At 69.5% G+C, this 57,671-nt stretch carries 40 protein-coding genes and 1 pseudogene (2 of these 41 cut by a window edge); 25 read left to right on the top strand and 16 right to left on the bottom strand.

Annotation, left to right across the window (positions count from 1 at the left end; all coding sequences use genetic code 11):
- A protein-coding gene (locus SLW56_RS02315) for an MATE family efflux transporter (RefSeq protein WP_295908418.1) crosses the window boundary here: on the bottom strand, positions 1-226 show its start. Its footprint begins 1,235 nt before the window's first position; the window shows 226 of its 1,461 coding nt (coding positions 1-226); it begins with the start codon at positions 224-226; its stop codon lies beyond the left edge, outside the window.
- Between the two features lie 506 nt (positions 227-732).
- Between SLW56_RS02315 and SLW56_RS02310 the strand changes: the two genes are divergently transcribed.
- A complete protein-coding gene (locus SLW56_RS02310; protein WP_295908422.1) occupies positions 733-1,140 on the top strand; it encodes an RNA-binding S4 domain-containing protein in 408 nt (135 codons plus the stop codon).
- Between the two features lie 416 nt (positions 1,141-1,556).
- Here SLW56_RS02310 and katG read toward each other — a convergent pair whose 3' ends face one another.
- Both katG and SLW56_RS02300 read right to left on the bottom strand, forming a co-directional pair.
- The gene (katG, locus tag SLW56_RS02305; protein WP_320694291.1) at positions 1,557-3,806 is read right to left on the bottom strand and encodes a catalase/peroxidase HPI; all 2,250 of its coding nucleotides are present in this window, start codon (positions 3,804-3,806) and stop codon (positions 1,557-1,559) included.
- Between the two features lie 242 nt (positions 3,807-4,048).
- Positions 4,049-7,357: an AAA family ATPase gene (locus tag SLW56_RS02300; RefSeq protein ID WP_320694290.1), complete on the bottom strand. Its 3,309-nt coding sequence runs from the start codon at positions 7,355-7,357 to the stop codon at positions 4,049-4,051.
- Between the two features lie 352 nt (positions 7,358-7,709).
- On the opposite strand from SLW56_RS02300, the gene SLW56_RS02295 reads away from it, so the two are divergent.
- Positions 7,710-8,405 carry a YafY family protein gene (locus SLW56_RS02295; RefSeq protein ID WP_017907930.1) on the top strand — a complete coding sequence of 232 codons (696 nt, stop codon included), beginning with the start codon at positions 7,710-7,712 and terminating at the stop codon, positions 8,403-8,405.
- 57 nt (positions 8,406-8,462) lie between these two features.
- Entirely contained in the window at positions 8,463-9,122 is a 660-nt protein-coding gene (locus tag SLW56_RS02290; RefSeq protein WP_152238404.1) for a glutathione S-transferase family protein, read from the top strand.
- A gap of 518 nt (positions 9,123-9,640) precedes the next feature.
- On the opposite strand, the gene mutS is transcribed toward SLW56_RS02290, so the two are convergent.
- A complete protein-coding gene (mutS, locus tag SLW56_RS02285; protein WP_320694289.1) occupies positions 9,641-12,253 on the bottom strand; it encodes a DNA mismatch repair protein MutS in 2,613 nt (870 codons plus the stop codon).
- Positions 12,254-12,698: 445 nt separating this feature from the next.
- Here mutS and SLW56_RS02280 point away from each other — a divergent pair, with 445 nt between their 5' ends.
- Positions 12,699-14,627, top strand: a complete 1,929-nt coding sequence (locus tag SLW56_RS02280; RefSeq protein ID WP_152237271.1) for an alpha-L-fucosidase — start codon at positions 12,699-12,701, stop codon at positions 14,625-14,627.
- Positions 14,628-14,889: 262 nt separating this feature from the next.
- Here the strand turns inward: SLW56_RS02280 and galA are convergent, their stop codons facing one another.
- The 4 genes from galA to SLW56_RS02260 form a co-directional block, all read right to left on the bottom strand.
- Complete coding sequence (gene galA, locus SLW56_RS02275; RefSeq protein ID WP_320694288.1) at positions 14,890-17,451, bottom strand: beta-galactosidase GalA; 2,562 nt, start codon at positions 17,449-17,451, stop codon at positions 14,890-14,892.
- Positions 17,448-18,623 (bottom strand): arabinogalactan endo-1,4-beta-galactosidase, encoded by a 1,176-nt coding sequence (locus SLW56_RS02270; protein ID WP_295945036.1) that lies wholly within the window; start codon positions 18,621-18,623, stop codon positions 17,448-17,450. The genes galA and SLW56_RS02270 overlap by 4 nt, the downstream gene beginning before the upstream one ends.
- Before the next feature lie 16 nt (positions 18,624-18,639).
- Entirely contained in the window at positions 18,640-21,342 is a 2,703-nt protein-coding gene (locus tag SLW56_RS02265) for a TonB-dependent receptor (protein ID WP_295908440.1), read from the bottom strand.
- Positions 21,343-21,667: 325 nt separating this feature from the next.
- The gene (locus SLW56_RS02260; RefSeq protein WP_320694287.1) at positions 21,668-22,561 is read right to left on the bottom strand and encodes a LysR substrate-binding domain-containing protein; all 894 of its coding nucleotides are present in this window, start codon (positions 22,559-22,561) and stop codon (positions 21,668-21,670) included.
- Positions 22,562-22,663: 102 nt separating this feature from the next.
- On the opposite strand from SLW56_RS02260, the gene SLW56_RS02255 reads away from it, so the two are divergent.
- The 3 genes from SLW56_RS02255 (at position 22,664) to SLW56_RS02245 (ending at position 25,718) form a co-directional block, all read left to right on the top strand.
- A complete protein-coding gene (locus tag SLW56_RS02255; protein WP_295908444.1) occupies positions 22,664-23,677 on the top strand; it encodes a putative sulfate exporter family transporter in 1,014 nt (337 codons plus the stop codon).
- A gap of 150 nt (positions 23,678-23,827) precedes the next feature.
- Entirely contained in the window at positions 23,828-24,439 is a 612-nt protein-coding gene (locus SLW56_RS02250; RefSeq protein WP_320694393.1) for a DUF4142 domain-containing protein, read from the top strand.
- 265 nt (positions 24,440-24,704) lie between these two features.
- On the top strand, positions 24,705-25,718 hold the full coding sequence (locus SLW56_RS02245) for a cation diffusion facilitator family transporter (RefSeq protein WP_267119613.1): 1,014 nt from the start codon (positions 24,705-24,707) through the stop codon (positions 25,716-25,718).
- Positions 25,719-26,116: 398 nt separating this feature from the next.
- Here the strand turns inward: SLW56_RS02245 and SLW56_RS02240 are convergent, their stop codons facing one another.
- The gene (locus SLW56_RS02240) at positions 26,117-28,180 is read right to left on the bottom strand and encodes a 3-hydroxyacyl-CoA dehydrogenase NAD-binding domain-containing protein (protein ID WP_295908448.1); all 2,064 of its coding nucleotides are present in this window, start codon (positions 28,178-28,180) and stop codon (positions 26,117-26,119) included.
- Positions 28,181-28,419: 239 nt separating this feature from the next.
- On the opposite strand from SLW56_RS02240, the gene rpoE reads away from it, so the two are divergent.
- From rpoE to recO, 9 genes and pseudogenes are all read left to right on the top strand, one after another.
- Positions 28,420-29,040: an RNA polymerase sigma factor RpoE gene (rpoE, locus tag SLW56_RS02235; RefSeq protein WP_010340494.1), complete on the top strand. Its 621-nt coding sequence runs from the start codon at positions 28,420-28,422 to the stop codon at positions 29,038-29,040.
- Positions 29,037-30,002, top strand: coding sequence for a sigma-E factor negative regulatory protein (locus tag SLW56_RS02230; RefSeq protein WP_267113358.1), 966 nt, complete (start codon positions 29,037-29,039; stop codon positions 30,000-30,002). The genes rpoE and SLW56_RS02230 overlap by 4 nt, the downstream gene beginning before the upstream one ends.
- Positions 30,003-30,101: 99 nt before the next feature.
- Positions 30,102-31,661, top strand: a complete 1,560-nt coding sequence (locus SLW56_RS02225) for a DegQ family serine endoprotease (RefSeq protein ID WP_193313860.1) — start codon at positions 30,102-30,104, stop codon at positions 31,659-31,661.
- Positions 31,662-32,366: 705 nt separating this feature from the next.
- On the top strand, positions 32,367-34,157 hold the full coding sequence (lepA, locus tag SLW56_RS02220) for a translation elongation factor 4 (RefSeq protein WP_193314649.1): 1,791 nt from the start codon (positions 32,367-32,369) through the stop codon (positions 34,155-34,157).
- A gap of 101 nt (positions 34,158-34,258) precedes the next feature.
- Complete coding sequence (gene lepB / locus SLW56_RS02215) at positions 34,259-35,059, top strand: signal peptidase I (RefSeq protein WP_010340595.1); 801 nt, start codon at positions 34,259-34,261, stop codon at positions 35,057-35,059.
- Positions 35,060-35,079: 20 nt separating this feature from the next.
- Entirely contained in the window at positions 35,080-35,457 is a 378-nt protein-coding gene (locus tag SLW56_RS02210) for a DUF4845 domain-containing protein (protein WP_010340596.1), read from the top strand.
- On the top strand, positions 35,447-36,127 hold the full coding sequence (gene rnc / locus SLW56_RS02205; protein ID WP_026143959.1) for a ribonuclease III: 681 nt from the start codon (positions 35,447-35,449) through the stop codon (positions 36,125-36,127). Before SLW56_RS02210 ends, rnc begins: the two co-directional genes overlap by 11 nt.
- On the top strand, positions 36,124-37,029 hold the full coding sequence (gene era / locus SLW56_RS02200; protein WP_010340598.1) for a GTPase Era: 906 nt from the start codon (positions 36,124-36,126) through the stop codon (positions 37,027-37,029). The genes rnc and era overlap by 4 nt, the downstream gene beginning before the upstream one ends.
- 230 nt (positions 37,030-37,259) lie before the next feature.
- Positions 37,260-37,976 (top strand): annotated as a pseudogene (recO, locus tag SLW56_RS02195) (DNA repair protein RecO); the annotation flags it as partial.
- A 485-nt stretch (positions 37,977-38,461) separates the two neighbouring features.
- Here the strand turns inward: recO and SLW56_RS02190 are convergent.
- The gene (locus SLW56_RS02190) at positions 38,462-40,639 is read right to left on the bottom strand and encodes a TonB-dependent siderophore receptor (RefSeq protein ID WP_295908453.1); all 2,178 of its coding nucleotides are present in this window, start codon (positions 40,637-40,639) and stop codon (positions 38,462-38,464) included.
- 307 nt (positions 40,640-40,946) lie between these two features.
- Positions 40,947-41,663, bottom strand: a complete 717-nt coding sequence (locus tag SLW56_RS02185) for a response regulator (RefSeq protein ID WP_208602435.1) — start codon at positions 41,661-41,663, stop codon at positions 40,947-40,949.
- Positions 41,664-41,807: 144 nt separating this feature from the next.
- Here SLW56_RS02185 and rlmD point away from each other — a divergent pair, with 144 nt between their 5' ends.
- From rlmD to SLW56_RS02145, 8 genes are all read left to right on the top strand, one after another.
- The gene (rlmD, locus tag SLW56_RS02180) at positions 41,808-43,154 is read left to right on the top strand and encodes a 23S rRNA (uracil(1939)-C(5))-methyltransferase RlmD (RefSeq protein ID WP_152181254.1); all 1,347 of its coding nucleotides are present in this window, start codon (positions 41,808-41,810) and stop codon (positions 43,152-43,154) included.
- 62 nt (positions 43,155-43,216) lie between these two features.
- Positions 43,217-43,741, top strand: a complete 525-nt coding sequence (locus SLW56_RS02175; protein ID WP_284467600.1) for a CYTH domain-containing protein — start codon at positions 43,217-43,219, stop codon at positions 43,739-43,741.
- A 131-nt stretch (positions 43,742-43,872) separates the two neighbouring features.
- Entirely contained in the window at positions 43,873-44,547 is a 675-nt protein-coding gene (locus SLW56_RS02170; RefSeq protein WP_152181256.1) for a DsbA family oxidoreductase, read from the top strand.
- 393 nt (positions 44,548-44,940) lie between these two features.
- A complete protein-coding gene (nagZ, locus tag SLW56_RS02165; protein WP_267099088.1) occupies positions 44,941-45,948 on the top strand; it encodes a beta-N-acetylhexosaminidase in 1,008 nt (335 codons plus the stop codon).
- Complete coding sequence (locus SLW56_RS02160) at positions 45,948-46,502, top strand: hypoxanthine-guanine phosphoribosyltransferase (RefSeq protein WP_017917414.1); 555 nt, start codon at positions 45,948-45,950, stop codon at positions 46,500-46,502. Before nagZ ends, SLW56_RS02160 begins: the two co-directional genes overlap by 1 nt.
- Positions 46,503-46,591: 89 nt before the next feature.
- Positions 46,592-47,344: an S-methyl-5'-thioinosine phosphorylase gene (locus SLW56_RS02155; protein ID WP_087943469.1), complete on the top strand. Its 753-nt coding sequence runs from the start codon at positions 46,592-46,594 to the stop codon at positions 47,342-47,344.
- Positions 47,345-47,432: 88 nt separating this feature from the next.
- Positions 47,433-47,639 carry a cold-shock protein gene (locus tag SLW56_RS02150; RefSeq protein WP_003488188.1) on the top strand — a complete coding sequence of 69 codons (207 nt, stop codon included), beginning with the start codon at positions 47,433-47,435 and terminating at the stop codon, positions 47,637-47,639.
- Between the two features lie 95 nt (positions 47,640-47,734).
- Entirely contained in the window at positions 47,735-48,985 is a 1,251-nt protein-coding gene (locus SLW56_RS02145) for an NAD(P)/FAD-dependent oxidoreductase (RefSeq protein ID WP_043090379.1), read from the top strand.
- A gap of 447 nt (positions 48,986-49,432) precedes the next feature.
- Here the strand turns inward: SLW56_RS02145 and pdeM are convergent, their stop codons facing one another.
- From pdeM to SLW56_RS02125, 4 genes are read right to left on the bottom strand one after another with little or no spacing between them, the layout of a single operon-like run.
- Positions 49,433-50,083, bottom strand: coding sequence for a ligase-associated DNA damage response endonuclease PdeM (gene pdeM, locus SLW56_RS02140; RefSeq protein WP_152181258.1), 651 nt, complete (start codon positions 50,081-50,083; stop codon positions 49,433-49,435).
- The gene (locus SLW56_RS02135) at positions 50,073-52,619 is read right to left on the bottom strand and encodes a ligase-associated DNA damage response DEXH box helicase (protein WP_152181259.1); all 2,547 of its coding nucleotides are present in this window, start codon (positions 52,617-52,619) and stop codon (positions 50,073-50,075) included. The genes pdeM and SLW56_RS02135 overlap by 11 nt, the downstream gene beginning before the upstream one ends.
- Positions 52,616-54,208 (bottom strand): ATP-dependent DNA ligase, encoded by a 1,593-nt coding sequence (locus tag SLW56_RS02130; protein WP_320694286.1) that lies wholly within the window; start codon positions 54,206-54,208, stop codon positions 52,616-52,618. Before SLW56_RS02130 ends, SLW56_RS02135 begins: the two co-directional genes overlap by 4 nt.
- The gene (locus SLW56_RS02125; RefSeq protein WP_010342292.1) at positions 54,205-55,209 is read right to left on the bottom strand and encodes a ligase-associated DNA damage response exonuclease; all 1,005 of its coding nucleotides are present in this window, start codon (positions 55,207-55,209) and stop codon (positions 54,205-54,207) included. Before SLW56_RS02125 ends, SLW56_RS02130 begins: the two co-directional genes overlap by 4 nt.
- A 111-nt stretch (positions 55,210-55,320) precedes the next feature.
- Here SLW56_RS02125 and SLW56_RS02120 point away from each other — a divergent pair, with 111 nt between their 5' ends.
- Complete coding sequence (locus tag SLW56_RS02120) at positions 55,321-56,961, top strand: acyl-CoA dehydrogenase family protein (protein WP_267085126.1); 1,641 nt, start codon at positions 55,321-55,323, stop codon at positions 56,959-56,961.
- 694 nt (positions 56,962-57,655) lie between these two features.
- Here the strand turns inward: SLW56_RS02120 and SLW56_RS02115 are convergent.
- Positions 57,656-57,671, bottom strand: partial view of a hypothetical protein gene (locus SLW56_RS02115; protein ID WP_017916930.1) — the final stretch only. It continues 347 nt past the right edge of the window; the window shows 16 of its 363 coding nt (coding positions 348-363); its start codon lies beyond the right edge, outside the window; its stop codon occupies positions 57,656-57,658.

The following is a 57,671-nucleotide window of genomic DNA, read 5'->3' as shown; positions in this document are numbered from 1 at the left end:
TGGTGGCGGCCATGCCGATGCCGAACACCGAACCGATCAGGAAGAACATGATGCTGTTGGCGTTGGCCGCGGCGGTGAGCGCCGCTTCGCCGAGATAGCGGCCGATCCACACGGCATTGACCGAGCCGTTGAGCGACTGCGCGATGTTGCCGGCCAGGATCGGCAGCGAGAACAGCAGCAACTGGCGGCCGATCGGGCCTTCGGTGAGCGCAGCGGGTTTGGTCATCGCGGGTCGGGAGCGAGCGTGAGCCGGCCACACTAGCACCGACGGATGTCGGCGGGGCGATGGGCGGATCTGGGTCTGCAGCGTTTGCCGCAGGCGGGAAGGGGGCGGGCCTGCGCCGCCCCACGGCGGGTGGCGTGGGCCCTTACTGGGGGCGGCCGGTCCTGCCCAAGCCGCGGTGGTGCGCTGCGGCGAGGATGGAACTGCGTTCGGCACGGCTCGGGTCATTGCTTGGTGCCGGGTAGGGGGCGACGCCAGCACCGGCATGGGACATGAAACCTGGGCGAGCCGCCCCCGGGTGCGCCTGCCTCGAGGTCGCTCGCTCTCAACCCATTCATCCCCGAGGGTTGGGCCGCACGGGGCGATACTTGCATTGGTGCGATCGCATCGCCATCTGTGCGGAGAAACGTATGCGCCGCGCATGCTCTCGGGCGGCGCGATGGTCTCCGATCCGGCGCCGCCTTTTGACTGCCTGCAATCCCCAACGCGAGTGGATGTCGAGCAACGCAATGAATGAATCTGTCGTGCAAGCTGCCGCGGTGCGCCTGGATGTCTGGCTGTGGGCCGCGCGCTTCTTCAAGACTCGCAGCCTGGCCAAGCAGGCAGTGGAGACCGGCAAGGTGGACGTGGCTGGGCAGCGGCCGAAATCTTCGCGCGCGGTGCGCGTGGGCGAGCAGGTGCGCGTGCAGCGCGGCGACGAGGTGTTCGAGATTCAGGTGCTGGGGCTCAGCGACATCCGCGGCCCGGCCAGCGTGGCGCAGACCCTGTACCTGGAGAGCGAGGCCTCGCGCGAGCGGCGTGCGCAGTTGCGCGCACAGCGCAGCGCCGAGCGCAACGGCTACCAGGCGCCGGAGGGCAAACCGGACAAGCGCGCGCGGCGGCTGATCCGCGCGCTGGGGGATCTGGACGCGTTGTAGCCGAGTCCGCTGCGCCTGGCCGAGGATCGGTGCGGTTGACCGAGTTGCAGCGACGACAGAATGGTGTCGTGACGTTGCCGAAGGTGGGTGGTGCGCTGGTCGCGTGTTTCGCTCGATGTCCAGTCGCTGCAAGCAACATCAGGCTTCCTTGGCGGCATGCAGTCGGGAATGAAGTCACTCCCACAACCGGCTTGCGTCCTGGCGAGCGTCGGCGTGCTCATGGCGGTTGACACACCGTGGGAGCGGCTTCAGCCGCGACGCAGGGCGGTCAATCCTCGTCATCCCCATTCGTGCGTTGCCCTCTGCGACAGAGCGTGTGGAGCCGTTGCACTCGCGACAACGCCCCGGCGAGCGGGGCGTTGTCGTCATGCAACCAGGACAAGCGAGGCGCCGCTGCGGCGCCCCGTCTGCCGTCGTCAGGCGGCCAGGTCGAAGCGATCCAGCTGCATCACCTTGGTCCAGGCGGCGACGAAGTCGCGTACGAACTTCGCCTGCGCGTCGGCGCTGGCGTAGACCTCGGCCACCGCGCGCAGCACCGAGTTGGAGCCGAACACCAGGTCGGCACGGGTGCCGGTCCACTTCACGGCGCCGCTCTTGCGGTCGCGGCCTTCGTAGACGTCCTTCATCTCCGAGGTCGCCTTCCACTCGGTGCCCATGTCCAGCAGGTTGGCGAAGAAGTCGTTGCTGAGCACGCCCGGGCGATCGGTGAACACACCGTGCGCGGACTGGCTGCTGTTGGCGCCGAGCACGCGCAGGCCGCCGACCAGCACGGTCATCTCCGGTGCGGTCAGGGTCAGCAACTGCGCCTTGTCGATCAGCAGCGCTTCGGCCGACAGTGCGTAACGGCGCCTGGCGTAGTTGCGGAAACCATCGGCGATGGGTTCCAGCACCGCGAATGATTCCACGTCGGTCTGTTCCTGCGAGGCGTCCATGCGGCCCGGCACGAACGGCACCTCGACGATCTGTCCGGCCAGCTTGGCCGCCTGTTCCACCGCGGCGGCGCCGCCGAGCACGATCAGGTCGGCCAGCGAGATCTTCTTGCCGCCGCTCTGCGCGCCGTTGAACTGCGCCTGGATGTCCTCCAGCGTGGCCAGCACCTGTGCCAGCTGCGCCGGCTGGTTGACTTCCCAATCCTTCTGCGGGGCCAGGCGAATGCGCGCACCGTTGGCGCCGCCGCGCATGTCCGAGCCACGGAAGGTGGAGGCCGCGGCCCAGGCGGTGGACACCAGTTGCGCCACGCTCAGCCCGGAGTCGAGCAGGGTCTTCTTCAGTGCGGCGATATCCTGCGCGTCGACCAGCGGGTGGTTCACGGCCGGGATCGGGTCCTGCCACAGCAGTTCTTCGGCCGGCACGTCCGGGCCGAGGTAGCGCGCACGCGGGCCCATGTCGCGGTGGGTCAGCTTGAACCAGGCGCGGGCGAAGGCATCGGCGAACTGTTGCGGGTTCTCCAGGAAGCGGCGCGAGATCTTCTCGTAGGCCGGGTCGAAGCGCAGCGCCAGGTCGGTGGTGAGCATGGTCGGCAGGTGCTTCTTCGACGGGTCGTGCGCGTCCGGAATCACCGCCTCGGCGTTCTTGGCCACCCACTGGTGGGCGCCGGCCGGGCTCTTGCTCAGTTCCCAGTCGAACTTGAACAGGTGCTCGAAGAACTCGTTGGTCCACTGCGCCGGCCTGGTGGTCCAGGTGACTTCCAGGCCGCTGGTGATGGTGTCGCCGCCCTTGCCGCTGCCGAAGCTGTTGGACCAGCCCAGGCCCTGGCTTTCCAGGTCGGACGCTTCCGGCTCGGCGCCGACGTGGTCGGCCGGGCCGGCGCCGTGGGTCTTGCCGAAGGTGTGGCCGCCGGCGATCAGCGCCACGGTCTCTTCGTCGTTCATGGCCATGCGGCCGAAGGTGTCGCGGATGTCCTTGGCCGCCAGCAGCGGGTCGGGATTGCCGTCCGGGCCTTCCGGATTGACGTAGATCAGGCCCATCTGCACCGCGGCCAGCGGGTTCTCCAGGTCGCGGGTATGGCGCACTTCGCTGTCGTCGTCCTTCACCAGCACGCCGTGCGCCTCGTCCACGCCCGGCGAGCCGTGCGCGTAGCGCTCGTCGCCGCCCAGCCACTTGGTCTCGCGGCCCCAGTACACGTCCTGGTCCGGCTCCCAGGTGTCGGCGCGGCCGCCGGCGAAGCCGAAGGTCTTGAAGCCCATCGATTCCAGCGCGACGTTGCCGGTGAGGATCAGCAGGTCGGCCCAGGAGATGGCCTGGCCGTACTTCTGCTTGATCGGCCACAGCAGGCGCCGCGCCTTGTCCAGGCTGACGTTGTCCGGCCAGCTGTTGAGCGGAGCGAAACGCTGCTGGCCGCGGCCACCGCCGCCACGGCCGTCGCCGGTGCGGTAGGTGCCGGCGCTATGCCAGGCCATGCGCACGAACAGCGGGCCGTAGTGGCCGAAGTCGGCCGGCCACCAGTCCTGCGAATCGGTCATCAGTGCGTGCAGGTCGCGCTTGAGCGCTTCCAGATCGAGCTGCTTGAACGCCGTGGCGTAATCGAACTGCGGGTCCAGCGGGTTGGAACGGGCCGAATGCTGGTTGAGCAGGTCCACGCGCAACTGCTTGGGCCACCAGTCGCGATTGCTGGTGCCGCTGCCGCTGGCAGCCTGGTGGAACGGGCATTTCGATTCGCTGGTCATGGGAGGCTGCCTTGGCTCTTGGTGGACGAGATGGGGTGGCTCGGCGCCGCGATCATACGGCGGCGACACGGTGAAACTGGAGACACGATAGGCGGAAGCCGCGATTTAGAGAATTCGAATTCTTCTAATCAATCGATAGCGTGCAGCTATCGCATCGATGGCGGTGTGCGGTGTGGCCGCGCATCGCTCGCCTGCCCAGCGCTCCTGCAGTGGCCGCATGCCGCGTTCGTCGGTGACAGGATTCAGTCGACCGGCATCACGTCGAAATCGCCGCCCAGCACGCGTTCCAGGCGTCCGCTGCGCCAGCCGCGGACGCTGTCGCGCACCAACGGCGAAGGCGCGATCCGATAGCGTCGGCACACCCGCAGTTCGTCCTCGCCGATGGGCGCGCGCCGTGCCTGCCCGGGCAGGTCCGGGGCGACCCGCACCTGCACCGCGAGCCGGCGCAGGGTCGGTTCGTCGACCTCCTGCTCCTGCACATGCAGGCCGGCTTCCGCGTCCAGCAACGCCAGTGCCCCGAAACCGGCGATGGCCAGCCAGGCGCGGCCTTGCTGCGGATCCTGTGCCAGCACGTCCACCCGCATGTTGCGCTGCTCGGCCCAGGCCAGATACATCTGCAGCAGACGTTGCCACCACTGCCGTGCTTCGGCCGGATGCCGGTGCAGCTCGCTGGCGCCGATGCGCAGGTCCAGCAGCGCATCCTGCGGGCGTTGCTCCTGCAGCGCGGTGCTGGCCAGGTGCAGCAGCCACAGCAACTGGGTCAGGCGCGCCACGAACTCGCCGTCGCGCTGAGCGCCGCCGTCCAGCCGCGCGCGCAGGCGCACGGCGGTGGCCAGCGCGCTTTCGATGCGGTCGCGGCGCTCGATCCGGTCCAGCACCTGGAAGCGGCCGGATTGCGACCAGAAATCGCGCTCGCCCATGGCGGCGAAATCGGCCTCGCGCGCCTGCCGCCAGGCCGGCGCGGCGTGCGATTCCTGCAGGCGATGCAAGGCCGCATCCAGGCGCGGCAGGACCGCGCTGTCTGCATTGGGCGCGTACACCAGGTCGCGCAGATCCGTGGGCGTGGCGGGGTCGACCGCCGCGGGCAGGGGTTCCGGCGTCGGCGGCGCGTCCGCTGCGATGAAGCGCACGTCGAGGCGGTCGCCGGCGCCGCGCACGAACAGGAACTGGTCGCCTTCGGGGGCGCGTTGCTCGACGATGCTGCGTGCCAGGGGCGCCAGCAGATGCTGTTCGATCGCGCGGCGCAGCGGCCGCGCGCCCAGGTCCGGAGTGAAGCCGCGGTCGAGCAGGAACTCGATCGCCGACGGCTCCCATTCCACCGCCCAGGCGCGATTGCGCAGGCCGCGCCGGGTCAGCGTGCGATCCAGTTCCTTGTGCAGGATCTCGCGCATCAGCGCCCGATCCAGCGGGTTGAACAGCACCACTTTGTCGAGCCGGTTGACGAACTCGCGGCGGAAGGTCTCGTACACCGCCTTTTCCACCGCGTTGCGCGAGTAGCCGCCGGCGACGGTGGCGAAGCCGGGGCCGGCGCCGCGGGCCAGCGTGGCGCCGACGTTGCTGGTGAGAATGATGATGCTGTGGCGGAAGTCGGCGGTATTGCCGTTGCGGTCGCTCAGGCGGGCGTCGTCGAACACCTGCAGGAACAGGTCCCAGACCTTGGGGTGGGCCTTCTCGAACTCGTCCAGCAGCACCACCGAGAACGGCTGCTCGCGGATGCGCGCGATCAGCGTGCGCTGCCCGGCGCTGTCGTCGCCGGTGAGCCGGTACAGCGCGTCCTCGCCCTGGAACTCACTCATGTCCAGGCGCAGCAGGCGCTCGGGAGTGCCGAACAGCAGTTCGCCCAGTGCCTTGGCCAATTCGGTCTTGCCGGTGCCGGTCGGGCCGGCGAACAGGAACACGCCGATCGGGCGGCGGCTGTCGATCAGCCCGGCCTTGAGCATGGCGATGCGGTCGAGCAGGGTCTCCACCGCCTCGTCCTGGCCCAGCACGCGCTTGCGGAAGAAACGGCGCAGCGTCTCCAGTTCCAGCCGTTGGCGATCGTCGATCACCTCCAGCGGCAGCCCGCTGCGCCTGGCCACCGCCTGCAGCAGGGCATCGTCGTCCAGCGGCAGGCGTGCGTCGTCGCCGTCCTTCGCGGCCTGCAGGGTCTCGTCGAGCAGTTGCAGCAGGCGGCCGGGTTCGTGCTGATCGGGAAAGTACTGCGCGGCCAGGCGTTCGGCTTCGGCCAGGACGCGCGCGTCGATCACCTCGGTCTGCAGCGCCTGCGCCTGGGCCTGCGCCCACTGTGCGCCGATCTGCGCCAGCGCGGTGGACGTGGCCGGTGCCAGCGTCACCACTTCGAAGCGCGAACGCGTGGTCGGCCGCGCCACCTGCAGCTGCGCCAGTTGCCGCGGCGTGATCTCGCCGATCAGGCGCAGCTCACCGCGCTCCAGCGCCGGCAGCACCAGATCGAGGATGCCGCGCGGATCGCGCGAATGCGCGCCCTTGTGCAGCAGGTCGTAGAAGTCCGGCGCGCGCCACAGGGCGCGCTCGCGGTGCAGGACCGCCAGCATCTCGCGGATGCGTCCCTCCAGTTCGCCGATGTAGCTCTGTCCCGCCAGGATCTCCGCGGCGGAGGCCTCGAACACACGCCAGCCTTCGCCGAGCAGGCGTTCGCTGAGCAGGTCGATCAGCACGCTCTTGCCCACGCCGTGCTCGCCGACCAGCAGGACCGGTTGCGGGGGCGTGGTCACCACGTGCTCGTAGGCGCGCTGCAAGACCGCGTCCAGCCCCGGGTGGTGCAGGCGCAGGCGCGCCGGCACCGCGGCGACGACACGGCCGAAGCCGCCGAGCACGCGCTGCTCGCGACGCTGCTTGCGTGCGTCGTGCAGGCGCTGCAGGAACGGCTCCAGCACGGGTTCCTTGAACTGCGCCAGGGTGTCGCCGAGTGCGGTCAGCGCTGCATCGTCGAGTTCGTCGAAATCCACCGGGCGGTCCGCCGGGGCCTTGCTTGCGGCCCACTGCAGATAGGCGCGCAGGCGTTGCCGGAACGGGACGACGTTCCACCACCAGTCGCGTGCGTGGCGCAGCAGCGCGTGCAGATGGTCGGCATCCGGCAGGCGCTGCAGGTAGTCGAACAGGAAGCTCAGCGGATACGAGCCCAGGTGCGGGAGCACGTCCAGGACCGCGTCCGTATCCGGGGAGCGGCGTTGCGCCAAGGCCTGCGCTGCCATGCACGGCAGCACATAGCCTGGGCTGCCCAGCGCCTCGACCAGTTCCTGATGGGAGAACTCCGCGCCCGCCAGCAGCGCCACGCCGTGCTGGAACTGCGGAATCTGTGCCAGATCGGCAGGGCTGTGGATCTGCTCGTCCTGTGCTTCCACCTGCTGGCGCAGCCGCTGCAGGTGCTGCGCCGGGGTCTCCTGCGTTGCCTCGGGCGCGGCGTGGTGGTTGTCGCCGGCGTCGGTCGCCGGTGCAGGCCGCTGCGCGGAGGCGCTGCGCCCGAGAGGGCGCGCCAGATGCAACAGCACCGCACCGACGACCACGCCGATGGCGAAAAGGGCAAATTCCATCATCGTCGCCTCAGTCCCGGATGCCGCGACGGCCGCTGCGCGGATGTGGCGCCCGCATGGCACCTGCGATGGTGCAGCGGACCGGGGGGCGTGACGACGTTCGCGAGCGTGGCTGCATGCGTTCCCTCGTTGGATGTAGCCGTCGCGGACGCGTGCGGCCTGTGCTGGTGTGCGCGGCCCCGTTTGCGACGGAGCGGGGCGGCGCGTTCGCCGTCGAGTATAGAAGTCCGTGTTTCCTCCAGGCGACAGCGTCGCTGCGCAGTGCGACACCGATCGGACTGCAGCGACAAGCGGGCGATGCCTGACGCAACAGTGCCTCCCGTTGGCGGCGCCTGCCTACTATCCTGTCGCGATGACCCAACGCGCCACCCGTCTGCTGCGCCTGCTCGACGCCCTGCGCGGGCGACGCCGGCCCGTGGCCGGGGCGCAGCTCGCTGCCGATCTGGGAGTGAGCCTGCGCACGCTGTACCGCGACATCGCCAGCCTGCGCGGGCAGGGCGCCGACATCCTCGGCGACCCGGGCGTGGGCTACGTGCTGCGCCCGGGCTTCCTGCTGCCGGAGTTGAACTTCAGCGAGGACGAGCTGGAAGCGCTGACCCTGGGCGCGCGCTGGGTGGCGAGCCAGGCCGATCCGGAACTGGCGCAGGCCGCGCAGCGCGCCATCACCCGGATCGGGGCGTCGCTGCCGGCACCGTTGCGGCTGGCGCTGGAGACCAGCGGGTTGCTGGTGCCCGCGGCGACGCCCGCGCAGCCGGCGGCACCGTGGCTGCCGGTGCTGCGTCGTGGCATCCGCCTGGAACACGTGCTGCACATGGACTACGCCGATGCCGGCGGCGTCGCCTCGCAACGGCGCATCTGGCCGTTCGCGATGGCCTTCCTGGGCGGTTTCGGCATGATCGCGGCGTGGTGCGAACTGCGCGGCGATTTCCGCCATTTCCGTGCCGACCGGGTGTTGGCGCTGCGCGACGACAGCGAACGCTACCCGACGCGGCGGCATCTGCTGATCCGGCGCTGGCGCGCCGCCACCGGACACGGCGTCGGCTCCTGACAGCAGGTGTCAGCAGGGCACGCGCAGACTGCGTGGCGTCCACCACGGAGTCCGACCATGTCCCACGATCTTGTGCTCTACACCCACCCCATGTCGCGCGGCCGCATCGCGCGCTGGATGCTCGAAGAAACCGGCCTGCCGTACCGCGCGCAGATCCTCGACTACGGCACCGGCATGAAGACGCCGGCGTATCTGGCGATCAACCCGATGGGCAAGGTGCCGGCGCTGGTCCACGGCACCACCACCGTCACCGAGAACGCGGCGATCTGCGCCTACCTGGCCGACCTGGTGCCGGAGCGGCAACTGGCGCCGCCGCTTGGATCGCCGGCGCGTGGCGATTACTACCGCTGGCTGTTCCTGCTGGCCGGTCCGGCCGAGGCGTTCCTGACCGCCAGGCAGCACGGCACGCTGGCGCCGGCGCACAGCGCGGGCTACGGCCATGGCGAGGATCTGCTGGACATGCTGGAGCAGGGCGTCGCCGGTCGCGAGCACCTGGCCGGCGACCGCTTCAGCGCAGCCGACCTGTATGCCGCGGCGTTCCTCGGCTTCTACACGCGGATCGGTGTGCTGCAGGCGCGGCCGGCGTTTGTCGCCTTCGTGCAGCGGCACATGGCGCGCCCGGCGGCGCAGCGTGCCGCGGCCATCGACGATGCGTTGCTGGCGGCGCATCCGAACCCGTTCATGCCGCGCCCGAACGCCGTGCCGGCGAGCGCCTAGCGGGATGTGGGATGACTGGAGGTTGGATATGCCGTGCGGGCGGACCCTCACCCCAACCCCTCTCCCGACGGGAGAGGGGCTTGCAGCCTTTCCTTCTCCCACTGGGAGAAGGTGCCCCGAAGGGGCGGATGAGGGTGCGGGCGCAGCCTCGTGCGTCCTGACACTGCGAGACGCTTCGCGCCGGACCCTCACCCCAACCCCTCTCCCGGGGGGAGAGGGGCTCTAGCGCTTTCCTTCTCCCCTTGGGAGAAGGTGCCCCGCAGGGGCGGATGAGGGTGCGTGCGCAGCCTCGTGTGTCCTGGCGCTGCGAGACGCTTCGCGCCGAACCCTCACCCCAACCCCTCTCCCGGTGGGAGAGGGGCTTTGGCGCTTCCCTTCTCCCAGTGGGAGAAGGTGCCCCGAAGGGGCGGATGAGGGTGCGGGCGCAGCCTCGTGTGTCCTGGCGCTGTGAGACGCTTCGCGCCGAACCCTCACCCCAACCCCTCTCCCGATGGGAGAGGGGCTAAATCGCAGGCCGCCTACAGCAGCGACTTGAGCCGGTACAGCGCTTCCAGCGCCTGCTTGGGCGTGAGTTCGTCCGGATCCAGTGCGGCCAGCGCCTCCTGCGCAGCCGACGGCGTGGCCGCGAACAGGCCGAACTGCTGCGGGGCGTCCAAGGCCTGCGGCGCCATCTGCGAGGCGTGGCTCTCGCCGCCGCGTTGTTCCAGTTCCGCCAGGCGTCGCCGCGCCTGCGCCACGGTGGCCTTGGGCAGGCCGGCCAGCGCCGCCACCTGCAGGCCGAAGCTGCGGTTGGCCGGGCCGTCCTTGACCGCATGCATGAACACCAGGCGGTCGCCGTGTTCGACCGCGTCCAGGTGCACGTTGGCGATGCCGCTGGCGCCGCCTTCGACCGATTCGTCGGCCAGCGCGGTCAGCTCGAAATAGTGCGTGGCGAACAGCGTGTAGCAGCGGTTGTGGTGGGCGAGATGGCGCGCCACCGCGTCGGCCAGCGCCAGGCCGTCGTAGGTGGAGGTGCCGCGGCCGATCTCGTCCATCAGCACCAGCGACTGCGCGGTGGCGTGGTGCAGGATGTAGCTGGTCTCGGCCATTTCGACCATGAAGGTGGACTGGCCGCGGGCCAGGTCGTCGCCGGCGCCGATGCGGGTGAGGATGCGGTCGATCGGGCCGATCACCGCACGCCGCGCCGGCACGTAGCTGCCGATGTGCGCGAGCAGCACGATCAGCGCGTTCTGGCGCATGTAGGTCGATTTACCGCCCATGTTCGGGCCGGTGATCACCAGCATGCGGCGGTCGGGGTGCAGGTCCAGGTCGTTCGGTTCGAACGGCTGCTCGCGCACCGCTTCCACCACCGGGTGGCGGCCGCGTTCGATGCGCAGGCACGCACCGGTCTCCAGTTCCGGCTGGGTCCAGTCCAGCGCCTGCGCGCGTTCGGCGAAGCCGGCCAGCACGTCCAGTTCGCTGAGCGCGGCGGCGGCGCGCTTGAGCGGCTCCAGGCGCTCGCCCAGCGTGTCCAGCAGGCCTTCGTAGAGCAGCTTCTCGCGCGACAACGCGCGCTCGCGCGCCGACAGCACCTTGTCCTCGAAGTTCTTCAGTTCCTCGGTGATGTAGCGTTCGGCGTTGGTCAGGGTCTGGCGCCGGCTGTAGTGCACCGGCGCCTTGTCGGCCTGGCCCTTGCTGATCTCGATGTAGTAACCGTGCACGCGGTTGTAGCCGACCTTCAGCGTGGCGATGCCGCTGTTGGCGCGTTCGCGCGCTTCCAGGTCGATCAGGAACTGGTCGGCATTGGTGCTGAGCCGGCGCAGTTCGTCCAGCTCGGCATCGTAGTCGGCAGCGATGACGCCGCCGTCGCTGAGCTTGAGCGGCGGCTGCTCGGCGATCGCCGACGCCAGCAGGTGCGCGATCTCGTCGTGCTGGCCCAGCTCCGCCGCCAGCGCGGCCAGCCGCGGCGAATCCAGCGGTGCCAGGACCGCGCGCACCTTCGGCAGCAGGCCCAGGCCGTCGCGCAGGGTGGAGAAGTCGCGTGGGCGTGCTGAGCGCAGGGCGACGCGGGTGAGGATGCGTTCGACGTCGCCGAGCGCGCGGAACGCCTCGCGCAGGTCGGCGTCGGCGCCGCGGTCGATCAGCGTGCCGACCGCGTGGTGGCGCTGCACCAGCACCTCGCGCAGGCGCAGCGGACGGTGCAGCCAGCGCCGCAGCAGGCGCCCGCCCATCGGCGTGACCGTGCTGTCGAGCACGCCGAGCAGAGTGTTGCGGGTGTCGCCGTCCACGCGCGTGTCCAGCTCCAGGTGGCGTCGCGTGGCCGCGTTCATCGCGATCGCCTCGCCGGCGGTCTCCATCGCGATCGCGGTCAGGTGCGGCAGGCGCTGTTTCTGGGTTTCCTCGACGTAGCCGAGCAGGGCGCCGGCGGCCGCGGTGGCGCGCGGCTTGTCGTCGATGCCGAAGCCGCTCAGATCGTGCAACTGGAAGAACGCCAGCAACTGGCGGCGGCCGCTGTCGGCGTCGAACAGCCACGGCGGCCGGCGGCGCACGCCGCGGCTCTCGCGCAGGAACTCCGGCCACTGGTCCTCGTCGGGCACCAGCAGTTCGGCCGGCTCCAGCCGCGCCAGTTCCGCCTCCAGCGCGTCCTCGCTGTCGACCTCGTTGACCAGGAAGCGGCCGCCGGCCAGGTCGGCCCAGGCCAGGCCGTAGCCGTGCTTGTTGCGTGCGATCGCCATCAGCAAGGTGTCGCGGCGCTCGTCCAGCAAGGCCTCGTCGGTGACCGTGCCGGGGGTGACGATGCGCACCACCTTGCGCTCGACCAGGCCTTTGGCAAGCGCCGGATCGCCGATCTGCTCGCAGATCGCCACCGATTCGCCCAGCGCCACCAGCCGCGCCAGATAGCCCTCGTAGGCATGCACCGGCACCCCGGCCATCGGGATCGGCGCACCGCCGGAACTGCCGCGCTGGGTCAGGGTGATGTCCAGCAGCCGCGCGGCCTTGCGCGCGTCGTCGTAGAACAGTTCGTAGAAATCGCCCATGCGGAAGAACAGCAGCAGGTCCGGGTACTCGGACTTTGCGGCGAAGAACTGCTTCATCAGCGGGGTGTGCTCCGCTGCGCTTCCAGGAGCTTGGGTTTTTTCTCGATTCTGCATCTGATTCAGTGACTTAAGGAGTTTCGGGGTGACGGTCCGTGGACAAGTATGGACGGGTGCCGGCAGCAAATGACAGCGTGGCGCGGCGCCAGCCCGGTGCATGGTTCGATGCGCCACCTGCCGATCCACGGTGCAACGTCGGGGCTGCGCCGTTTCCACGGACAACGGCAGGAAGGTCAATTGCGAGACAGCGAATGTCCGATGCGCACGCAGCACGTGCAATGCCGAGTCCGCAGCCACTGCGTGCGAGTCGTCTCGGTGCCAGCTGCCATTGTCCGTAAAAAAGTGGATCGGCGACAGCACGCGGTGCGATTCACGAGCATGCGGCGGCGGATCGGCCACACGGTGACGTTGTGCCCTTTGAATGCCCGGGTGTCGCTCCGCGTAGGACTGTTTCGCTGTTGGAAAAGCTAAGATCCGGGCTTGTGTAGAGCCGGAGGCGTCCATGATCGATCGTCGTACCTTTCTTGCCACGGGTGTCGTGGCCGTCGCCGCGGGCTTCAGCGCATCCGCCGCCCAGATCGTGGCCGCACCGCGTCCGAAAGGGCCGGCACCGTGGGGCGCCGTGCCAAGCGCGCGGCAACTGCGCTGGCACCGTTGGGAGCAATACGCCTTCGTGCATTTTGCGATGAACACCTTCACCGACAAGGAATGGGGTTACGGCGACGAAGATCCGCGCAGATTCGATCCCAGCGATTTCTCCGCCGATCAGATCGTCGCCGCGGCCAAGGCCGGCAACCTCAAAGGGATCATCTTCACCGCCAAGCACCACGATGGCTTCTGCCTGTGGCCGACGCGCCTGACCGAGCATTGCATCCGCAATTCGCCCTACAAGAACGGCAAGGGCGACATCGTCGGCGAAATGGCCGCGGCGTGCCGGCGTGCCGGCCTGGCCTTCGGCATCTATCTCTCTCCCTGGGATCGCAACCACGCCGAGTATGGCCGTCCCGGCTATCTCGACTATTTCCGCAAGCAGATCGTCGAGCTGTGCACGGGTTATGGCGACCTGTTCGAGTTCTGGTTCGACGGCGCCAATGGTGGCGACGGTTACTACGGCGGAGCGCGCGAAACCCGCAAGATCGATGCCCCCGCCTACTACAACTGGCCGCGGATGATCGAGCTGGTCCACCAACACCAGCCGATGGCCTGCACCTTCGACCCGCTGGGGGCAGATATCCGTTGGGTCGGCAACGAGGAGGGCGTGGCCGGCGATCCGTGCTGGCCGACCATGCCCAATGCGCCTTACACGCAGGAAAACGGCAATGCCGGCGTGCGAGGCGGGGCGCTGTGGTGGCCTGCGGAGACCAACACCTCGATCCGCCCGGGCTGGTTCTACCATGCCGACGAAGACGGCAAGGTGCGCAGCCCGGAGAATCTGGTGCGCTACTTCGATACCTCGGTCGCGCGCGGCACCAACATGAACCTCAATCTTCCGCCGGACCGGCGCGGCCGCATCGCCGACCACGACGTTGCGGTGTTGAAGAGCTTCGGCGACGCGATCCGCGCCAGCTTCGCCATCGATCTGGCCAAGGGCGCCAAGGCCAGCGCCAGCGCGGCGCGCGGTCCGGGGTTCGAGCCGGAGCGTGTGCTCGACCGCCAGCCGGACAGCTACTGGTCCACGCCGGACGACGTCACCACGCCGACGCTGACGTTGGAACTGTCGGCGGCGCAGAGCTTCGACCTGATCCGGCTGCGCGAATACCTGCCGCTGGGCGTGCGCGTCACCCGCTTCGCGATCGACGCCGAGGTGGACGGGCAATGGCAGCGCTTGGCCGAAGCGCAATGCATCGGCGCGCAGCGGATCCTGCGGCTCGATCGTCCGATTGCCGCGCGCCGTGTGCGCTTGCGTGTGCTCGAGGCGCCGGTCTGTCCGGCGATCAGCGAATTCGCGCTGTTTCGCGCGGTGGCGCCCGTTGCGGTTGCGCGGCCCACGACGAACGCGCCGGACGTGCTGTCCACCGCGGGTTGGCGCATCGTCGCCGCCAGCGCGCCGGGAGCGGAGAAGTTGCTCGACGACGATGCAAGCACGATCTGGGTCGTGCCCGCTCCCACGCCGGGCCATCCCGCGCAGGTGACCATCGACCTCGGTGCGCTGCGCCAGGTCGCCGGCTTCAGCCTCACCCCCTCGCGCACGGTGATGAACGGTGCGGCACCGCCGAAGGGCTATCGCGCCGAAAGCAGCGAGGATGGCCAGCATTGGCAGCCGGCCGGGGGCGGCGAGTTGTCCAATATCGCCTACGCGCTCTCGACCCAGCGGCTGAATTTCCCCGAGGTGCGGCAGATCCGTTACCTGCGGCTGTCGTTCGCCGAAACGGCGCTGCCCGCCGAGCGGCTGGCGATCGCCGGGATCGGTGCCTTCTCGCGCTTGCGGTGAGGGCTGGCGCTCCCTCGCCGCGATGCGCGGTGGGGGAGCGTGCATCGCCGGGACGATGCAGCGTCGTGGGTGCGGCGACGCTGGCGAGGCGTCGTAGATCGGCTTCGGAATGACGCGTCAGCGGCTTCACTTCATTCTGCGTCGCGCGTGTGCCGACCACGGCTTGGGCGGACGTACCTGGCGCGCCAGCGCCGCGTAGGAGCACCGAGTCGGGAGCGCATGACGATGGCGCCGCGCAGCGCCTCGAAAGCGCGCGGCCGCCTCAGGCGACGAACGGCCGCGGCTTGGTGCGCACACTCTTCAGCGCCAGCCGCGCAGGCGCCAATCCGGGCGCGGTCGCTTCCAGTGTCAGCGTGCCGGCATCGCGCGTGGTCTGCAGCAAGGCCATGCACAGGCCGTTGAAGGCGCGGCGCTGGTCGGCCTTGTCGGGTTCGTGGCTGGACGGGTCGCCGTTGCCCACGCCGATCAGGCGGCCGGGGCCGCGGACGGCGAAGCGCACGGCGTCGCTGGCGGTGGGCACGACGCGGCCCTTGGCGTCGACGATCTCCACTGCGACCACGGCCACGTCCTCGGCGTCGGCCAGCAGATTCGCCCGTTCGCAGCGCAGGCGCACCGCGGCCGGGGCGCCCACGGTCTCGCGGAGCTGCGTCAGCACCTGTTTGCCGCCGCGGTAGCCGCGCGCTTCGATGCGGCCGGGTGCGTAGCGCACGCGCCACTCGACATGGCCGTAGGCCGGCACCTGCTGCAGGCCCTGGCTGACGCCGTTGACCAGCAGTTCCACCGCGTCCAGGTTGCTGTGGCACCACACGTCGACCATGCCGTTGTCGCGCTCGTCCAGCAGGCCGTCCCAGTTCCAGTGCGGGAACAGGTGCAGCACCGGCGCGGTGGTCCATTGCGCGCGGTAGTACCAGTAGTTGTCCTTGGGAAAGCCGCAACTGTCGAGGATGCCGAACTGCGAGGCGACGTTCGGCCAGCGGTTGTACGGGGTCGGCTCGCCGCGGTAGTCGAAGCCGGTCCAGACGAAGCCGCCGGCGATGTACGGGCGCTGCGCGACGTAGCTCCACCAGGCTTCGGCGCTGCTGGCCCACCAGGGGTAGTCCAGGTCGTAGGCGCGGGCATGGCCGCGCACGTCGTCGGTGCGGTAGTTGCCGCGCACGCCGACGGTGCTGCCGGTCTCGCTGCCGTAGACCGGGATCTGCGGATGGCGCGCATGGAAGGCATCCATCTGCGTGGTGCGGTAGTTGAAGCCGATCACGTCCACGACCTGGCCGACACCGTCGTCGAAGCCCTTGTCCATGGCGAAGGTGGTGGGGCGGCTCGGGTCCAGGCGCCGCACCAGACGCTGCATGCGCGCGACGATGCGCGCGCCGCGCGCGGTGACCATCTGCGGCTCTTCGTTGCCCAGCGACCACAGCATCACGCAGGGATGGTTGCGGCCGCGCCGCACCATCGACGTGAGTTCGGCCATGGCCTCGTCGTCGGAGGACATGCGCCGGGTCTCGTCGATCAGCAGCAGGCCCAGCCGGTCGCACAGCTCCAGCACCGCCGGCGAGGCCGGGTTGTGCGCGCTGCGATAGGCGTTGCAGCCCATCGACTTGAGCTGGCGCAGGCGCCATTCGTGCAGGCGGTCGGGAATGGCGGTGCCGACGCCGGCATGGTCCTGGTGGTTGTTGGTGCCGTGCAGCTTGTAGGCCGCGCCATTGAGCAGCAGGCCGCGCTGCGGATCGAACTGCAGGCGGCGCACGCCGAAGTGGGTGGTGGTCGCGTCGCAGGTATGGCCGTCGCCGAGCAGGCGCGTGGACAGCGTGTAGCGTTGCGGGTTCTCCGGCGACCACGGCGCGGGCGTGCCCAGGTCCAGGGTCTGCTGCACGCGCTGCACCACGCCGGGCTCGACCGTGATCGGCGCGGAACTGGCCTGGGCGACGATGCGCCCGTCCGGCGCGCGGATCACCGAGACCACGCTGCACTGCCGCGGCGTCGCGCCGTGGTTGCCGAGTTCGGTCTCCACCAGCGCCTGCGCGGCGCCGCCGTCCCAGACGCTGCGCACGTACACGCCGTCCATCGGCACGTGCAGTGCGTCGGTGGTGCGCAGCCAGACGTGGCGGTAGATACCGGCGCCCTCGTAGAACCAGCCTTCGCCGAGCGTGGCATCCACGCGCACGGCGATGATGTTCCTGGCGCCGTAGTCGAGCACGTCGCTGAGGTCGACTTCGAAGCCGCAGTAACCGCTGCCGTTGCGGCCGACGATGTGGCCGTTGCAGAACACGATGCAGTCGCGGAACACGCCGTCGAATTCCAGGCTGATCCGCTTGCCCAGGTCTTCCGCCGGAATCTCCAGCACGCGCCGGTACCAGCCGATGCTGGTCTGCGGATCGGTGCGGCCCAGCGGCGTGTAGCCGTGCGCGGCGGCCGGGTCTTCGCCGTTGACCAGGGTGGAGGTCGGATCCTGGCGCGGCGGCAGCGCCACCGCCCAGTCGTGCGGCAGGTCGATGCGCTCCCAGGCGCTGTCGTCGAAGCCGAGCAGGGCCGCATCGGCGGTGTCCTTGCCGGCCTTGGCGTAGGTGCGCTGGAAGGTGCCGAAATTGAAGTCGCGCGCCGGGTCGTCGGCGTGGCCGAGATGGAAGCGCCAGCCACCGTCGCACAGCAGGCGCTGGCGCGGAGCATCGTCGTCCAGATCCAGCGAGATCGGCGCACTGGCATCGCTGCCGGCGGGCGTGGCGGCCAGCGCGGCCGGCGCCAGCGCCGCGGCGGCACCGGGCACCGCCACCTGCACGCCGCCGGCGACCAGCGAGCGCAGCAGGTCGCGGCGGCTCAGTTCGATCATGGCTGCGCGTCCTGCGCCGGCGCGGCCCCCTTGCCGGTCGTCGTGGCCGGCGCCGGTCGGTAGGCGTGCTGCATGAAGCCGATGCCGGGCAGCAGTTCGTTGCCGTGGCGGAAATCGAAGAAGCTGGCGTTCTCCCACGAGGAGCCGACGCCCCAGCGGGTCTTGCAGGTGTTGCTGGTCCAGGCCGGCTCCCAGTACACGACGCCGCTGCCGCCGTTGTCGACCACCAGTTGGGTGAGGTCGACCAGGTAGTTCAGCTGGCCCTGCGGGGTGGCCGGGTAGCCCTTGATCAGCGAGTCGGCGCCGAGCAGGTTGGGCGAGGGGTCGCCGCTTTCCAGCGTCCACGGATAGGCGGTCTCCACCACCATCACCTCGGCCGGATAGCGCTGGCGCAGGCGCTTGATGGTGGCGCCGAGCTGGTCCATGGTCTCGCGCGACCACTTGCGGTAGTAGCTGATGCCGATGAAGTCGAAGTCGCGCACGCCGGCCTTGGCGGCGTCGGCGAACCACGGCTCCACGTTCTCCGGTTGGGCGATGTGCAGCATCACCTTGGGCTTGATCGTCGAGCGCGCGCCGGCGTCGCGCACTGCCTGGATGCCGGCGTTGAACAGCTTGGCGTTGCGGGTCCAGTCGATCGGCCGGCGCTTGTCCCAGGGCTGGCTGTCCATCAGGTCGGAATTGCTCTCGTTGCCGACCTGCACCAGTTCCGGCATCAGCCCGGCGCGGTCCAGCGCGCTGAGCGTGTTGTAGGTGAAGCCGTACAGCGTGCGCGCCAGTTCGTCCTGGTCGGTGATGTTGGCCCAGGCCTTGGGGATCAGTTGCTTCTCGCCGTCGGCCCAGTCGTCGGAGTAGTGGAAGTCCAGCAGCACCTGCATGCCCTGCGCGCGCGCCCGGCGGATGGTCTTCTTGACGTCGCTCAGGTCGCTGTAGCGGGTCCAGCGCGCATCGTTCCACAGGCGCACGCGCACCAGGTTGGCGCCGTGCGCGTGGAACAGCTCGAACGGGTCGCGCAGCGCGCCGTGGTCGCGGTACTGCACGCCGCAATCCTCCATCTCGTTGACGTAGGACAGGTCGGCGCCGAGGTACAGCGTGCCGGCGCCGGCCATGGGCGCGGCGAGGGCGGTGGCGAGAGCCAGCGCGAGCGCCGGCAGCCAGGTGCGTCTGGATCGCATGCGGGTCTCCACCGGCTCAGAACGTGTAGGTCGCTTCCAGGGCGAAGCGGCGGCCGAACAGCTGGTAGCCGCCATCGTCCTGGTTGGCGAGCCGGTTGCGCTTGTTGTCGCTGTAGGCGCGCAGCGGTTCGTTGGTCAGGTTGCCGACCTGGAACTTGAAGCCCAGGTGCTCGCTGTAGCGCCACGCCAGGCTCAGGTCCACCGTGCCTTCGCTCTCCAGTCGCGCCAGCCGCGCCGCGTTCCAGCCGTACACCACGGTGTAGGGGCTGTGGTACTTGTAGCCGATCCGCGCTTCGAACTTGTTGTTGTTGTACCAGAGGTCCAGCGTGCCGGTGTTGCGCGCCAGGCCGCTGAGCGGCAGCGGATTGTCCGCCGGCGAGAACTCGTGCAGGTTGGATTCCACGTACGAGTAGTTCGAGTAGATGCCGAAGTTCTCCATGTGCGGGATGAAGAAGAACGGGGTCTGGAACGTCAGTTCGGCACCGTTGATGTAGCCGCCGCCGCCGTTGAACGGTCCGCTGATCAGGTAGTCGCGGCCGTCGATGGTCTCGTGCTGGGTCTTGTAGCCGATGCTCGAATCCACCCACTTGCGGTACAGCGCCAGCGCCGCCAGCGCTTCCTTGTGGAAGTACCACTCGTAGGACAGGTCGAGCTGGGTGGCGCGGAACGGATTGAGCTGCGGGTTGCCGCCGCTGCCGGTGAGCTGGCCGACGGTGGTGTTGGGATCGTCGAGCGCGCGCCCGGTGCGCAGTTCGTCCAGCGGCGGCCGCGCCATCACCTTGGCCACCGACAGACGCAGGATGCGCTCGGGATCGATCAGGAAGTTGACCGTGGCGCTCGGTAGCACGTCGGTGTAGGTCTTGCCGGCGCTGCTCGGCTGCACCACGCCGCCGACGGTGTCGTAGCCATGGCTGTCGGTGTCGGTGTGGACCACGCGCACGCCGGCGTTGCCGGTGACGTCGACGCCGAACCACTGCGAACTGAACACCGCCTTGGCGAAGGCCTCGCGCACGTTCTCCTCGACATTCCAGTGATCCAGGCGCTGCTCGGTGGCCAGGCTCGGATCGAAACCGCCGAAGCCGAGCTTGGCGATCGCGTCCAGGTCGCCGCCGGTCAGGGTCGGCACGTTCAGGTCCGGCATCGTCACCGGGTAGATCAGGTCCTGGTAGGCCGAGATCGGCTGGCTGTAGCCGGACTGGAAGCTGGTGAAGTGGCGGTTCTGCTTCTCGCGGCGTGAGGCGCGCGCGCCGAATTCCAGCGCGGTGACCGGCGAATCCTCGATCGCGCGGCTGGCGCTCAGCGCCAGAGCAGCGATGCGGTCGCGCAGCGCCTGCGGTTCGGTCTGGCCACTGATGCCCCATTCCGGCGCGTCGGAACTGGTGCTGATGGTGGGGGTGACGCCATGGCGGAAGTCGAACGATACCGTGTCCGGGTTGCTGCCGAAGCGCACCGCGCGCCAGTCGTTGTCGCGCTTGGCCTGCGAGAACGACAGGTCGCTGCCCAGCGTCCACACGTCGCCGCGCCACTTGGCGTTGAGGCCGCCGGCCGCCAGCGTCTTGACCTCGTCGTAGCGGGCCACGACGTGGTCCACCTGCAGCTTGGAATTGGCCAGGGTACCGGCGACCACGTCGCCGTCGACGATGGTGTAGGACGAGCCAGGCGTGGTGTACGGATTGCTGGCCGAGTAGATGCTGTAGCCGAGGTTGTTGAACCAGTTCTGGCGCTGGTCCTCGTCGATGCGGATGCGCGAGTACAGGCCGTCGAGCTTGAGTTCCAGGTTGCCCGAGCGCCACTGCACGGTGCCCATGGCGCCGGTGCGGGTCTGCTCGGTGAGCTTGAGCTGGTCGGCCGCGCCCCAGGGGGTGTAGTCGACCTTGCCGTCGCCATCCACATCGCGTGCGTTGCTGGCGTCGGTGTAGCCCCAGCTGCCGATCGAGACGCCGGCGTTCTTCTGCTTCTGGTAGGTGGCGCCGAGCGCGACCGCCAGGTTGTCGTTGATGCGGTGGATCCAGCTCGCGCCCAGGCGCTGGCCCCACGGCGAGTAGTCGCGCGCGTCCTTGGCCTCGTCGTAGTAGACCGGGCCGCCGGTGGCGACGAAGGTCGGGCCGGTGTGGTCGAGCGGGTTGATGGTGGAGATGTCCACGGTGGCGGCGATGCCGCCGGCGATCAGGTCCGCCGACGGGGTCTTGTAGACCTTGACGGTGGAGACGATCTCGGTGGGGAAGACTTCCCAGCGCACCGCGCGGTTGGGTTCGGAGGAGGCGATCTCGCGGCCGTTGACCGTGCCCATGGTCATGCGCGGGCCGAGGCCGCGCACGGTGGCCAGGCTTTCGTTGCCGCGGTCGCGGGTGCCGTTGACGCCGGGCAGGCGCACCAGCGCCTCGGCCACGGTGACGTTGGGCATCTGCCCCATGTTGTCGGCGGAGATGACTTCCACCACGTGGTCGTCGAGCTGCTTGGCCTGCACGGCCTGTTCCAGGCTGGCGCGCTGGCCGACCACCATCACGTTGTCCAGGGTGACCGGCTGCTGGCCGGTCTTGGCGTCGGTCGTGGCATCGGGCTTGGCGGGTGGCGTGGCTGCCGGATCGGCGCTGGTGCTCTGCGCCTGCGCGGCGAAGCTGCCGGACAGGGCCAGGACGATGGCCGCGCCCAGCAGGGTGCGGGCGGCAGGGCGGTGCGCGCGCCGGCCGACCGGGCGACGGGACTGTTCCAAAGGCATTTTTGTTCCCTCCCAGGACAAAAAGTGACCGATCAAATTGGCGTGGACCGGAAAACCCGGTCCTGGAGGCATCGGCAGGGCGTCATGCAGGGCTGCAGGCTGTCCCGGTCGCTGTCCTCGATGGCGTGTCTGTCGACGTGGCGGGGCGTGCGTGGCATGTCTGCTGGCGGCGCCGCGGACATTCCCCTTCCGCTGCCTTGGCGCGCGAGAGACCGGAAGCGAGGATAGAAGCGACAGGCATTCCATTCCAATGAAGCATTTGCCGAGGGCTATCTCGTTTTGGAATGGATATCGCGCGCCGCGTCTACCGTCGCCCACGCGAGGCTCAGGCCGCGGTGGATGGGGCCTGCAAGCCGAGCAGGGCGGCTGCCGCGGCACCCAGGCTGCGTTCGCGGTGGCGCAGGGCATGGAAGGTGCGTTCGCCCAGGGCCACGGCGAGGGGCTGCAGGCGGCCGCTCTCCAGCCACGGCGCCGCGGCCAGTTGCGAGATCGCCGCCAGGCTGCGCCCGGCCTGCACCGCCGACAGCACCGCTTCGTTGGAGGGCAGGGACAGCGCCACACGCAGGCGCTCCGGGCCGATGCCGGCATCGCGCAGCGCCGCCTCGAACGCCGAGCGCGTGCCCGAGCCGGGTTCGCGCATGATCCAGGTGCTGTCGGCGACCAGTCGTGCCAGCCCGGGGTGGCGACGCCCCGCCAACGGATGGTCCGGCGCGGCGACCACGCGCAGCCGGTCGTGGCCCAGCGCCGAACTCAGCAGTTCGGGGGCCTGCACGCGGCCCTCGACGAAGCCCAGTTCGGCGCGTCCCTCGCGCACCGCGCGCGCCACGCTGTCGGTGTTGCCCACGCTCAGGCGGATCTCGATCTGCGGATAGCGCGCATGGAACGCCATCAGCCGGGTCGGCAGCCAGTAGCTGGCCACGGTCTGGCTGGCGTGCAGATCAAGGGTGCCGCGCAGCACGCCGCGCCACTCGCTCAGCGCCAGTTCGGCCGCACGGCTGCGCGCCAGGATCGCCTTGGCGTCCTCACAGAACGCCGCACCGGCCGCGGTCAGCACCAAGCCGCGACCGACCCGGTCGAACAGGGCCACCCCGTACTGCTGCTCCAACGCCTTGATCGCGGCACTGGCGGCCGACGGCGTGCGGTGCGCGGCCTGCGCACCCAGGGTCAGGTGTTGGCGTTCGGCCACCGCCACGAACAGGGCGAGTTGTTCCAGGGTCATGGGGCAACTGTTCGGAGTGAGCGAATGAAGTGTGCACAATTATGCGATGGATCGGAACGGTCTGCGGGCGCAATCTGCCGCCACTCGATCCGGATCGCTGCCATGCGCACCCAACCGCACAGACCTTCCATCTTGCTGCCCGGCCTGGCCCTGGCCATCGCGGTGGCGGCGCTGGCCTGGCTGGCCGAGCGCGCGCAACTGCAGTGGCTGGGCCGGCGCTGGATCGACGCGCTGGTGTTCGCGATCGTGCTCGGCACCTTGCTGCGCACGGCGTGGCGCCTGCCGCCGTCCACGCACGCCGGCATCGCCTTCGCCGCCAAGCTGCCGCTGGAACTGGCCATCGTGCTGCTCGGCGCCTCGGTCGGCATCGGCGCCATCGGCGCGGCCGGCGGTCTGTTGCTGGGCGCCATCGCCGCGGTGGTGCTGCTGGCGATCGCCATCGGCTACGGCATCGGTCGCGCGCTGGGCCTGCCGTCGCGGCTGGCCACGCTGGTCGCGTGCGGCAATGCGATCTGCGGCAATTCGGCGATCGTGGCGGCAGCGCCGGTGATCGACGCCGACTCCGGCGACGTCGCTGCAGCGATCGCCTTCACCGCGGCGCTGGGCGTGCTGGTGGTGTTGCTGTTGCCGCTGGCGGTGCCCGTGCTGGGCCTGGACCAGCGCCACTACGGCATCCTCGCCGGCCTGACCGTGTACGCGGTGCCGCAGGTGCTGGCGGCGACCGTGCCAGTGGGCGCGCTGAGCGCGCAGGTGGGGGCGCTGGTCAAGCTGATGCGGGTGCTGATGCTCGGGCCAGTGATGTTGCTGCTGGGGCTGGTCCGTGGTGGATCGCCGACGCAGCGGCGCCCGGCGCACGCGCTGGTGCCGTGGTTCGTGTTCGGCTTCGTCGGCATGATGGGGCTGCGCGCGCTGGGTGTGTTGCCGGCGCCGGCGATCGAAGCGGCGCAGTCGCTGTCGCTGCTGTTCACCCTGGTGGCGATGGCCGCGTTGGGCCTGTCGGTGAATCTGCGCACGGTGCTCGCGTCCGGCGGCCGCGTACTGGCGGCTGGCACGCTGTCGTTGCTGGCGCTGGCCAGCCTCAGTGTGCTGTTGCTGCGCTGCTTGCCGTCGGCGTAGGCGCCGCAGTCCACGTGCATCTGCAGCATTTCGCATCGCCTGCACCCACGTTCAACCAGGCGCTCACGAAAGGCCGCGGAGCATGGCGATACCTGCCATGCAAAGGAGATTGTCATGCGTCATTCCCGTTCCGCGTTCTCTCTGGCGCTCATGTCGGTTCTCGGCGTCGGCCTTGCGCATGCGCAGACCGATACGTCCGGCGAGGTTGGCAGTGCCGATCCCGGCGCGATGCAGCAGCAAACGCCGTCGACGTCCGCCGCGCAGACGTCGACCGGCATGCAGGGCGCGCAAGGCGCGCGCGCGTCCGCGCTCAACGAAAAGCAGGCGCTCGGCGTGTTGTCGGCGATCAACACCAGCGAGGTCAACGCTGGCAACCTGGCCTTGCAGAAGCAGGTCAAGGGCCCGGTGCGCGATTACGCCATGCAGATGGTCAAGGAGCACGCCGACAACAACGCCAAGATCGCGCCGTGGGGTCCTGATGCGAAGGCCGCGTCGGCGCAGCAGCAGATACAGAAGGCGAAGGCGGAGGCCGGCAAGCTGCAGGCCATGGACGGCGATCGCTTCGAACAGGCCTATGTCATGGCGATGGTCAAGGATCATCAGGCCGCCCTGCAGATGCTCGACAGCACCCTGATCCCCGCCGCGAAGACCCCGGACGTGGCCGCGCATCTGCGTACCACGCGTACCCATGTGGCCGAGCACCTGGCCAAGGCGCAGCAGTTGCAGAGCGCTGGCGCGCCATCGGCGGCGCCGGCCCGTTGAGCGTCGTGCGGGTCTCGGCCGCCATGCCGAGATCCGCGCTTTCATGAGTCGCGCCTCTTCCTTGGCCAGCGTGTGGCAGGTCGGGCCGCGATCAGACTTCCTGAGCCCGGTATCTGGCGTGCCTGGTTGCCGTGTCTGCTTGCGGTCCATCGGCTGCACAACAGCATCAAGAGCGCGTGCCGCTGTCGAACGGTGTAATAGTCTCCGCGCGGGCGGCGGCCTAAGGTAGCGGCCATCTTCCTCCGCATCGCCGCCCGGTCGCCCCATGGGACACGATCACAGCCACGCCCCCACCGAAATCCGCCACGAGCAGCCCCTGTGGTGGGCGCTCGGTCTCACCGCGCTGTTCCTGGTGGTGGAAGTGGCCGGCGCTTTCCTCACCAACAGCCTGGCGCTGCTGTCCGACGCTGCGCACATGGCCACCGACACGCTGGCGCTGATGATCGCGCTGATCGCGGTGCGGCTGAGCCGGCGCCCGCCCGATGCCAAGCGCAGCTATGGCTACGCACGGCTGGAGGCGCTGGGCGCGCTGGTCAACGGCGCGCTGCTGTTCGTGGTGGCCGGCTACATCCTGTGGGAGGCGGTGCAGCGCTTCCGCCAGCCGCAGGAGATCGCCACCGTCGGCATGCTCGGCATCGCCGCATTCGGCCTGCTGATCAACCTGATCTCGATGCGCCTGCTCAAGGCCGGCAGCGGCGAGAGCCTCAACATGAAGGGCGCGTACCTGGAAGTGTGGAGCGACATGCTCGGCTCGGTCGCGGTGATCGTCGGCGCGCTGGCGATCCGCGTCACCGGGTGGAAACTGATCGATCCGATCCTGGCGGTGCTGATCGGTCTGTGGGTGTTGCCGCGGACCTGGGTGCTGCTGCGCGAGGCGATCAACGTGCTGCTGGAAGGCGTGCCCAAGGGCGTGGACCTGGGCGCGGTGCGCGGCTATCTGCAGGCCGCGCCCGGCGTGGCCAGCGTGCACGACCTGCACGTGTGGGCGCTGGCCTCCAGCACGCCGGCGCTGACCGCGCATGTGGTGGTCGCCGACGGCGGTGACGCCGATGCCGTGCGCGCCGCGCTGTGCGATGGCCTGCATGCGCAGTTCGGCATCGATCACATCACCCTGCAGATGGAAGCCGGCCATTGCGGCGCTACCCCGTGCGGCACGCCGGCGGCGGGCGAGGGTGGTGGTCACGATCATCACGGGCATGGTCACGAGGACCACGATCACGATCATGCCCATCCCCATCCCGCACATGGGCACGGCCACATGCAGGGGCATTCGCACTAGCAGCACGGCTGCGTAACGGCATTCGTGCAGGTGCGGCTTTGTTCTGGTTTGGGATTTGTCGTCCGCGCGCACCTGGAATGCCGAGTGCGACTGAAGGGCGCCTGCAGCGACCTGCTTTCCCCACAATCAAGCTACGGGCAGCTTGCTTTGTGGGAATCACCTGTCATGCAGCAGCGCCTGGCGAAGCGGCCATGCTTTCCGATGGCGTAATGCGTCGGGACTGAAGTCCCTCCCACAGTACGCCCGGCGAATTCGCCGCAAGATCGCGTGGGAGCGGCTTCAGCCGCGACGGGTCTTGCCGGGAAACGCCCGCCGCGGCTGAAGCCGCTACCAAAGGGGCGCGACCCGTCGTTATGGGAGGTGCCCTGACGCACGCTTACAGAAGGCGTGCGCGCGCCTCACACCACCGGTTCGCGCAACGCCGGCGACTCCCAACCCGGTCGCGGGGCGAAACGCTCGCCGTAGCGCGTGTGCAGGGCGCGCAGGCGCGCCAGCAGCACGTCGGCGCCGGCGGCGCGGATGTGCTGGATCGGGCCGCCGCGGAACGGGGCGAAGCCGGTACCGAAGATCACGCCGGCATCGAGCAGGTCGGCGTCGGCGACCACGCCCTCGTGCAGGCAGGCCACCGCTTCGTTGAGCAGCGGCAGGATCAGGCGGTCTTCCAGGTCGTCCGGCGCGCGGTAGTCCTTCGGCAGTTCGGGCTTCTTGGCGCGGCCGTTCTCCCAGGCGTACAGGCCCTGGCCGTCCTTCTTGCCGCGCTTGCCCGGCTCCACCGTCTGCAGCGCCGCCGGGATCGGCAGGCCCAGGAACGGTGCCAGTTCGGCGCCCACGCCCGCGGCCACGTCCAGGCCCACGGTGTCGATCAGTTCGATCGGGCCCATCGGCATGCCGAACTTGACCGCAGCCTTGTCGATCGCCGGGCCGGGAATGCCTTCGGCATAGGCGGTGGCCGCTTCCAGCATGTACGGGAACAGCACGCGGTTGACCAGGAATCCGGGGGTGCCGGCGACCGGCACCGGCAGCTTGTCGATGGCCTTGCAGAAGGCGGCCAGCCGCTTCTGGTTCTCCGGCGCCAGGCCGTCGTGGCAGACGATCTCCACCAGCGGCATCTGCGCCACCGGATTGAAGTAGTGCAGGCCGCCGAACTGCGCCGGGCGCTGGATGTGCTCGCGCAGTTCGGTCAGCGGGATCGAGGAGGTGTTGGTGCTGAGCAGCGCAGTCGGCTGCATGCGCGGCTCCAGCGCCTGGTACAGCTCGCGCTTGGCCTGCGGGTTCTCGATGATCGCCTCGATCACCAGATCGGCGCTCGGCACGCCCTCGCCGGCCAGATCGCCCTTCAGGCGCGCCGCCACCGCCGGGCGCTTGCTGTCGTCCTTGACCCGCTTGGCGAACAGCTCGCCGGCGCGGCTCAGCGCGCCGTCGATGAAGCGCTGCTCGCGGTCCTGCAGGGTCACCTCGAAGCCCTTGTAGGCCGACCAGGCGGCGATGTCGCCGCCCATCACCCCGGCACCGACCACGTGCACGTGGCGGATGCCGTGCTCCTTGCCGCCCAGCGCCTTGAGCCGCTCGGTGAGGAAGAAGATGCGGATCAGGTTGCGCGCGGTCGGGGTGCTGGCCAGCTTGACCACCGCCTTGCGCTCGGCGTCCAGGCGCGCCTGGATGCCGCTGCCGCCGCTGCGTTCCCACACCCCGATCAGCGCGTACGGCGCCGGGTAGTGCTCCTTGCGCGCCTTGCGCGCCACCTGCTTGCGCATCTGCGGCGCCAGCAGCTTGCGCGCCGGCCAGGTGTTGGTGGCCCAGGCGGTGGCGCGCTGCTTGAAGGGGCGGGCGCTGCCGGACAGCGCCAGCGCCACCGCGGTATCGGTGAGCACGGCCGGCGCGGCGACCTTGTCGACCAGGCCCATCGCCCGCGCCGCCGAGGCCGACACGGTGCGCCCGGTGAGCATGAGGTCCATCGCCGCCGGCGCGCCGATCAGCCGTGGCAGGCGCGCGCTGCCGCCCCAGCCGGGGAAGATGCCGAGCTTGGTCTCGGGCAGGCCGATGCGGGTGGCCGCATCGCTGGAGGCGACGCGGTAGCGGCAAGCCAGGGCGATCTCGGTGCCGCCGCCCATGCAGAAGCCGTGGATCGCCGCGACCGTGGGGCAGGGCAGTTCGGCCAGTTTCTGGAAGGTGGCCTGGCCGCGGCGGATGGCGTCGTTGACGGTGCCGCGGCGGTCGAATTCCTGGAATTCCTTGAGGTCGGCGCCGGCGATGAAGCCGTTGTCCTTGGCCGAGCGGATCACCACGCCCTTGGGCGGATCGATGGCGATGCGCTCGAGCAGATTGCCCAGCTCCAGCAACACGTCCTGCGACAGCGCATTGACGGGCGCGTCCTGGCGGTCGAGGCTGAGCACGACGATGCCGTCGCCGCGGATGTCCGCTTGCCAGTGACTGAATCGGAGCCCGTCGAAGCCTGAAAGCATGGGGAGGACCATCCGCTTGTGTATGGAGAAGATCGTTATCATCCAGAGGTTGTTTCCGTCGCGTCAAATCCCAATGCAGGGGAATTGAGGCGCGTCCCGCGACCGCTGGCCTTGCGCCAGCCTAACGGAACGCCGGTTAACGTCGTGGGGCGGCGATCCGCTGAGGGGCGCTGAACTTTTTTCCGAATTGGCGGTCAGAGGGTCCGACGTAGGTTGGGCTGACAGGAGTGCGGCCCGCTATGGCCGATGTCGAAACACCCCAGGAGCTGGACCTTGAACTGGTCCGGCGTGTGCAGCGCGGCGAAAGCGCGGCGTTCGATGTGCTGGTGCGCAAGTACCAGCATCGGATCGTCGGCCTGATCGGGCGCTACATCGCCGACTGGAGCGAATGTCAGGACGTGGCCCAGGACACTTTCATCCGCGCCTACCGCGCGATCGGGAGTTTCCGCGGCGACGCCCAGTTCTCCACATGGTTGCACCGGATCGCCGTGAACACCGCCAAGAACTACCTGGTCGCGCACAACCGCAGGCCGCCCACCGACGACGTCGATGTGCTCGATGCCGAGCAGTTCGACAGCGGCACCCGCCTGCGCGACACCGACACGCCCGAACGCGAGTTGATGCGCCAGGAGCTGGAGCGCACGGTGATGAAGGCGGTCGACGCCTTGCCGGAAGAGTTGCGCACCGCCATCACCCTGCGCGAGGTGGAGGGCATGAGCTACGAGGACATCGCGCAGAAGATGGGCTGCCCGATCGGCACCGTGCGTTCGCGGATCTTCCGCGCCCGCGAGGCCATCGACGCCGAACTCCGTCCCCTGCTGGATACCGACAGCGCCACCCGTGAGCGACACCGCGTATGACCGATAGCACGCCCTTTCCCAAGCCTGTGCCGGCGCCCGACAGCGCCGCGCCGGACAAGTTCGAGCTGCACTACCGGCAGCAACTGTCCGCGCTGATCGACGGCGAACTGCCGGCCGACGAAGCACGCTTCGTGCTGCGCCGGCTGCAGCACGACGAGGAATTGTCCGGCTGCCATGAGCGCTGGCAGCTGTGCGGCGACATCCTGCGCGGCCGTGTCAGCGTGCCGGCGCCCAGCGATTTCAGTGCGCGCGTGCGCCAGGCGGTGGCCGCCGAAGCGCAGCAGGCCGCGCGTGCCGATGCAGCCAGCGCCGCCGGCAAGCGTCGCACCTGGCGCTGGGGCGGCAGTGCCGCCCTGGCCGCTTCGGTCGCGCTGCTCGCGCTGTTCGTGACCCAGCGCCTGCCGCAGACGCCCGAGGCGTTGGCGCCGGCGCAGGTCGCCGATGCCACCGCGCCGAGCCCGGCACCGGCCGCCACCACGCCGCAGGTCCCGACACCCGCGCCGGCACCGGCCGATCCGCAGGGCGATCTCGCCGCAGCCGTCGCTGCCGCGCCGGCAATGGCGATCGCCGCCAATCGTCGCCAGGAGGCGGCCGCGGCGGCGCGACGCGAGGCCACCCGTAGCGCACAGGCCGCGCGCACCCGCAGCGTCCCGGCCGAGCCCGCCTATGCCGCAGCGGCGCCTACCAAACCGCAGGCCAAGGCGCCGGTGCAGACGCCGTTCGTTGCGCCGGTCGCGCCGCCGACGATGGTCGCGCAACGCGCCAGCGATCCGTTCGGGCATCCGGCGACGCCGCTGCAGGCCCGGCCGTGGCCGCGCTCGACGCTGCCATCCGCCGATGCCGGGAGCGAATTCACCGCCAGCTTCCCGCACAGCGGCGCGGACCCGGCGGCGTTCTATCCGTTCGAACCCCGATTGCCTGCCGACGCCGTGGCCAACCCGCCGCTGCATCCGCAGCCCTGACCCCGCGCGCCGGCAGGCGTCCGTGCCTCATTCCGGCGCGTGGTCCCCGTTGCTTCGTCCCCTCGTTGTTCCCCTTCCCGAACCGGAGGCTTGCGTCCGATGACTCACCGTATCCGCCACCATCTGTTGGGCCTGCTGGCGCTGACCGTGCCGCTGGCCGCCTGCGCGCAGCAGCCCAGTCCCAGCGCCGCCAGCGCCCCGCCGCCGGCCGCGCAGGCCGCGCCGGCGCCGCAGCTGGTCGGCAACCTTCCCGACTTCACCCGCCTGGTCGAGCAGGTCGGCCCGGGCGTGGTCAATGTCGAGACCACCATCAGCCGCCGCGCCGCGGCCGCACGCTCCGGCGGCGGCATGCCCGACGACGACCAGATGCCCGAGTTCTTCCGGCGCTTCTTCGGCCCGGACGGCATGCCGGGCATGCCCGGGCAGCCGCGCGGCGGCCGCGGCGCGCCGGACGACGACGATGGCGCGCCCGCCGGCCGTTCGATGGGCTCGGGCTTCATCATTTCGCCCGACGGCTACGTGCTGACCAACCACCACGTGGTCGACGGCGCCAGCGAGGTCAAGGTCAAGCTCACCGACCGCCGCGAGTTCACCGCCAAGGTGGTCGGCAGCGACCAGCAGTACGACGTGGCGCTGCTGAAGATCGACGGCAAGAACCTGCCGACGGTGCGCATCGGCGACTCCAACCTGCTCAAGCCCGGCCAGTGGGTGGTGGCGATCGGTTCGCCGTTCGGCCTGGACCACTCGGTCACCGCCGGCATCGTCAGCGCCACCGGCCGCAGCAACCCCTACGCCGACCAGCGCTACGTGCCGTTCATCCAGACCGACGTGGCGATCAACCAGGGCAACTCCGGCGGCCCGCTGCTCAACACCCGCGGTGAGGTGGTCGGCATCAACTCGCAGATCTTCTCCGCATCCGGCGGCTACATGGGCATCAGCTTCGCGATCCCGATCGACCTGGCGATGAGCGCGGTCGAGCAGATCAAGAAGACCGGCAAGGTCAGTCGCGGAATGCTGGGCGTGACCATGCAACCGAACATCAGTGACGTCGAGGCTAAGGGGCTGGGGCTGCCGGACACGCGCGGTGCTCTGGTCAATGGTGTCCAGCCGGGCACTGGTGCGGCCAAGGCCGGTATCGAACCCGGCGACTTCATCGTTGCCTTCAATGGTCAGAGGATCAACACGCGCGAGGATTTGCCTCCGTTGGTGGGCATGTTGCCGCCTGGAAGCAAGGCGCGCGTTACGATCGTTCGCGATGGCAAGGAGCGGGACGTCATGGTGACCTTGAGCGAGCTGATTGCCGACGATGGAATGTTGGGTCAGCAACTGCCTGGTCGCGCCGGGGCGGCGCCTGCGCCACAGGCGGCTGAGGGCACCGCGCTGGGCATCAGCGTCCAGGAGATCCCTGCGCAAATGCGCCAGAAGCTTGGATTGGAGCCCGACCAAGGCGTGCAAGTGGCGCAGGTCAGCAGTGCGCTTGCGAGAAAGTCGCAATTGCGACCTGGCATGATCGTGCTGCAGGTCGGGCGGGTTCCGGTTTCCAGTCCGGCTCAATTCCACAAGCTCACGTCCGACGCTAAGAAGGGCGACGTGGTGATGTTGTTGGTGCGTGCGCCAGGTAGTCCGGCGAGTCAGTTCGTGGCCATCAGCGTGGAATGATCTCGCTGTCGTAATGCATTGCCTCTTTGGATGAAGAAAAACGCAGGGCTGGCACTCCAGCCCTGCGTTGGTTCTGGTGAGGCACGGTTCGTGATTGCGGCATCGACGCTATTGATCGCTGCGTGAGTCGATGCTTCTAGTCGAGTGTGCGCCTCGCCAAGGTCATGTCGCTGGTGTTTCTCATCAAGCGCATGTGCAGTCCACACGGCAGTACTTAACCCCATTCTCGACCCAGCAACAATAGTGGTCGCACCAATCCATCAATTTGTTGGGGGACGCAATGTACTTCTGAGATTTTCCGCTGTCGTTCTTTACCGGGCAAATTTTGAAGCTTTGCTTGGGCATGCCGCTGTTGCTGAAAGCCGAAGTCGGCCGGTGAGCGTCGTCGCTATTGTCCGATGGCGCTGCTGCCGCTGTGGCCAATACGGACCAAAGCGCTGCGATGCAAGCGATCGTGACGTTCTTGAAGAAAATTGACCTTTTCATTTCATGTTCCTTTCGAAGAGAAAAGTGTCGACTGCCCAGTGCGATACCGGGCTGCGGTTTGGTACTTGAATTTTTCTGAAAAGTCAAGGTGTTAGCCTGTTTCGGCTATCCTGCCCGCCAATGCAGATGAGCGGTACTTGCGCGATGTGGTACATGGCGACATAGTTGATGTCTTTGCCGCTGGTTTTGTTGGCCGCCCACCTCATGTCCTCTGATTCGATGCGGAACATCCGCAATTTCTCCATCATCGCCCACGTCGACCACGGCAAATCGACCCTGGCCGATCGCATCATCCAGCTCTGCGGCGGCCTGCAGGCGCGCGAGATGGAAGCGCAGGTGCTCGATTCCAACCCGATCGAGCGCGAACGCGGCATCACCATCAAGGCCCAGTCCGTGTCGCTGCCGTACACCGCGCAGGACGGGCAGGTCTACCACCTGAACTTCATCGACACCCCCGGCCACGTCGACTTCTCCTACGAGGTCAGCCGCTCGCTGGCCGCCTGCGAGGGCGCGCTGCTGGTGGTCGACGCGGCGCAGGGCGTGGAAGCGCAGTCGGTGGCCAACTGCTACACCGCGGTGGAGCAGGGCCTGGAAGTGGTGCCGGTTCTGAACAAGATCGACCTGCCCACCGCCGACATCGACCGCGCCAAGGCCGAGATCGAGGCGGTGATCGGCATCGACGCCACCGACGCCGTGCCGGTCAGCGCCAAGACCGGGCTGAACGTGCGCGACGTGCTGGAGGCGATCGTTCACCGCATCCCGCCGCCGGTGCCGCGCGACACCGACAAGCTGCAGGCGCTGATCATCGACTCCTGGTTCGACAACTACCTGGGTGTGGTCTCGCTGGTGCGGGTGATGCAGGGCGAGATCAAGGCTGGCGACAAGCTGCTGGTGATGTCCACCGGCCGCACCCACCAGGTCGACAACGTCGGCGTGTTCACGCCCAAGCGCAAGGTGCTGCCGGCGCTGCGCGCGGGCGAGGTGGGCTGGGTCACCGCCAGCATCAAGGACGTGCACGGCGCGCCGGTCGGCGACACCCTGACCCTGGCCGGCGACCCGGCGAGCAAGCCGCTGCCGGGCTTCCAGGAAATGCAGCCGCGCGTGTTCGCCGGCCTGTTCCCGGTCGATGCCGAGGACTACACCAACCTGCGCGAGGCGCTGGACAAGCTGCGCCTGAACGACGCGGCGCTGCGCTTCGAGCCGGAAAGCTCCGAGGCGATGGGCTTCGGTTTCCGCTGCGGCTTCCTTGGCATGCTGCACATGGAGATCGTGCAGGAGCGCCTGGAGCGCGAGTACAACCTGGACCTGATCAGCACCGCGCCGACCGTGGTCTACGAGGTGCTGAAGACCGACGGCTCGATCATCAGCATGGACAACCCGGCCAAGCTGCCGCCGGTGAACATGGTCGAGGAGATCCGCGAGCCGATCATCCGCGCCAACATCCTCACCCCCGAGGAATACATCGGCAACATCATCAAGCTGTGCGAGGAAAAGCGCGGCAGCCAGATCGGCATCAACTACCTGGGCAGCCAGGTGCAGATCAGCTACGAGCTGCCGATGGCCGAGGTGGTGCTGGACTTCTTCGACAAGCTCAAGTCGGTCAGCCGCGGCTACGCCTCGCTGGACTACCACTTCGTGCGTTTCGACACCGGCCCGTTCGTGCGCGTGGACGTGCTGATCAACGGCGACAAGGTCGATGCGCTGTCGCTGATCGCCCACCGCAGCCACGCCGACCGCCGCGGCCGCGAACTGTGCGAGAAGATGAAGGACCTGATCCCGCGGCAGATGTTCGACGTGGCGATCCAGGCCGCGATCGGCTCGCAGATCATCGCCCGCACCACGGTCAAGGCGATGCGCAAGAACGTGCTGGCCAAGTGCTATGGTGGCGACGTCTCGCGCAAGAAGAAGCTGTTGGAAAAGCAGAAGGAAGGCAAGAAGCGCATGAAGCAGGTCGGCCGCGTGGAAATCCCGCAGGAAGCCTTCCTGGCTGTGCTGCAGATGGACAAGTAGCTGGGAGTCGTGAATAGGGAATGGGGAATCGAAAGAGCGCATGCTCTTGCCTTCCCGATTCCCCGTTCTCCATTCCCGATTCCCATTCCGAAGGAATACGAATGAAATGGTTTGAAATCGCGCTGGTGGTCCTGACCTTCGCCACCGGCATCATCACCCTGCTGGACAAGCTGTTCTTCGCCAAGCGCCGCGCCGCGCGGGCCGGGTTGCTCGACAGCGAGCCGGTGATCGTCGACTACTCGCGGGCGTTCTTCCCGGTGCTGGCGGTGGTGCTGATCCTGCGCAGCTTCATCGCCGAGCCGTACAAGATCCCGTCCAGCTCGATGATGCCGAATCTGCTGGTCGGCGATTTCATCCTGGTCAACAAGTTCTCCTATGGCTTCCGCCTGCCGATCACCAACCAGAAGATCATTCCGGTCGGCGAGCCCAAGCGCGGCGACGTGGTGGTGTTCAAGCCGCCGCACAAGCCGGACGAAAACTGGATCAAGCGCGTGATCGGCCTGCCGGGCGACCGCATCGGCTTCCACGGCGACACCCTGTACATCAACGGCACGCCGATGAAGTACAAGGTCATGGGCGAGTACGTCGGCAAGGGCAAGGGCGCGGAAATGACCGGTGCCACGCTGCTCACCGAGTACCTGCCGGGCCGCACCCACACCGAGCTGGAGTGGATCGACCGCAACAATCCGGCCGGCCAGGGCGACTGGGTGGTCCCGCCGGGCAAGTACTTCGTGATGGGCGATAATCGCGACAACAGCGAGGACAGCCGGTTCTGGACCCAGACCCATTTCCTGCCCGAGGAGAACCTGCGCGGCAAGGCGTTCCTGATCTGGCTCAATTGCGAAGGCTGGTTTTGCAGCGGCAGTTTCGATCCGTCGCGGATCGGGACGACCATTCAGTGACTTGCGTGAGGGGAAGCGCGATGAAGCACAAGCAAAGTGGCATGACCTTGACCTCGTTCGTGATCGTGCTGGCGGTGGTCGGCTTCTTCGTCTACATCGGCATGAAGCTGTTCCCGATGTACATGGAGTTCTATGCGGTGCGCTCGGCGATGAAGGGTCTGGCGACCGAAGCCGGCAGCGCCGAGATGGACCCGTCGCAGGCCAAGGCCTCGTTGTTCCGGCGCCTGGACATCAACAACTCGGACAACGTGAAGCCGGGCGACGTCACCTTCGAGCGCACCGACACCGGCGTGAAGATGCACGTGGCCTACGAAGTGCGCCGCCCGCTGATCGCCAATCTGGACGTGGTCGGCAAGTTCGACGCCACCCAGGACCTGACGACGCGTGGTGGCCAGTAAGACCATCCTGCGCGGTGACCGCATCGGTCACCGCTTCGCTGAGCCGCAGTTGCTGGCACAGGCGCTGACCCATCGCAGTGCCGGCGCACCGCACAACGAACGCCTGGAATTCCTCGGCGATGGCATCGTCAACCTGCTGATCGCCGAGGCGCTGTACCAGCGCTGGCCCAAGGCCGACGAGGGCGCGCTGACCCGCGCCCGCGCCGAGCTGGTGCGCGAGGCCTCGCTGGCCGCGATCGGCCGGCAACTGGAGCTGGGCGAACGCCTGACCCTGGGGCCGGGCGAGATGAAGTCCGGCGGCCATCGCCGCGACTCGATCCTGGCCGATGCGGTGGAGGCCGTGGTCGCGGCGATCTACCTGGACGCCGGCTTCGAGACCTGCCGCGCCACCATCCTGCCCTGGTTCGAGGCCGCGCTGGCGGCGTTGCCGGTCGGCAAGGTGGAGAAGGACGCCAAGACCCGCCTGCAGGAATGGCTGCAGGCCCGGCAGCGGACCTTGCCGGCCTACGAACTGATCAGCGAGACCGGCGACGACCACGCCAAGCTATTCCGGGTACGCTGCGTACTCGCCGAGCCCGCCCTGGTGACCGAGGGCGAGGGCACCTCGCGGCGCCTGGCCGAGCAGCAGGCCGCCGCCGCCGCCATCGAGCAACTGGATTCGAGCAAGTGAACGAACAAGCCACTCCCCCTTACCGCAGCGGCAGCGTGGCCGTGATCGGCCGCCCCAACGTGGGCAAGTCCACCCTGACCAACGCCCTGGTGGGCGCCAAGGTCAGTATCGTCTCCAATCGGCCGCAGACCACCCGGCACCGGCTGCTGGGTATCGCCAGCTTCCCGGCCGGCCAGTTGCTGCTGGTCGATACCCCCGGCCTGCACCGCGAGCAGAAGCGCGCCATGAACCGGGTGATGAACCGCGCCGCGCGCGGCTCCCTGGAAGGCGTGGACGCCGGCCTGCTGGTCATCGAGGCCGGGCGCTGGGACGAGGAGGACACGCTGGCGTTCAACGTGCTCAGCGACGCCGGCATCCCGGTGGTGCTGGTGGTCAACAAGGTCGACCGGCTCAAGGACAAGACCGCGCTGCTGCCGTTCCTGCAGCAGGTCAGCGAAGGCCGCAGCTTCGCCGCGGTGCATCCGATCTCCGCACTCAAGCGCAAGGGCCTGGAGGCGCTGGTGCGCGACCTGCTGGCGCTGGTGCCGGAAGCGCCGCCGATGTTCGGCGAGGACGAGATCACCGACCGCAGCCAGCGCTTCCTGGCCGGCGAACTGGTGCGCGAGCAGTTGATGCGCCAGCTCGGCGAGGAACTGCCGTACGCCACCACCGTGGAGATCGAACGCTTCGCCGAGGACGGCGCGCTGCTGCGCATCGGCGCGGTGATCTGGGTCGAGCGCGAAGGCCAGAAGGCGATCGTGATCGGCAAGGGCGGCACACGCCTGAAGGACATCGGCGCCAAGGCCCGCCAGCAGATGGAACGCCTGTTCGGCGCCAAGGTGTTCCTGGAGACCTGGGTCCGCGTGCGCGAGGGCTGGTCCGACGACGAAGCCGCGCTGAAGGCGTTCGGGTACGGGGAATAAGCCGGGAATGGTGAATCGGGAATCGGGAATCGGATTTCCGCGCCTCCCGGACAATCATGGCGTGCGTAGGGGCGGCTTCAGCCACGTGCGCTCCCCCGGTAACGCCCGCCGCGGCTGAAGCCGCTTCTACACGACGCTGGCTCCTTCCGTTCGTTGGACGATGATGCGGCCAGGGACGGCATGCTGTTCCATTCCCTATTCCCCACTCCCCATTCCCAGCCCCTGCAGCCTTGATCGAGCACGAACCCGGTTTCGTCCTGCACGCCCGGCCCTGGCGCGAGACCAGCCTGCTGGTGGAGGTGCTGAGCGTGCATCACGGCCGGCTCGGCGTGCTGGCGCGCGGCGTGCACGGGCCGAAGAAGCAGGCCTTGCGCGCGGCACTGCAGCCGCTGCAGTCGATCCGCTTCAGCGCGCAGCGCCGCGGCGAACTGGCGCAACTGCGCGAGGCCGAGGCGATGGATGCGGCGCCGCGGCTGAGCGGCGAGGCGATGCTGGCCGGCTTCTACATCAACGAACTGACGCTGCGTCTGGCGCCGCGCGACGATCCGGCGCCGGACCTGTATCTGGCGTACGCGCGGGTGCGCGCGCGGCTGGCCGCCGAAGCGCCGCTGGCCTGGTCGCTGCGCTGCTTCGAGCGCGACCTGCTGGAGGCGCTGGGCGTGGGATTCGACCTGCGCCACGACGGCGACGGCGACCCGATCGACCCGGCCGCGCGCTACGTGCTCGACGCCGAGCACGGGCCACGCCGGCTGCTGAGCGACCGCGGCCACGATCAGCGCAGCGGCATGGCGACCGGGCGCGCCCTGCTGGCACTGGCCGACGATACCGAACCGGCTGCCGACGATCTGCCCGGCCTGCGCCGCGGCATGCGTGTGGTGCTGCTGCACCACCTCGGCGGGCGCGGCCTGAAATCCTGGGAAATGGTCGAGGACCTGGCGCGGCAGCGTAGTGCCAGCGCCGCGGGCATCGCGCCGGCGGTCGCCGATCCCGAACCGCCGCAGGACGATCCGCCGCCATCGGATGCACCCGGCGTCGCCGCAATGCCGGCGTCGGCAGCGCCCGCGGCGACGCCGGAGCCGGACGCCGAGCTGGATGCGCAGCGCGATCCGATGTCGACATCCACACCCGAAGCGCCGCCGCGGTCGCCGCCTTCCGCGGCGTCGTGAGTGCGGCGGATCGACGGCGCGAGCGCTGCCGCCACGCGGACACCCGAGTGAGCTGCGTTCGTCACACGCCCAACCGGATGCGGCTTGCTCCGTAGAAGCGGTTCTTGTCCGTTCTTGCGGGCTCAGCGGCGACGGGTTTTCCTGGTAACGCCTTCGCAGCTCAAGCCGCGCCTGCGGTCGCTTCCGTCACGACCACAGACCTCCGCGCCGCCGCCCGTCGCCGCCGTCGCCGTCGCCACGCGGGGCCACGGCAGCGGCAGGCGCACTCAGCGCCAATCGATCCGCAGGCTCAGCGCCGCATTGCGTGCCTCGCCCAGCGTGTGCTGGTTCCAGTAGGTGCGATCGAACAGGTTGTTGATGTTGCCGGTCAGCAATGCGTCGTAGCCGCCCAGCGTGGTGGCGTACTGGAAGCCGGCCGCGGCGACGGTATGCCCGGGGATGAGCACGCGATTCTGATCCTCGTAGTAGGCATCGCCGGAGTAGCGCACGTTGCCGTGCAGGCTCAGGCCGCGCACGCCCGGCACGCGCCAGGTGGCATTGGCCAGCAGTTGCCGGCGTGCGGCGCCGGCCGGGCGGTTGCCGCGCAGGGCCGCGTTGTCCGGCGACAGATCCTCCAGCCGCGGGTCCATCCACAGTCCGCCGACGCCCACTTCCAGATCCTCGGTCACGCCGACGCTACCGATCACTTCCAGCCCGCGATACAGGGTCAGGCCGTCCTGGGTCAGGTAGCGCAGGCCGTCGCGGTAGGCGTCGATCTGCGCGCCGCGCTCGATGCGGAACGCGGCGGTGGTCAGCGCGAAGCGCCCGCTCTGCAGCTTGGCGCCCAGTTCGTACTGCTTGCTCACCGTCGGCGCCAGCACGCTGCCGGCGTTGGCATAGGCGGGCAGCGCATCGGTGCCGACGCGGCTGCCGGGCTCCAGCGCCTCCACGTAGCTGGCGTAGAGCGACACGTCGTCGACGGGCTTGTAGATCAGCGCCACGGTCGGGGTCGTCACCGAGGTGCGGTAGCCGCTGTCCACCGACGCGTCGCCATCCAGATCGCGTTGCTGGTAATCCACGTGGCGCGCGCCGAGGATGGCGCGCCAGTGGTCGCCGAACTGCAGGGTGTCGCTGACGAACACCGCCTTCTGGCGCAGGTCCGCGCTGACCGGCGCCAGGCTGTAGTCCGGTCGGCGGGTGGGGTGGAAGGACTGCGGGCGATACAGGTTGCCGTCGAAGTCGTTGCTCCAGTAGAACGCCTTGCTCCACTGGTCCCAACTGCGCTGCACCGAGGCACCGAACACCAACGCGTGCGTCACCGGACCGGTGTCGACGCGGCCGTTGACCAGCAACTGCACCACGCTGTTGCGCAGCACCGCACCGAAGTCGTAGGCGAAACCGGCGTAGTCGCCCGCTTCGTTCAGCAGATTGGCGAACATCTTGTGCGACGTGTGCCGGCGGCGGCTGCCGCCCAGGCTCAGTGCCGCACTCCAGCGCTCGTCGATGCGCCAGTTCAGGCCGGTGGTCGCGTGCAGCAGGGCGGTCTCGTAGTAGGCCCCGTCGACGCGGATCTTGTCGTAGTCGCTGGTGGGGCGGGGCAGGCGGGTGCCCTGGTAGGCGTCCCAATAGAAATACAGCGGCTCGTGCTCGAGCGTGTTGCGCTCGTGCACCAGTTCGGCATGCCAGGTCAGGCCCTCGACGATCGGTTGCTCGACCGCAAGAGCGATCGTCTTGCGGTCGATGCCCGCGCCGTTGTACGCGTCGCCGCGTTCGATGCCGGCGTTGAGGCGGTAGCCGAAAGAGTCGGCGCCGTTGGCACGGCCGCCCGCATCCACCTGCGCCGAGAACACGTTGTCGTTGCGGTAGCCAACCGTGGTGGCCAGCAGTGGCGTGTCGGTGGGGCGCTTGGTCTGGTAGCTGACGATGCCGCCCGGTGCGCCGAAGCCGTACATGAAGCCGCCCAGGCCCTTCAGCGCCTGCACCGATTGCACCGCTTCCAGCGGGAACTCGCCGCCCCATTCCATCAGCATGGGCACGCCGTCCACGTAGAAATTGCGCACGCCGATGCCGCGGATCTGCGTGCCCCACCAATTGGTGGTGGCCGGCGGCTCGGCCGCGAACACCGATGGATCGTTGATGAAGATCTGCCCCAGCGTGGTGGCCTGGCGCCGCGCGATCTCGGGTTCTTCGATCAGGCTCACCGAGAACGGCGTATCCAGCAGGCGCGACGTGCCCAGCGCGCCGACCGCCGCATCCTGCTGCAGGTCCAGGCTGAGCCGCTGGCCTTTGACCATGACCGTGTCCAGTTGCGTGGCCTCGGCCGATGACCCGGCATCGCGGGTGCCGTCACTGGCGGTGTCCTGGGCGCTGGCCGAGGTGGACGCGGCGGCCACGAGAGCGGCCAGCAGCGCGCGGGCGAGCACGCCCATGGCCGGCGCTGGCCGGTGGAATGATGTCTGAAACATGAGAAGGCCCCTGTTGCGTGTAGTGAACGGACGGGGCGATGGCTGGTCCGCAGATGTCGTCGGGGCGTTAATTTATTCGAGAACGAATCTTATTTGCAAGTTTCGCTGTGTGGCGCGCGCCATGCGGACGCCGTCGTTGTCGTCACCGTCGCGAGACCGGATCGTGACCGCACGGTGAAGGGCGGCTATCAGCCGGGACCGCCAGGGAAACGCTCGAGAAGCACGGGTTGCGGCAGATGGCGCCGCACGCCGACGCGTGGGAAGTGACGGGGAGCCATCCCCAATCTCCAATCCCCAATCCCGGCCTTCAGTGCAACAACGCCGCCACCGCCTCGCTGAACTGGTGGCGGGCCTGCGAAGAGGCCGGGTCGCCATGCAACTGGCGCACGGCCCGCGCCAGGCGGGCGGCGCCGACGAAGCCGCAGCTGGCCTGCAGCCGGTGCAGGTGGCTGCGCACGGCCTGGTCGTCGCTGAGTTGCAGGGCCGAGGCCACCGCATCGCGGGTGCCGGGCAGCTCGGCCAGGAACAGTTCGCGCAATGCGATCAAGTGCGCGCGCTCGCCGTTGAGCGCGGCCAGCGCGGTGGTCTCGTCCCAGTCCAGGGTCGGTTCGGCGGTCCCGGCGGTGCCGCCGAGGCGGCCGCGCGCGAGCAGCCGGCGCACCGATTGCAGCAGCCGTTCGGTGCTGAGCGGTTTCAGCAGCACGTCGGCGAACCCGGCGTCGAGCAACTGCGCGCGGACCGTGGCGCTGGTGTCGGCGGTATGCGCCAGCCCCAGGGTGCCGGGGCGTTGCCGCTGCAACTGGCACAGCAAATCGCTGCCGCTGCCGTCGGGCAGGTTGGCGTCGATCAGCCACAGGTCGTGCGCCTGCGCCTGCGCGCGGGCGACGGCGCTGGCGACGGAGTCGGCCAGGTCCACCTGGGCCGGCAGCGCCTGCAGCGTCGCGTCGAAGAAAGCGCGGCTGATCGGGTCGTCTTCGACGAGCAGCAGTCGCGTTACCGGGTCCTGGTTCGATGCCATGCTGATGCCTCCATGCGGCGTGGTCGCATCCCGCGCGGTGGCGCGCGTGCGTGCGCCACTTTGCCTCGCCGGCGCGGCAATCGCAAGCCGGTCCCGGCCCGGCCCATCTGCGACAATAGCCGCCCTTTTCCGCCCGCAGCCTGTTGCCACGTGGCCCGATCCAGAAACCGTCTCGACCGCACGCCCTTCCAGACCGACATCGCCGACCTCAGCCACGACGGCCGCGGCGTGGCCCGCCGCGAGGGCGACAAGGTCGCCTTCGTCGCCGGCGCGCTGCCCGGCGAGACCGTCCTGGCCGAACCGACCGCGCGCAACCGCCACTTCGACGAGGCGCGCACCGTGCAGGTGCTGCAGGCCTCGCCGCAGCGGGTGACGCCGCGCTGCCCGCATTTCGGGGTCTGCGCCGGCTGCGTGCTGCAGCACCTGGCCGAGGACCAGCAGATCGTCGCCAAACAGCGGGTGCTGACCGAGAACCTGGAGCGCATCGGCCACGTGACCCCGCAGGCGGTGCTGCCGGCGCTGACCGGCGCGCCCTGGGGCTATCGGCGCAAGGGCCGCTTCTCGGTTAGGCGGGTGGAAAAGAAGGACAAGACCCTGGTCGGGTTCCGCGAGCAGGATCCGCGTTTCGTCGCCGACCTGTCGGTCTGCCACACGGTGATCCCGCAGATCGGCTTCAAGGTGACCGCGCTGGCCGAGCTGGTCGAAAGCCTGGACGGCAAGCGCGACATCCCGCAGATCGAGTTCATCGCCGGCGACGCCGCGGTGGCGTTGACCTTCCGCCACATGCAGCCGCTGAGCGCGCGCGACCAGGATGCGCTGATTGCCTTCGCCCAGGAGCACGACTTCGCCATCTTCCTGCAGCCCGGCGGTGTGGACAGCGTGCACCCGCTGTATCCGCAAGCCGTGCCGCTGTCGTTCCGGCTGCCGCAATGGGACGTGGAACTGGCGTTCCGGCCGCTGGACTTCATCCAGGTCAACGCCGCGCTCAACGAGAAGATGATCGCGCACGCGCTGGCGCTGCTCGACGCGCAACCCGACGACCGCGTGCTGGACCTGTTCTGCGGCCTGGGCAACTTCACCCTGCCGCTGGCGCGCACCGTGCGCGAGGTGGTCGGCGTGGAAGGCGACGCCGGGCTGGTGGCGCGCGCGCGGGACAACGCGCAGCGCAACGGCCTGGACAATGCCCAGTTCTTCGCCGCCGATCTGACCCAGGACCAGCGCCAGGCGCCGTGGATGCGCCAGGGCTTCGACAAGCTGCTGCTGGACCCGCCGCGCTCCGGCGCGCTGGAGGTGCTGCAGCAACTGCCGCTGAAACAGTTCCAGCGCATCGTCTACGTCAGCTGCCATCCCGGCTCGCTGGCGCGCGACGCCGGCTACTTGGTCAACGAACAGGGCTTCGTGCTCAAGGCCGCCGGCGCGATGGACATGTTTCCGCATACCGCGCATGTGGAGAGCATTGCGGTGTTCGAAAAGCCAGGAATGGGGAATCGGGATTAGGGATTCGTCACAGCGGCTGCGCGCGCGGTTTAAGCTTTCTCCTTTCCCCATTCCCGATTCCCATGGCCATCGAAATCGAACGCAAATTCCTCGTCATCGGCGACGGCTGGCGCGCGGCGGCGCACGCGGTGATTCCGATGGCGCAGGGCTATCTCAACGACCAGGCGGCGCTGGCCAGCGGGGCGCAGAAGGCGTCGGTGCGGGTGCGGGTGCAGGGCGAGGCCGCGTTCCTCAACCTCAAGTCGCGCGAGCTCGGGCATACCCGCCAGGAGTTCGAGTATCCGATCCCGCCGGACGATGCGCGCGCGCTGCTGGCGCTGTGCGTGGGCGGGCTGATCGACAAGCGCCGGCATCTCGTGCAGTACCAGGGCCATCTCTGGGAAGTGGACGAGTTCCTCGGCGACAACGCCGGGCTGGTGGTCGCCGAGATCGAGCTGGACAGCGCCGACGAGGCGTTCGCCACGCCGGACTGGCTCGGCGCCGAAGTCACCGACGATCCGCGGTACTACAACGTGGCGCTGGCGAACTGTCCATTCTGCGAATGGCAGGGATTGGGGAGTGGGGATTCGGGATTGGCAAAAGCGTAAAGCCAAACGCCGCACGCGGCCCGCTTTTGCGAATCCCCAATCCCGAATCCCGAATCCCCGCTTCTCGCGGCAATCGGGCTTATGCTTTTGCCAGTCCCGAATCCCGAATCCCGAATCCCGAATCCCCGCTCATGCGCATCGATATCTGGTCCGACGTGGTCTGTCCCTGGTGCTGGATCGGCAAGCGCCGGTTGCAGCAAGGTCTTGCGTCGCTCGGCGCGGATGCGCCGGCGCTGGAGATCCACTGGCATCCGTATCAGCTGGATCCGGACGCCGGCACCGAGCCGGTGCCGTTGCGCGAGGCCTATGCGGCCAAGTTCGGCGGTGCGGCGCGCACCGAGCAGATCCTGGCGCAGACCCAGGCCACCGCGCGCGCCGAAGGCCTGCCGTTCGACTTCGGTCGCGGCCAGGTGCGGGTGACCACGCTGCCCGCACACCGGCTGCTGTGGCTGGCCGCGCGCGAGGGCGACGTCGACGCGGTCGCCGAGGCGCTGTTCCATGCGCACTTCGCCGAGGGCCGCAACCTGGCCGAGGTGCAGACGCTGTGCGATGCCGGCGCCGCCGGTGGGTTGTCGGCGGCGCGGGTGCAGGCGCTGCTGGCCGGCGACGAGGGACTGGACGAGATCGAGGCGGAACTGCAGCAGGCGCAGGCCATGGGCATCCGCGCGGTACCCACCTACGTCATCGATGGCCGCCAGGCGCTGCAGGGCGCGCAGCCGCCGGAGGTGTTCGTGGCCACCGTGCGCGGTTTGCTGGCCGACGCCCAGGCGGGCCGCGATTGCGGTCCGGAGGGGTGCGCGGTCTAGGAACGCGCGCGCGGCACGTTTCGATCCGCGCGCGGCAGGTCGCCCGCCAGACCGTCGTCTCGGGGCCGTAAAGAGACTGCCCGCGGTGTGCGCAGACGTCCTGTCAGGCACGATGCTGGCGCGCCGGGGCGTCCCCCTGCATTCCGCGCGCCCATTCCGGCCACGCCGACCAGGCTGCCGGCCGCGAGGTTCGCCTGCCGGGCGCGGATCATGCGATCTGCTGTGCGGCCCGGCGTTGGTTGCGCCGCGCATCGCTGCGCGCGCCACCGCTCCGTCCGCGTTCATTACCGAGACGTGTCAGCTGGCAGGGGCGCGACCTGCCGCCGACGCCGGCATCTGCGACAATGCCGACCCACAGGCGCCTGAACCGCGCCGGCAGGAGGAATCCCCCGCATGCTCGCGATCGGCGTTGCCGGTACCGAACTCACCGCGCAGGAGCGCGACTGGCTGCAGCACGATGCGGTGGCCGGCGTGGTCCTGTTCAAACGCAATTTCGCCTCGCGCGCGCAGGTGACCGAGTTGAGTGCGGCGATCCGCGCCGCTACGCCGCGGCCGCTGCTGCTCTGCGTGGACCAGGAAGGCGGGCGCGTGCAGCGCTTCCGCGAGGGCTACAGCGCATTGCCGCCGCTGCAGGATTTCGGCGCGCTGTACGCGCGCGATCCGGCCGCGGCGCTGGAGATGGCCGAGCAGCACGCCTGGCTGATGGCCAGCGAGATCCGCGCCAGCGGCATCGACCTGAGCTTCGCCCCGGTGCTGGATCTGGCCCGCGGCAACCGCGCCATCGGCGACCGCGCCTTCAGCGACGATCCGCAGGTGGTCGCGGCCTTCGCCGCGGCCTACGTGCGCGGCATGCACAGCGTGGGCATGGGCGCCACTCTCAAGCATTTCCCCGGCCACGGCACCGTGCTCGAGGACACCCACGTCGACAACGCCGAGGACCCGCGGCCGCTGGAGACCCTGCGCCAGGAAGACCTGGTGCCGTTCGCCGCCGGCATCGCCGCCGGCGCCGATGCGGTGATGATGGCGCACGTGGTCTACCCGCAGGTGGCGCCGGAACCGGCCGGCTACTCGCCGCGCTGGATCCGGCAGATCCTGCGCCAGGAGCTGGGCTTCCGTGGCGTGGTGTTCTCCGACGACATCGGCATGGCCGCCTCGTTCGCCGCTGGCGCCGTCGCCGCGCGGGTCACTGCGCACCTGGACGCCGGCTGCGACGTGGTCCTGGTCTGCCACCCGGAACTGGTCGAAGACTCGCTGCAGGCCGTGCGCGATCGCCCGCTCAACACCGCCGCGCTGCTCGGCCTGATCGGCCGCGGCGGCCTTGGCTGGGACGGCCTGCTGGCCGACGCCCGCTATGGCCACACCCAATCCCATCTGCTCTCCACCTTCGGAAAAACCGCCTGATGTCCACTCTCACCATCGCCCAGGCCCTGGCCCAGGCCGACCTGCTGGTCGATCGCACCCGCATCGACCAGGCCATCGCCCAAATGGCCGACGCCATCGCCGCCGACTACCGCGGCGAAACCCCGGTCTACCTGACCATCATGCACGGCGCGCTGCCGTTCGCCGGCCAGCTGGCGCTGGAACTGGGCAGCCGCGGCCAGGACCTGCAGCTGGACTACCTGCACGCCACCCGCTACCGCGGCGAGACCGTCGGCGGCGAACTGGTGTGGAAGCACCGCCCGGCCACCGCGCTGTACGGTCGCCGCGTGCTGTTGCTCGACGACATCCTCGACGAAGGCCTGACCCTGAAGGCGGTGCGCGAGTGGTGCCTGGAGCAGGGCGCCACCGACGTGCGCATCGCCGCGCTGACGGTCAAGCGCCACGACCGCTGCGTGCCCGGGGTCAGCGCCGACTACGTCGGCGTCGAAGTGCCGGACCGCTACGTGTTCGGCTTCGGCATGGACGTCAACGAGGCCCTGCGCAACCTGCCGGCGATCTACGCGATGAAGGAGTAGCGGGGCAGGCGAGCCAGCCTCGCCTCCGTCGCTGAAGTTTCCCGCTGCCGGCGCGCGTCGCCGGCGCAGGCGTTCCCTTTCGTTCGAGGATCCGCATGGACAACATCGCACTGGCCGTCATCGGCGGCACCGGCGTCTACAAGCTCGCACAGTTGGACGACGTGCAGACCCACGAGGTCGAGACGCGCTACGGCGCGCCTTCCGGCCCGGTGCGGGTCGGCACGCTGCTCGGCCACCGCGTCGCCTTCCTGGCCCGCCACGGCGAAGGCCATTCGCTGCCGCCGCACAAGATCAACTATCGCGCCAATCTTGCTGCACTGCAGCAGATCGGCGCCACGCGCGTGCTCGCGTTGAACACGGTGGGCGGCATCACCGAGCGCTTCGGCCCGCGCGTGCTGGCCTGCCCGGACCAGTTGATCGACTACACCTGGGGGCGCATCTCCACCCTGTGCGAAGAGCCGGGCAGCGAGGTGCTGCACGTGGATTTCGGTCATCCGTATTCGCCGCTGCTGCGCAGCAAGATCCTCGCCGCCGCGCGCGTCACCGGCACCGCGCTTGTGGACGGTGGCTGCTACGCCGCCACGCAGGGGCCGCGCCTGGAAACCATCGCCGAGATCGCGCGGCTGCGCCGCGACGGTTGCGACCTGGTCGGCATGACCGGCATGCCCGAAGCCGGGTTGGCGCGCGAGCTGGGCCTGGACTACGCCTGCCTGGCGATCGTGGCGAACTGGGCGGCCGGCTGCGGCGACGCCGAGGAAATCACCCTGGCCGAGGTGCTGGCCAATGTCGAGGCGGCCTCGGTCGGGCTGCCGGAGCTGGTGGGGGAACTGGCGCGCGGGTGATTGTCTTCGTTGCGCAAGCTTTGCATACTCCGCCGGTGCGGCTGCCGCACAACCACCACCCATTCACTGCAAAAGGTCTCGCATCACCATGCCGAACGGTACCGTCAAGTGGTTCAACGACGCCAAGGGATTTGGTTTTATTTCTCCGGAAGACGGTAGCGCCGATGTGTTCGCGCACTTCTCCGCGATCAACTCCAAGGGCTTCCGCAGCCTGCAGGAAGGACAGCGTGTCAGCTACGACGTGACCCAGGGTCCGAAGGGCGCGCAAGCCTCGAATATCACGCCGGTCGAGTAAGCGCGCGCGTTGACTCGGTTGTGCCTTGAACCCCGCTTCGGCGGGGTTTTTTATGGGAGACGCCGTGGTGTCGGCGTCGGCAGGCGGTGCGGGCAATGACGCAAGGATTGCAGATCGGGATCGTGGGGTATGGCACCGCAGGCCAGGCACTGGCGCTGCTGCTGGCGCGCGACGGGCACCGCGTGCAGGTGTTCGAGCGCGCCGCCGAGCCCGGGCCGGTCGGCGCCGGTTTCCTGCTGCAGCCGACCGGCCTGCAGGTGCTGTGGCGGATCGGCCTGCTCGAGCAGGCCCTGGCCTACGGCGCGCCGGTGCACCGCCTGTACGGCGAGACCCCGTGCGGGCGCGCGGTGATGGACATGCGCTACCACGACCTGGAGGCGCGCCTGTTCGGGCTGGGCATGCAGCGCGGCGCCTTGTTCGCCCTGCTGGCGCAGGCCTGGGACGGCTACGCCACGCTGCAGCGCGATACGCGCATCGTCGCCATCGACGACACGCTGCGCCGGGTGCAGGACCAGCACGGCCGCTGGCACGGGCCGTTCGACCTGGTGATCGCCTGCGACGGCTCGGCCTCGGCGCTGCGCGCGCAGGTGCAGGCGACGCGGCTGGACCGGATGTATCCGTGGGGCGCGCTGTGGTGCCTGCTGCCGCGCGGCGACTGGGCCTTCCCCGACGAACTGCGCCAGCGCTACGTGGCCGCGCGCAAGATGATCGGCCTGCTGCCGGTGGGCACCCGCCCAGGCGATGCCGAGCCCCGGGTGAGTTTCTTCTGGAGCCTGCCGACCGCCGAGTTCGATGCCTGGCAGGCGCGCGGTGTGCAGCCGTGGCTGGAGGAGATCGCGCAGTTGTGGCCGCAGGCGCGCGAACGCCTGGCGCAGATCGACGCACCTGCGCAACTGGCGCGGGCCAGCTACCGCGATGCGGTGCAGCGGCACTGGTACCGCGGCCGCCTGGTGCTGGCCGGCGACGCGGCGCATGCGATGAGCCCGCAACTGGGGCAGGGCGTCAACATGGCGCTGATGGATGCCTGGGCATTGAGTGAGAGCCTGCGCACCGCGCCGGACATCGACGCGGCATTGGCGCGCTACCAGGCGCAGCGCCAGGCGCACGTGGCGGTGTACCAGTTCTGGAGCCGCTGGCTGACCCCGCTGTTCCAGTCCGAGCGCGACGTGGTGGCGCGGCTGCGCGATGTGGGCATGTTGCCGGCCGGGCGCATGCCGGGGGGCCGCGGACACATGCTGCGCGTGCTCAGCGGCACCCAGCACGGCTGGTTTGGCAAGCTGCCGCTGGCGCCAGAGTTTCTCGAAGCGTTGCAGGACGCGGTGGCGCGACGCGTGGCGCTGCCGTAGGCGGCGAGATCGCGGACGCAGGTGGACGCGCGCTTGGGTGATTCGTCGCGGCGACGGCGCGTGCAGAGCGCAACGCGGCGAGCGCGGCCCGACGGCGATGTTCTGTCTTTGCACTTGCAACATTGTCGTGCCGCGATTCGCCAATCTTGTGTGGGATGGGCTTCAGCCCCCTGCACCCTTCAGTTGGTCGCGTCGGGACTGAAGTCCCTCCCACATTAGGGCAGTGCACTTGTTGCTTTGATCGCGGTCATGGGCTGCCCCGCGTTACGCCGACGCTTCCTCCGGCACGGTGCCAAGCACTCGCGCAATGCATTGCGACTGCATTGTGGGAGGGGCTTCAGCCCCGACGCCCTTCAGTTGTCGCGTCGGGACTGAAGTCCCTCCCACAGCATGGCATCGCACTCGCCACTTCGGTTGCAGTCACGATCAGTCGCCACCCCGCCCGATCTACGCCGTCGCCACTGGAAGGGCGAAGGCCGCGCCTTCGACGCAGGCGACCAGGCGCTCGCCCGGCGCCAGGACCGGGGCGACGCCGGCGGTGAAGTGCGAGAACGCCGGCAGCACGGTCATGCCGTCGCGCAGCCAGAACGCCGGCCAGCGCGGGCGAAGGCCCGGCAGTTTGGCCAGCGGGTGCAAATGTCCGCACAGCACATGGCGCTGCGCATCCGTCACCGGATCGTGACGCAACACGAACGGGCCGTCTTCCACCTGCGTGCCAAGCGGCGCGATGTCCAGCCCAGCGCCGGCCAGGGCGCGGTCATGGTTGCCGGTGATCGCCGCCACGCGCAGTTGCGGATGCTGCGCGCGCCAGGCATGCCACTGGCGTTGCCAGTCGGCATCGGGTGCGGCGCCGTGCAGCACGTCGCCGAGGATCCACAGTTCCGCCGCGTCCTGCGCCTGCAGCAGGGCCGACAGCCGCGCCAGGTCGAGCGCGGTGCCGCCGCGCGGCAGGCCGATGCCGGCGCGGCGGAAGACGTCGGCCTTGCCCAGGTGCAGGTCGGCGATCAGCAGCCGTCGCCGCGCCGGCCAGTACAGCGCGCGGTCGCCGAGCAGGCGCATCGGTTCCCCGGCCAGCAGCCAGTCCAGTTCAGCGCGCATTGCGCTGCTCCAGTTGCGCCGCCGCGCGCATCACCCGTGCCTTCCAGTCCTCGGTGCTGAGCTGGCCGCGGATGCTCTCGGCCCACAGCGGGAACGCCAGCGGGGTAAGGCTGCGCGGGCTGTGCAGCGCCAGCTCGCGCGCGGCGCAATCGTCCAGGGTGGCGGCGAGCCTGGTCAGTTCCATCTCGCCCTGCAGCACCTCGCGCTCGGCCTGCGCCAGCAGCAAGTGCTCGGGATCGAAGCGGCTCAGCACGTCGTACAGCAGGCCGCTGGAGGCCTGCAGCTGGCGCAGGCTGCGCGGCAGGCGGCCGGGCAGGCTGGGCGGCAACAGGCCGGCGACGCGGGCGATCTCGCGGAACTGGCGGCGCGCCAGTTCGCCGAGGTTGAGGCTCTCGCGCAGATCCTCGAACAACTGCGCCGGACTCAGCAGTTCGCGCAGCAGCGCCGCATCGATCGGCGCGTCCTCCGCCGGCGACAGCACGAAGCCATAGTCGTTGGCGGCGAAGCTGAAGGTATTGCGCTGCCGTCGGCCCCAGCGCAGCGCCAGCAACGCGGCCAGGCCTTCGTGCACCTGGCGGCCGGCGAACGGATACACGAACAGGTGCTGGCCGTCGCGGGCGCGCACGCGCTCGGCCAGCAGCCGCTGCGGTGCCGGCAGAGCCGACAGCGCGCGCTGCAGGCCGAGCAGCGGCGCCAGCGCGCGCAGTTCGGCCTCGCCACGCGGATCGGCGAACACCGCTTCCACCTCGCGGCCCAGTTCCGAAGACAGCGGCATGCGCCCGCCCATCCACTTCGGCACGCTGCCGTCGCCGCCCTTGGCCAGACGCACGTAGGCGGTCATGTCCTCCAGTCGCACCAGTTCCAGCAGGCGCCCGGCGAACTGGAAGCGATCGCCGCGGCGCAGACGGCCGACGAACTGCTCCTCCACCGCGCCGAGCCGGCCGCCGCGCAGGAAGCGCACCGCGACGCTGCCATCGCTGGTGATGGTGCCGATCGACAGGCGATGACGCAGGGCGATGCGGCGGTCGTGCACGCGGTACCGGCCGTCCGCGTCCAGCACCACCTTGCGGTAGTCCGGATACTGCGCCAGCGCGCGTCCGCCCTGCACGACGAACTCCAGCACCGCCTGCCAGGTCGGCGCATCCAGCATGGCGAAGGCGGCGGTGCCGCGCACTTCGGCGTACAGCGCGTCGGCAGCGAAGCCGCCGCCCAGTGCGCAGGTGATGCAGTGCTGCGCCAGCACGTCCAGCGACAGCCGCGGCGAGGGCCGCGATTCGATGCGGCCATGGGCGATGGCGCGGCGCGCCGCGGCGTACTCGACCAGTTCCAGCGCGTGCGAGGGCACGCACAACACGTGGCCGGCCTCGCCGGGGCGGTGCTTGGCGCGGCCGGCACGCTGCAGCAGCCGCGCCACGCCCTTGGGGCTGCCGATCTGCAGCACCTGATCGACGGCGGGGAAATCCACGCCCAGGTCCAGGCTGGAGGTCGCCACCACGCAGCGCAGGCTGCCGTCGCGCAGGCCCTGCTCGGCCGCGCTGCGCAGCGCTGGGTCCAGCGAGCCGTGGTGCAGCGCCAGGGTGTGCGCTTCTTCCGGCCACACCGAGGTCAGCGCCTGATGCCACAGCTCGGCCTGCGCGCGGGTGTTGGTGAACAGCAGGCTGGTGCGCACCGCGAAGAGTTTTTCCAGCACCCGTGGCAATTGCGCCAGGCCCAGGTGCCCGGCCCAGGGAAAGCGCTCGCCGACCGCGGGTGCCAGCGTCTCCAGGGTCAGGGTGCGCGGCTTGACCCCGGCCACGATCGGCGCCTGCGGCAGGTGCGGCAGCAGCACGTCGCGCGCTTCGTCCAGGTTGCCGAGCGTGGCCGACAGGCCCCAGGTGCGCAGCGTCGGCGCCCAGCCGCGCAGCCGCGCCAGGCACAGCTGCAGCAGCACACCGCGCTTGTTGCCGAGCAGCTCGTGCCACTCGTCGACGATCACGCAGCGCAGCGTCGCCAGTTGCGGCGCGGTGTCGGGATAGGACAGCAGCAGTGCCAGCGATTCGGGCGTGGTCACCAGCACGTCGAGCTTGCCGCTGCGCGCCAGGCGCTTGTCGCGGGCGCTGGTGTCGCCGGTGCGCAGGCCGATCTGCCAGTCCAGGCCCAGCGCCTGCGCCGGTTCGCGCAGCGCGCGTACCGTGTCGGCGGCGAGCGCGCGCAACGGGGTGATCCACAGCACCTTGAGGTCGCGCTGCGCCTGCCGGCGCGTGCGCGGCGGCGCGACGGTCTTGGCAGTCGCGCTGGCGCCGTTGCCACGGGCGGGCTTCTGTTTGGCGGCGGCCGCCTGCGCCGCGGCCTGCGCACGCAGACCCTCCAACAACGGGCCGCCGAACGCAGCCAGGGTCTTGCCGCTGCCGGTGGGCGTGTGCAGCAGCCCGGAGCCGCCGTCCAGGTACTGCCGCCACAGCGCGCGCTGGAACGGCAGCGGTTGCCAGCCCTGCTGCGCGAACCAGGCGTGCAGCGGCGCATCGGCCGGGCGCCGCCGCGCCGCGGTTGCGCTCATCGCGCCAGCGCCTGCAGCGTGGTCAAGCGGTCGGCCTCGGCGAACGGCTTGTCGTGGCGCCAGCGCAGGATGCGCGGGAAGCGCACGGCGATGCCGGACTTGTGCCGGCTGCTGCGATTCACCGCCTCGAAACCGAGCTCGAACACGTGATACGGCGTCACCGCGCGCACCGGGCCGAAGCGCTCGGTGGTGTGCGCGCGGATCCAGCGGTCCAGCGCCAGGATCTCGCTGTCGTCCAGGCCCGAGTAGGCCTTGGCCACCGGCACCAGTTGCTCGCCGTCCCACAGGCCGAAGGTGTAGTCGGTGTACAGCGTGCTGCGCCGGCCGTGACCAGCCTGCGCGTACAGCAGTACCGCGTCGATGGTCAGTGGCGCCACCTTCCACTTCCACCAGTCGCCACGGCGGCGGCCGGACTGGTAGGGCGACGTCGCACGCTTGAGCATCAGCCCTTCCACGCCTTGCACGCGCGAATCCTCGCGCAGCGCCGCCGCCTGCTCCCACGTCGCGGCCTGCACCTGCGGCGACAGCGTGAGGCGCGGATCGGCGTGCGCCTCCAGCAACGTTTGCAACTGCGCGCGGCGCTGCTGCAGCGGCTGCTCGCGCAGGTCCTGGCCGTCCAGTTCCAGCAGGTCATAGGCGAGCACCCGCGCCGGCGTATCGGCCAGGGTCTTGGCACCAGGCTTGCGTCGCTGGATGCGGGTCTGCAGTGCGGTGAACGGCAGCGGCGCGGGCTCGCCTTCGCGCCAGACCAGCAGCTCGCCATCGATCACCGCATCGCGCGGCAGCGTCGCCGCGGCCGCCTCGATCTCCGGGAAGCGCCCGTCCAGGCGTTCCTCGCCACGCGACCACAGCGCCACTTCGCCGTCGCGGCGGATCAGCTGCAGGCGGATGCCGTCCCATTTCCACTCCAGCAGCCAATCGTCGAGAGCGCCGAGCGTGGCGACTTCGGCTTCCAGCGGCGAGGCGAGGAAGAACGGGTAGGGCTGCTGGCGGTCGCTGGGCAGCACCTCGTCGGACAGCAACTGCTCCAGCGCCTGCGGCGTCGGCGACCAGGCGCCGAGCATGCGCTGGGCGATGCGTGCGATGTCGATCCCGGACATCGCTGCCAAGGCTTGCTGCACCAGTCGCTGCGACACGCCCACGCGCAGCGCGCCGGTCAGCAGCTTGTTGAACAGCAGGCGCTCGTCGAAGGCCAGGCTGCGCCAGCCGGCCACCACCGCGGCGCGGCGTGCGGTGTCGTCCTGTGCGGCCACCGGCAGCAGGCGCTCCTCGATCCAGTCGCGCAGCGGTGCCGGGTCCGGGGTTTCCGCCGGATCGTCGAGCAGCAGGGTCAGGGTCTCGGCCAGATCGCCGACGTGGTCGTAGCTGTCGTCCACCAGCCAGCCGGGCAGGCCGCTTTCCTGTGCGATCCATTCGCGCAGTTCGCGGGTGTTGGCGATGCGCCGCAGTTTGCCGCCGCTGAGCAGCCAGATCGCCCAGGCCGCGTCGGCGGGCGGCGCCTGCTCGAAATACGCCACCAGTGCGGCGCGCTTGTCCAGCGTCGCGGTGCTCTGGTCCAGTTGCCGGTACAGCGCGGCGAAGCGCTTCATTCCTCGCCACCATAGTCGGTACGGAACGCCTCGGCGGCGACACCGCGTTCGTTGAGCGCGCGGATGATCGCGTCGGTGTTGCCGTGGGTCGCAATCACGCGCCGCGCGCCGGTCTCGTCGATGGTGCGCAGCAGATCGGGCCAGTCGGCATGGTCGGAGACCACGAAGCCGCGGTCGTAGTTGCGCCGGCGGCGGTTGCCGCGCAGCCGCATCCAGCCCGAGGCGAAGCCGAGTTGCGCATGGCGGAAGCGGCGCAGCCACGGGCTGCCGGCGGCCGACGGCGGCGCCAGCACCAACTGCCCGGCGTAGTCGGCGCGCTTGTCCAGTTCGGACACGGTGCGCGTGTCCAGCATCGCCACGCCGGCCTCGCGATACACCGCCACGCCGGCCGCCACCGCGCCGTGCAGCAGCGCCGGCTGGTCGTCCCACGGCTGCAATTCGGCGAGCACGCGCTGCGCCTTGCCCAATGCGTAGCAGAACAGCACCGCGGCCTCGCCGCGCGCGCCGCATTCGCGGCGCCAGGCGACGATCTCGCGCGCCACCGCGCTGGTGTCCGGCCAGCGGTACACCGGCAGGGCGAAGGTGGCCTCGGTGATGAAGGTGTCGCAACGCACCACCTCGAACGGCGCGCAGGTCGGATCCGGCTGGCGCTTGTAGTCGCCCGAGGCGACCCAGACCTCGCCATCCACTTCGATGCGTACCTGCGCCGAGCCGAGCACGTGCCCGGCCGGATGCAGCGACACCTGCGCGCGGCCGAGCGTGAAGCGGGTGCCGTAATCGTAGGCCCGATAGGCCTGCTCGCCCAGCCGCCAGCGCAGGATGGGCAGGCCGGCGGCGGCGCAGTGGTATTCGCCCATGCCCGAGCGCGCGTGGTCGCCGTGGCCGTGGGTGATGACCGCGCGCGGCACCGGCCGCCAGGGATCGATATGGAAATCGCCGGCGGGGCAGTACAGCCCTTCCGGGCGCAGCACCACCAGGTCCTGGGAAGCGGCATTCGGCATAGGCGCCACTGTGTCCAAGCCGGTGTGCAGGAGATGAGAATCCGCCCCGCGCGTTCGCGGCGACGCGACGGATCGGCCACAATGCGTGCAGCGCTTCTGGGAGGGAGATGCATGCACACGGACCTGCCGGCGTTCGCCACGCATACGGTCGACAATCAGCCGCCACCGTTCGAACCGCGCGATCTTTGGGCCGACGACGCGGCGCTGCGTGAGGCCTGCGCACGCGAGGGCGCGGACGGCTTCGCGGCGACGCTGGCGCAGTACGGCGTGCTGGCCGGCGATGCGCTATATCGGCTTGGCTTCGACGCCAACCGCGACCGTCCGCGGCTGCGCACGCACGATCGCTACGGCCACCGCATCGACACGGTCGAGTTTCACCCGGCCTATCACCAGTTGCTGGACGCGGCCAAGCGCCATGGCGTGGCCGGGCTGTCCTGGCACAGCCCGCAGCCGGGCGCGCATGTGGCGCGCGCGGCGCTGAGCTACCTGCACCACCAGGCCGAAGCCGGCACCAGTTGCCCGCTGACCATGACCCATGCTGCGGTCGCGGTGTTGCGCCAGGACCCGGCCTTGCGTGAGTGGGCCGACAAGGCCGCCGCACCGCACTACGACCCGCGCGATGTGCCGATCGCCGACAAGGCCGGCATCACCCTGGGCATGGGCATGACCGAGAAGCAGGGCGGCTCGGACGTGCGCCGCAACGCCACCGTCGCCACGCCGCTGGACGGCGCCGGCGCGTACAGTCTGGTCGGGCACAAGTGGTTCTTCTCCGCACCGATGTCCGACGGCTTCCTGGTGCTGGCGCAGGCGCCGGGCGGCCTGACCTGCTTCCTGCTGCCACGGCGCCTGCCCGATGGGCAGCTCAACGCGCTGCGGCTGATGCGGCTGAAGGACAAGCTGGGCGACTGGTCCAACGCGTCCAGCGAAGTCGAGTTCGCCGGTGCCTGGGCGCAGCGCGTCGGCGAGGAAGGGCGTGGCGTGGCGCGGATCATCGGCATGGTGATGCTGACCCGGCTCGACTGCATGCTCGCCGCCGCCGCGCAGATGCGCATGGCGCTCGCCCAGGCGCTGCACCACGCGCGGCATCGCATCGCGTTCGGCAAGCGCCTGGTCGAGCAGCCGCTGATGCGCAACGTGCTGGCCGATCTGGCCCTGGAATCGGAAGCCGCCACCGCGTTCGCGCTGCGCGTGGCCCGCGCAGTGGACGCGGCCGACACCGATGCCGCCGAGGCCGCATTCGCGCGCATCGCCACCGCGCTGGGCAAGTATTGGCTGTGCAGGCGCGCGCCGGCCTTCGTTAACGAGGCGCAGGAATGCCTGGGCGGCGCCGGCTACGTCGAGGAGTCGATCCTGCCGCGGCTGTACCGGCAGGCGCCGCTGAATTCGATCTGGGAGGGGAGCGGCAACATCCAGTGCCTGGACGTGCTGCGTGCGCTGGCGCGCGAGCCGGCCAGCGCGGCCTCGGTCCTGGCGGAGCTGCAGACCGCGGCCGGCAGCGACCGGGCCTATGACGCGGCGCTGGACGCACTGCGCGCGTCGCTGTCCGGCAACGCCGAAGTGGACGAGTACAGCGCACGGCGCCTGGCCGAACGCGTCGCGCTGGCCTTGCAGGCCGCGCTCCTGCTGCGCAGCGGCAGTCCGGCCGCCACTGTGTTCGTGCAAAGCCGACTGGCCGGCGCGCATGGCCTGGCGTTCGGCACGCTGGAGCCGGGTGTGCCGGTCGAGGAACTGCTGATGCGTGCGTTGCCGTAGGCGTGTGGCATGCCGACGCACCGCGCCGTCGCCAAGTGGGAAATGAGTGGGCCGGCACTTCCTTCTCCCTCCGGGACCACGGCCCCCTTTTTGGGGGAAGGTGCCCCGAAGGGGCGGATGAGGGTACGGCTGCCAGCCTAGTCAGGCAGCAAGTGCAGCGATCACCGGCGTCGCGCGACCGTACCCTCACCCCAACCCCTCTCCCGACGGGAGAGGGGCTCAGCTTCTGCAATGCCATGAGCTGCGGTATGAAGGCCAGCGCGCCCTCGACATGTGGAAAAGCGGGCCGGCACTTCCTTCTCCCTCCGGGAGAAGGTGCCCCGAAGGGGCGGATGAGGGTACGGCTGCCAGCCTAGTCAGGCAGCAAGTGCAGCGATCACCGGCGACGCGCGGCCGTACCCTCACCCCAACCCCTCTCCCGGTGGGAGAGGGGCTAAGCGTCTGCGATGCCATGGGCGTGCATGGCGGCCTATCGCGCCGCGCCGGGTAGAAAGCGGACCAGCGGCGCCTCCTTCTCCCTTCGGGAGAAGGTGCCCCGAAGGGGCGGATGAGGGTATGGCAGCCAGCGTCGCCATGCAGCAAGTGCGGTGGTCACAGGCGGCGAACGATCATACCCTCACCCCAACCCCTCTCCCGGTGGGAGAGGGGCTAGGCTCTTACGAATCCCCAATCCCCAATCCCAGCGCCACAGACGCTAGTGCTTTCCGCGC

The organism is Xanthomonas sp. LF07-6 (assembly GCF_034105445.1).
GTDB classification, from domain to species: Bacteria; Pseudomonadota; Gammaproteobacteria; order Xanthomonadales; family Xanthomonadaceae; genus Xanthomonas_A; species Xanthomonas_A sontii.
The sequence above is the reverse complement of the archived record's forward strand: the minus strand, read 5'-3'. Positions and strand labels throughout refer to the sequence as shown.

Coding starts and splice junctions, on each gene's coding strand:
- SLW56_RS02310 (WP_295908422.1), top strand. CDS start 733: ATGAATGAATCTGTCGTGCAAGCTGCCGCGGTGCGCCTGGATGTCTGG.
- katG (WP_320694291.1), bottom strand. CDS start 3,806: ATGACCAGCGAATCGAAATGCCCGTTCCACCAGGCTGCCAGCGGCAGC.
- SLW56_RS02300 (WP_320694290.1), bottom strand. CDS start 7,357: ATGGAATTTGCCCTTTTCGCCATCGGCGTGGTCGTCGGTGCGGTGCTG.
- SLW56_RS02295 (WP_017907930.1), top strand. CDS start 7,710: ATGACCCAACGCGCCACCCGTCTGCTGCGCCTGCTCGACGCCCTGCGC.
- SLW56_RS02290 (WP_152238404.1), top strand. CDS start 8,463: ATGTCCCACGATCTTGTGCTCTACACCCACCCCATGTCGCGCGGCCGC.
- mutS (WP_320694289.1), bottom strand. CDS start 12,253: ATGCAGAATCGAGAAAAAACCCAAGCTCCTGGAAGCGCAGCGGAGCAC.
- SLW56_RS02280 (WP_152237271.1), top strand. CDS start 12,699: ATGATCGATCGTCGTACCTTTCTTGCCACGGGTGTCGTGGCCGTCGCC.
- galA (WP_320694288.1), bottom strand. CDS start 17,451: ATGATCGAACTGAGCCGCCGCGACCTGCTGCGCTCGCTGGTCGCCGGC.
- SLW56_RS02270 (WP_295945036.1), bottom strand. CDS start 18,623: ATGCGATCCAGACGCACCTGGCTGCCGGCGCTCGCGCTGGCTCTCGCC.
- SLW56_RS02265 (WP_295908440.1), bottom strand. CDS start 21,342: ATGCCTTTGGAACAGTCCCGTCGCCCGGTCGGCCGGCGCGCGCACCGC.
- SLW56_RS02260 (WP_320694287.1), bottom strand. CDS start 22,561: ATGACCCTGGAACAACTCGCCCTGTTCGTGGCGGTGGCCGAACGCCAA.
- SLW56_RS02255 (WP_295908444.1), top strand. CDS start 22,664: ATGCGCACCCAACCGCACAGACCTTCCATCTTGCTGCCCGGCCTGGCC.
- SLW56_RS02250 (WP_320694393.1), top strand. CDS start 23,828: ATGTCGGTTCTCGGCGTCGGCCTTGCGCATGCGCAGACCGATACGTCC.
- SLW56_RS02245 (WP_267119613.1), top strand. CDS start 24,705: ATGGGACACGATCACAGCCACGCCCCCACCGAAATCCGCCACGAGCAG.
- SLW56_RS02240 (WP_295908448.1), bottom strand. CDS start 28,180: ATGCTTTCAGGCTTCGACGGGCTCCGATTCAGTCACTGGCAAGCGGAC.
- rpoE (WP_010340494.1), top strand. CDS start 28,420: ATGGCCGATGTCGAAACACCCCAGGAGCTGGACCTTGAACTGGTCCGG.
- SLW56_RS02230 (WP_267113358.1), top strand. CDS start 29,037: ATGACCGATAGCACGCCCTTTCCCAAGCCTGTGCCGGCGCCCGACAGC.
- SLW56_RS02225 (WP_193313860.1), top strand. CDS start 30,102: ATGACTCACCGTATCCGCCACCATCTGTTGGGCCTGCTGGCGCTGACC.
- lepA (WP_193314649.1), top strand. CDS start 32,367: ATGCGGAACATCCGCAATTTCTCCATCATCGCCCACGTCGACCACGGC.
- lepB (WP_010340595.1), top strand. CDS start 34,259: ATGAAATGGTTTGAAATCGCGCTGGTGGTCCTGACCTTCGCCACCGGC.
- SLW56_RS02210 (WP_010340596.1), top strand. CDS start 35,080: ATGAAGCACAAGCAAAGTGGCATGACCTTGACCTCGTTCGTGATCGTG.
- SLW56_RS02190 (WP_295908453.1), bottom strand. CDS start 40,639: ATGTTTCAGACATCATTCCACCGGCCAGCGCCGGCCATGGGCGTGCTC.
- SLW56_RS02175 (WP_284467600.1), top strand. CDS start 43,217: ATGGCCATCGAAATCGAACGCAAATTCCTCGTCATCGGCGACGGCTGG.
- SLW56_RS02170 (WP_152181256.1), top strand. CDS start 43,873: ATGCGCATCGATATCTGGTCCGACGTGGTCTGTCCCTGGTGCTGGATC.
- nagZ (WP_267099088.1), top strand. CDS start 44,941: ATGCTCGCGATCGGCGTTGCCGGTACCGAACTCACCGCGCAGGAGCGC.
- SLW56_RS02160 (WP_017917414.1), top strand. CDS start 45,948: ATGTCCACTCTCACCATCGCCCAGGCCCTGGCCCAGGCCGACCTGCTG.
- SLW56_RS02150 (WP_003488188.1), top strand. CDS start 47,433: ATGCCGAACGGTACCGTCAAGTGGTTCAACGACGCCAAGGGATTTGGT.
- SLW56_RS02145 (WP_043090379.1), top strand. CDS start 47,735: ATGACGCAAGGATTGCAGATCGGGATCGTGGGGTATGGCACCGCAGGC.
- pdeM (WP_152181258.1), bottom strand. CDS start 50,083: ATGCGCGCTGAACTGGACTGGCTGCTGGCCGGGGAACCGATGCGCCTG.
- SLW56_RS02135 (WP_152181259.1), bottom strand. CDS start 52,619: ATGAGCGCAACCGCGGCGCGGCGGCGCCCGGCCGATGCGCCGCTGCAC.
- SLW56_RS02130 (WP_320694286.1), bottom strand. CDS start 54,208: ATGAAGCGCTTCGCCGCGCTGTACCGGCAACTGGACCAGAGCACCGCG.
- SLW56_RS02125 (WP_010342292.1), bottom strand. CDS start 55,209: ATGCCGAATGCCGCTTCCCAGGACCTGGTGGTGCTGCGCCCGGAAGGG.
- SLW56_RS02120 (WP_267085126.1), top strand. CDS start 55,321: ATGCACACGGACCTGCCGGCGTTCGCCACGCATACGGTCGACAATCAG.